Annotated in this window: 46 protein-coding genes (2 of these 46 running past the window's edge); 41 read left to right on the top strand and 5 right to left on the bottom strand. The window is 52.0% G+C overall.

From position 1 onward, the window contains the following. The 13 genes from ACFOLF_RS37920 to ACFOLF_RS37860 form a co-directional block, all read left to right on the top strand. On the top strand, positions 1-917 hold the 3' portion of the coding sequence (locus ACFOLF_RS37920; RefSeq protein ID WP_210045913.1) for a DUF3502 domain-containing protein. It extends 691 nt beyond the left edge of the window; the window shows 917 of its 1,608 coding nt (coding positions 692-1,608); its start codon lies beyond the left edge, outside the window; its stop codon occupies positions 915-917. A 16-nt stretch (positions 918-933) separates the two neighbouring features. Then, positions 934-1,782, top strand: a complete 849-nt coding sequence (locus ACFOLF_RS37915; protein ID WP_210045912.1) for a phytanoyl-CoA dioxygenase family protein — start codon at positions 934-936, stop codon at positions 1,780-1,782. Between the two features lie 30 nt (positions 1,783-1,812). Next, complete coding sequence (locus ACFOLF_RS37910; RefSeq protein WP_210045911.1) at positions 1,813-2,631, top strand: phytanoyl-CoA dioxygenase family protein; 819 nt, start codon at positions 1,813-1,815, stop codon at positions 2,629-2,631. Positions 2,632-3,153: 522 nt separating this feature from the next. Next, positions 3,154-4,032 carry an ABC transporter permease gene (locus tag ACFOLF_RS37905; protein ID WP_379113669.1) on the top strand — a complete coding sequence of 293 codons (879 nt, stop codon included), beginning with the start codon at positions 3,154-3,156 and terminating at the stop codon, positions 4,030-4,032. Continuing rightward, a complete protein-coding gene (locus ACFOLF_RS37900) occupies positions 4,032-4,901 on the top strand; it encodes a carbohydrate ABC transporter permease (RefSeq protein WP_210045910.1) in 870 nt (289 codons plus the stop codon). The genes ACFOLF_RS37905 and ACFOLF_RS37900 overlap by 1 nt, the downstream gene beginning before the upstream one ends. A 76-nt stretch (positions 4,902-4,977) precedes the next feature. Further along, positions 4,978-6,519, top strand: a complete 1,542-nt coding sequence (locus tag ACFOLF_RS37895) for an extracellular solute-binding protein (protein WP_379113667.1) — start codon at positions 4,978-4,980, stop codon at positions 6,517-6,519. 81 nt (positions 6,520-6,600) lie between these two features. Further along, positions 6,601-7,956, top strand: a complete 1,356-nt coding sequence (locus tag ACFOLF_RS37890; protein ID WP_210045908.1) for a Gfo/Idh/MocA family protein — start codon at positions 6,601-6,603, stop codon at positions 7,954-7,956. Continuing rightward, positions 7,953-10,148, top strand: a complete 2,196-nt coding sequence (locus ACFOLF_RS37885) for a glycoside hydrolase family 88/105 protein (RefSeq protein ID WP_210045946.1) — start codon at positions 7,953-7,955, stop codon at positions 10,146-10,148. The genes ACFOLF_RS37890 and ACFOLF_RS37885 overlap by 4 nt, the downstream gene beginning before the upstream one ends. Positions 10,149-10,236: 88 nt before the next feature. Next, the gene (locus tag ACFOLF_RS37880) at positions 10,237-12,519 is read left to right on the top strand and encodes an AraC family transcriptional regulator (RefSeq protein WP_210045907.1); all 2,283 of its coding nucleotides are present in this window, start codon (positions 10,237-10,239) and stop codon (positions 12,517-12,519) included. Positions 12,520-12,563: 44 nt separating this feature from the next. Further along, positions 12,564-14,639 carry a glycoside hydrolase family 65 gene (locus ACFOLF_RS37875; protein ID WP_210045906.1) on the top strand — a complete coding sequence of 692 codons (2,076 nt, stop codon included), beginning with the start codon at positions 12,564-12,566 and terminating at the stop codon, positions 14,637-14,639. A 32-nt stretch (positions 14,640-14,671) separates the two neighbouring features. Beyond that, the gene (locus tag ACFOLF_RS37870; protein WP_210045905.1) at positions 14,672-15,814 is read left to right on the top strand and encodes an oligogalacturonate lyase family protein; all 1,143 of its coding nucleotides are present in this window, start codon (positions 14,672-14,674) and stop codon (positions 15,812-15,814) included. A gap of 18 nt (positions 15,815-15,832) precedes the next feature. Next, positions 15,833-16,999 carry a glycoside hydrolase family 88/105 protein gene (locus ACFOLF_RS37865; RefSeq protein ID WP_210045904.1) on the top strand — a complete coding sequence of 389 codons (1,167 nt, stop codon included), beginning with the start codon at positions 15,833-15,835 and terminating at the stop codon, positions 16,997-16,999. Between the two features lie 43 nt (positions 17,000-17,042). Next, positions 17,043-19,463, top strand: coding sequence for a glycosyl hydrolase family 95 catalytic domain-containing protein (locus tag ACFOLF_RS37860; protein ID WP_210045903.1), 2,421 nt, complete (start codon positions 17,043-17,045; stop codon positions 19,461-19,463). 142 nt (positions 19,464-19,605) lie between these two features. Here the strand turns inward: ACFOLF_RS37860 and ACFOLF_RS37855 are convergent, their stop codons facing one another. Together ACFOLF_RS37855 and ACFOLF_RS37850 are read right to left on the bottom strand one after the other, a co-directional pair. Next, entirely contained in the window at positions 19,606-20,238 is a 633-nt protein-coding gene (locus ACFOLF_RS37855) for a ThuA domain-containing protein (protein ID WP_210045902.1), read from the bottom strand. Between the two features lie 17 nt (positions 20,239-20,255). Beyond that, positions 20,256-20,975: an SDR family NAD(P)-dependent oxidoreductase gene (locus tag ACFOLF_RS37850; RefSeq protein WP_379113655.1), complete on the bottom strand. Its 720-nt coding sequence runs from the start codon at positions 20,973-20,975 to the stop codon at positions 20,256-20,258. A gap of 325 nt (positions 20,976-21,300) precedes the next feature. Between ACFOLF_RS37850 and ACFOLF_RS37845 the strand changes: the two genes are divergently transcribed. The 22 genes from ACFOLF_RS37845 (at position 21,301) to ACFOLF_RS37740 (ending at position 47,873) form a co-directional block, all read left to right on the top strand. Next, positions 21,301-22,356: a zinc-binding dehydrogenase gene (locus ACFOLF_RS37845; protein WP_210045901.1), complete on the top strand. Its 1,056-nt coding sequence runs from the start codon at positions 21,301-21,303 to the stop codon at positions 22,354-22,356. A gap of 39 nt (positions 22,357-22,395) precedes the next feature. Next, positions 22,396-23,223, top strand: a complete 828-nt coding sequence (locus ACFOLF_RS37840; RefSeq protein WP_210045900.1) for an AraC family transcriptional regulator — start codon at positions 22,396-22,398, stop codon at positions 23,221-23,223. 28 nt (positions 23,224-23,251) lie between these two features. Continuing rightward, positions 23,252-23,410, top strand: a complete 159-nt coding sequence (locus ACFOLF_RS37835; protein WP_210045899.1) for a hypothetical protein — start codon at positions 23,252-23,254, stop codon at positions 23,408-23,410. Positions 23,411-23,481: 71 nt separating this feature from the next. Then, on the top strand, positions 23,482-24,843 hold the full coding sequence (locus tag ACFOLF_RS37830; RefSeq protein ID WP_210045898.1) for an extracellular solute-binding protein: 1,362 nt from the start codon (positions 23,482-23,484) through the stop codon (positions 24,841-24,843). Between the two features lie 83 nt (positions 24,844-24,926). After that, positions 24,927-25,808, top strand: coding sequence for a carbohydrate ABC transporter permease (locus tag ACFOLF_RS37825; protein ID WP_210045897.1), 882 nt, complete (start codon positions 24,927-24,929; stop codon positions 25,806-25,808). A gap of 13 nt (positions 25,809-25,821) precedes the next feature. Next, entirely contained in the window at positions 25,822-26,652 is an 831-nt protein-coding gene (locus ACFOLF_RS37820) for a carbohydrate ABC transporter permease (protein WP_210045896.1), read from the top strand. A gap of 287 nt (positions 26,653-26,939) precedes the next feature. Continuing rightward, positions 26,940-28,148 (top strand): ROK family protein, encoded by a 1,209-nt coding sequence (locus ACFOLF_RS37815; RefSeq protein ID WP_210045895.1) that lies wholly within the window; start codon positions 26,940-26,942, stop codon positions 28,146-28,148. A gap of 243 nt (positions 28,149-28,391) precedes the next feature. After that, a complete protein-coding gene (locus tag ACFOLF_RS37810) occupies positions 28,392-29,342 on the top strand; it encodes a glucosamine-6-phosphate isomerase (RefSeq protein ID WP_210045894.1) in 951 nt (316 codons plus the stop codon). Positions 29,343-29,359: 17 nt separating this feature from the next. After that, positions 29,360-30,061: a PIG-L deacetylase family protein gene (locus ACFOLF_RS37805; RefSeq protein ID WP_210045893.1), complete on the top strand. Its 702-nt coding sequence runs from the start codon at positions 29,360-29,362 to the stop codon at positions 30,059-30,061. A 36-nt stretch (positions 30,062-30,097) separates the two neighbouring features. Then, a complete protein-coding gene (locus tag ACFOLF_RS37800; protein WP_210045892.1) occupies positions 30,098-31,114 on the top strand; it encodes a Gfo/Idh/MocA family protein in 1,017 nt (338 codons plus the stop codon). Between the two features lie 147 nt (positions 31,115-31,261). After that, complete coding sequence (locus ACFOLF_RS37795; RefSeq protein WP_210045891.1) at positions 31,262-32,212, top strand: carbohydrate ABC transporter permease; 951 nt, start codon at positions 31,262-31,264, stop codon at positions 32,210-32,212. Positions 32,213-32,234: 22 nt separating this feature from the next. After that, positions 32,235-33,107, top strand: a complete 873-nt coding sequence (locus ACFOLF_RS37790) for a carbohydrate ABC transporter permease (protein ID WP_210045890.1) — start codon at positions 32,235-32,237, stop codon at positions 33,105-33,107. Positions 33,108-33,225: 118 nt separating this feature from the next. Then, complete coding sequence (locus ACFOLF_RS37785; RefSeq protein WP_210045889.1) at positions 33,226-34,587, top strand: ABC transporter substrate-binding protein; 1,362 nt, start codon at positions 33,226-33,228, stop codon at positions 34,585-34,587. Positions 34,588-34,678: 91 nt separating this feature from the next. Beyond that, on the top strand, positions 34,679-35,509 hold the full coding sequence (locus ACFOLF_RS37780) for a sugar phosphate isomerase/epimerase family protein (RefSeq protein WP_210045888.1): 831 nt from the start codon (positions 34,679-34,681) through the stop codon (positions 35,507-35,509). 27 nt (positions 35,510-35,536) lie between these two features. Beyond that, complete coding sequence (locus tag ACFOLF_RS37775) at positions 35,537-36,400, top strand: sugar phosphate isomerase/epimerase family protein (RefSeq protein ID WP_210045887.1); 864 nt, start codon at positions 35,537-35,539, stop codon at positions 36,398-36,400. Positions 36,401-36,427: 27 nt separating this feature from the next. Further along, on the top strand, positions 36,428-37,405 hold the full coding sequence (locus ACFOLF_RS37770; protein ID WP_210045886.1) for a Gfo/Idh/MocA family protein: 978 nt from the start codon (positions 36,428-36,430) through the stop codon (positions 37,403-37,405). 279 nt (positions 37,406-37,684) lie between these two features. After that, positions 37,685-39,952, top strand: a complete 2,268-nt coding sequence (locus ACFOLF_RS37765) for an AraC family transcriptional regulator (protein WP_210045885.1) — start codon at positions 37,685-37,687, stop codon at positions 39,950-39,952. Positions 39,953-40,172: 220 nt separating this feature from the next. Continuing rightward, entirely contained in the window at positions 40,173-41,789 is a 1,617-nt protein-coding gene (locus tag ACFOLF_RS37760) for an extracellular solute-binding protein (protein ID WP_210045884.1), read from the top strand. Positions 41,790-41,875: 86 nt separating this feature from the next. Then, positions 41,876-42,778: an ABC transporter permease gene (locus ACFOLF_RS37755; protein WP_210045883.1), complete on the top strand. Its 903-nt coding sequence runs from the start codon at positions 41,876-41,878 to the stop codon at positions 42,776-42,778. Between the two features lie 57 nt (positions 42,779-42,835). Continuing rightward, positions 42,836-43,708 carry a carbohydrate ABC transporter permease gene (locus ACFOLF_RS37750; RefSeq protein WP_210045882.1) on the top strand — a complete coding sequence of 291 codons (873 nt, stop codon included), beginning with the start codon at positions 42,836-42,838 and terminating at the stop codon, positions 43,706-43,708. A gap of 135 nt (positions 43,709-43,843) precedes the next feature. Next, on the top strand, positions 43,844-45,610 hold the full coding sequence (locus ACFOLF_RS37745; RefSeq protein ID WP_379113652.1) for a hypothetical protein: 1,767 nt from the start codon (positions 43,844-43,846) through the stop codon (positions 45,608-45,610). Between the two features lie 4 nt (positions 45,611-45,614). Beyond that, positions 45,615-47,873 carry a glycoside hydrolase family 88/105 protein gene (locus ACFOLF_RS37740; RefSeq protein WP_210045881.1) on the top strand — a complete coding sequence of 753 codons (2,259 nt, stop codon included), beginning with the start codon at positions 45,615-45,617 and terminating at the stop codon, positions 47,871-47,873. A 201-nt stretch (positions 47,874-48,074) separates the two neighbouring features. Here the strand turns inward: ACFOLF_RS37740 and ACFOLF_RS37735 are convergent, their stop codons facing one another. Beyond that, entirely contained in the window at positions 48,075-49,487 is a 1,413-nt protein-coding gene (locus ACFOLF_RS37735; RefSeq protein ID WP_210045880.1) for a hypothetical protein, read from the bottom strand. Between the two features lie 566 nt (positions 49,488-50,053). On the opposite strand from ACFOLF_RS37735, the gene ACFOLF_RS37730 reads away from it, so the two are divergent. The 5 genes from ACFOLF_RS37730 (at position 50,054) to ACFOLF_RS37710 (ending at position 54,651) form a co-directional block, all read left to right on the top strand. Next, positions 50,054-51,370, top strand: a complete 1,317-nt coding sequence (locus tag ACFOLF_RS37730; protein ID WP_210045879.1) for an ABC transporter substrate-binding protein — start codon at positions 50,054-50,056, stop codon at positions 51,368-51,370. A 69-nt stretch (positions 51,371-51,439) separates the two neighbouring features. Continuing rightward, positions 51,440-52,375 (top strand): carbohydrate ABC transporter permease, encoded by a 936-nt coding sequence (locus tag ACFOLF_RS37725; RefSeq protein WP_379113650.1) that lies wholly within the window; start codon positions 51,440-51,442, stop codon positions 52,373-52,375. A gap of 10 nt (positions 52,376-52,385) precedes the next feature. Beyond that, on the top strand, positions 52,386-53,219 hold the full coding sequence (locus ACFOLF_RS37720; protein WP_210045878.1) for a carbohydrate ABC transporter permease: 834 nt from the start codon (positions 52,386-52,388) through the stop codon (positions 53,217-53,219). A gap of 38 nt (positions 53,220-53,257) precedes the next feature. After that, entirely contained in the window at positions 53,258-53,974 is a 717-nt protein-coding gene (locus tag ACFOLF_RS37715) for a family 4 glycosyl hydrolase (RefSeq protein ID WP_210045877.1), read from the top strand. A gap of 26 nt (positions 53,975-54,000) precedes the next feature. Beyond that, positions 54,001-54,651 carry a family 4 glycosyl hydrolase gene (locus ACFOLF_RS37710; protein ID WP_210045876.1) on the top strand — a complete coding sequence of 217 codons (651 nt, stop codon included), beginning with the start codon at positions 54,001-54,003 and terminating at the stop codon, positions 54,649-54,651. Between the two features lie 97 nt (positions 54,652-54,748). On the opposite strand, the gene ACFOLF_RS37705 is transcribed toward ACFOLF_RS37710, so the two are convergent. Both ACFOLF_RS37705 and ACFOLF_RS37700 read right to left on the bottom strand, forming a co-directional pair. Beyond that, entirely contained in the window at positions 54,749-55,549 is an 801-nt protein-coding gene (locus ACFOLF_RS37705; RefSeq protein WP_379219786.1) for an AraC family transcriptional regulator, read from the bottom strand. A gap of 281 nt (positions 55,550-55,830) precedes the next feature. Next, complete coding sequence (locus ACFOLF_RS37700; RefSeq protein ID WP_210045874.1) at positions 55,831-56,586, bottom strand: DeoR/GlpR family DNA-binding transcription regulator; 756 nt, start codon at positions 56,584-56,586, stop codon at positions 55,831-55,833. Between the two features lie 251 nt (positions 56,587-56,837). On the opposite strand from ACFOLF_RS37700, the gene ACFOLF_RS37695 reads away from it, so the two are divergent. Further along, a protein-coding gene (locus ACFOLF_RS37695) for an SIS domain-containing protein (RefSeq protein WP_210045873.1) crosses the window boundary here: on the top strand, positions 56,838-57,671 show its 5' portion. The gene runs 267 nt beyond the window's last position; the window shows 834 of its 1,101 coding nt (coding positions 1-834); its start codon is at positions 56,838-56,840; its stop codon lies beyond the right edge, outside the window.

Here is a 57,671-nt window from a genome sequence, read left to right as displayed (position 1 = left end):
CGCTCGACAACGATTCCAAAAGCATAACCTTCGGCCAGGCGCGCAACAATGTGACCGTATATACGACGATGGTCGGGGTTGGAGAGTTTTCCTATTTATACAAAGAAGGCGAGACGTTCTCGGTCGATAAAGTGAGCTACAATTTCTTTCAGCCGGATTATCCGGATTGGGCGAAGAAGATGAAATCCTGGGCAGATTCCGGCTACTGGTCCAAGAACGCGCTCGTCAATAAAACGGAAGCAAGGGATGCTTTTGAAAGCGGTACTTCCGCATCGATGGTATGGAATATCGGCACCCTGGCTGTTTCTGCGGATAAGGTCCTTCAGGAGCATCCGGAATGGAAGCCTGAAATTTATGATGTTACACCCGACTCTATTAAACAATTGGGCTTGTATACGAATGATGGCATGGCGGTTGCCTATACCTCCCAGAATGTCGAACGCAGCTTTATACTGCTCGATAAACTGAAGTTCGACAAAGCCTACAATGAACTCTTTATCTATGGGGTAGAGGGCAAGCACTGGATCGCGGAGGGCGATGACAAGTATAAACCGGGTCCTGATTTTGACAAGTTTAAAGGCGGACAGAACGGGACTTGGGGCGTAAACAATTCGGAAAACCTGCGTACGCTTGTGGGTGAAAATCCCGCAGTCGCGCAAATGCAGGAAGCCTGGGTACCGAAAACCGTCCATCCGGTTACAGAGGGCTTTAAATTCGATCCGGCTAAAGTCAAATCCGAGCTGGCCACCTTCATGTCGCTTGAAGCGAAGTACGGTCCTCTTCTGGATCTCGGTTTGGTCAGCAACGTTGAAGAAACCTTGGCCGAATTCAAAGATCAGGCCATGAAGGCGGGGTTCGAGAAAATCGACCAGGAATTGAAAGCGCAGCTGGATGCTTTCGTGAAATCCAAACAGTAGGGAGAGAACGCAAAATATGCTGACCGAAGAACAATTGGACCAATGGTACGAAGAAGGCTACTGCATCGTCAAAGATGTCATACCGCAGGGGGAGCTCCCGAAATATCGTGAAGCCTTTGAACGCATGGTAACAAAGGTTCGCGCCAATCCCAGCCGGGAGCGTTATAATACGCGTCTTGTCAAGAATATCGACAGGAAGAACCCGAACGCGATCAGTGAATTGGAAAGCTGGGGCTGCGACTTCCTGCTGCACCCCGATCTATACGAGCCCGCATTTACCGATTATCTTAACAATGAGAAGCTGCTCTCCTCTTTGTCCAGCATTCTGGGGAGCGATCTCCGCGTGGAAGGACTGAAGGCGCTTTGGTCCCCTGAGAGAGTGGATTACGATCTCTTCTGGCATCGGGACGGACTCAAGGAGATTTACTCCGAGGACGGCTCCCAGAAGCATCTTCAATTCAATACGGCCTTATACCGCGACGACAGCTTCCGGCTTGTTCCGGGTTCGCATCGCAGACCGCTGACGGATGCGGAGCTTGCGCAGGTGCGAGTAGGCGTTGACGATTTGCCGGGGCAGCTGGTTTGTGTCCTGGAACCCGGCGACGTGCTGTTCATGCATTCGATGGTGCTGCACAGGGGGAAATCGCCGCGCACCGATATGCGCAGAACCTTCCACTATATTCTGGCACGGACGGATCTGCCCATCGGGACTGCGCTGTTAAAGCAGTTCAAAGGCTGGTACGGGGAACTGCGCCTGGACGATCAATTGGCTCCCACGGCCAGGAAGCTCTTCCGCAATTTCCTGAACTGGGAAGGCAGGACGATAAACGACGAATGGTATCCCAACTTGCCCTATAAGGAATAAACATTCGGGAATCGAAGGGAGTTTTCAAACATGCTGGCAGATTCGCAAATCAAGCAATTCTATTCTGAAGGATATACCATTGTGAGGGATGTGATTCCCCAAACGAAGCTTCCCGAATACAGGGAAGCCTACGAACGTATGGTAGAGAAGGTCCGTGCGCACCCCGGCCGTGAGAAGTATAATACCCGCCTCATTCAAGGAAACGATAAAGTATGCTGGGGCTGCGACTTCCTGCTGCACCCCGACTTGTATGAGCCCGCGTTTACGGATTATTTAAACAACAGGAAGCTATTAACCTCTTTAGGCAGTATCCTTGGCGACGATCTTCGCATCAGCGGGCTGAAGGCCATCTGGTCTCCGGTCCGCGCAAACTATGATTTAGGCTGGCATCGCGACGGTCCGAAGGACATCTACTCGGAGGACGGGACACAGGCCTATATTCAATTCAACACCGCTTTGTACCATGATGAAAGTTTTCGTCTTGTGCCCGGGTCGCATCTTCGGCCTTTGACAGAAGAGGAAGATACGAAATACCGCAGCGTAGAGGATATTACGAATCAACTGGTATGCATGCTTGAGCCTGGGGACGCCATGTTTATGCATGCCGCGGTGCTGCACCGGGGAAAAGCGTCCTCCAGCACGAAAAGGCGTACCCTGCATTACATCATAGCAAGCTCGGATTATGAGGTGGGAACGAAACGGCTGAATCAATTCAAAGGATGGTATGATGAAATGAGGCTGGACGAGAAGCTGGAGCCTGCTGCAAAGAAATTATTCGATAATTTCTTTGCATGGCAAGGCAAAACATTCGATGATCATTATTACCCTGGCCTGAATTATAAAAATTAATGGCATGACACTGCAGCTAATGGTCCGATAAGCTAAGAGTAACTTAGCAGCGAGTCTCTACAGGCATAGCCGATAAAAAGTGGCAGTCAGAACGCGAAAAGTTCTGACTGCCACTTTTTTCTGGATGCTTGCCATTCCATTCATCATCAGCCTGGGCCGCAATTTCCCAAAGCAGCCCTCATTACCAACCAATCCGCCACAGCACCAACCAATCCGCTGAAGCCTTGCTGCTGCGGCTTTTTTACGTTTCTTTATGAAGAGCATCCGCCAGTGGCTATCAGCATTTATTCATCCCCTTATCGCGGTTTGAATGCGCGAATCTTCCAAATCGGGCGAAATCATGGATTTGTTCATCACATGGAGAAATGATCAATTGTTACGGGGGCTCTTGAACAGGTAAGATGGCGGTACAAGAAGCGAAGGAGGTTCATGATGGCCAAAGTGCACAATCCATTGGAGCCCGGCTCCACCCGTACGCCGACAGGAAGGTTCAACCTGACCCGGAATCGTTACCTCGTAAATATGCGAAAGTATTGGATGCTCTATGTAATGATACTGCCCGGCGTCATTTACTATCTTGTATTCAAGTATTTACCGCTGGCCGGAAGCGTCATCGCGTTTCAGGACTATCAGATTTTCAAAGGCATGCTGTCAAGCTCATGGGTCGGATTGGACAACTTCAAATTTATTTTCACGTATAGAGACTTTTATCTAGTTATGAGGAATACGGCGACAATCGCCTTTTATCAACTTGTATTCGGTTTCCCGGCTCCGATCATCCTTGCTCTTCTATTTAATGAAGTCAGGGTGATGCTGGCCAAGCGGGTAATGCAAAGTTTATTCTATCTCCCGCACTTTTTATCGTGGGTCGTCGTTGGGGGCATCGTATTCGAATTGCTGTCAAGTCAGGGCGTCCTCAATATGATGCGCGGCTGGTTCGGATTGGATACGATCCTGTTCATGCAGGAGCAGCGATATTTCCGCACCATCGTCGTCATATCCGGCATTTGGAAGGATGTGGGTTGGGGAACGATCATCTACCTGGCTGCCATTGCCGGCATTAATCCGAGCCTGTATGAAGCGGCTGTCATGGACGGAGCAAACCGGTGGAAACAGACGTTCCATATTACGCTGCCTACGATGTTCCCAACCATACTGGTGCTGTTCCTGCTGAATATCGGCAATTTCCTGGAGCTTGGATTTGATCAGATCTATAATTTATTGACGCCGATGACATATTCGGTCGGAGATATTATCGAGACGTATGTATACCGGGCAGGGGTGCTGCAGGGGCAGTATAGCGTAACGACAGCAATCGGATTATTCCAGTCGGGGATTGGCTTCATTCTCTTGTGGATATTTAACCGGATGGCCCGAAAAACAGAACAGGGGTTGTGGTGATGAAACGGACTAAAGGAGATCAACTATTCCAATTAATCAACTATGCATTTCTGATCGCAGCCGCGGCGACGATGCTGCTGCCGCTTATTCAACTGCTGGCCGTATCCTTCAGTTCGCCAATCGCGGCGGATTCCAAGCTGGTGTTCCTGTTTCCCGTTGAATTCACGACGGCATCCTGGTCGCACATTTTGCAGAACAAGGGGCTGTGGACGTCGTTTGGCATCACCGTGTATATTACGGTGGCGGGTACTTTACTGAGCATGCTGTTCTCGGTGCTGACGGCGTATCCGCTGTCGCATCGGCAATTTCTCTTGCGCAAGCCGATCATGCTCGGCATTATCATTACGATGATCTTCAATGCGCCAATGATCCCGTTCTTTCTGACGGTGCGCGAGCTGGGCCTGATGAACTCGTTGTGGTCGCTCATTTTGCCCGGGGTGATCGGCACGTTCAATATGATCATTATCCGTACCTTCTTTATGGGCATCCCAAAAGAGCTTGATGATTCTGCACGAATCGATGGCTGCAATGAGGCCGGTCTGTTAATCCGGATTTATTTGCCGCTCTCGAAGCCGGTGATGGCGACCGTAAGCCTGTTTTATGCGGTTGGTTATTGGAATACCTTTCAACGGGCGGTGCTGTTCATTCGCGATCCGGAGAAATGGCCGCTGCAAACGAAGCTTCGCGCTTATCTGACTTCGCCGGAGGAGCTGGCGGCAGTCAATCTGGTTCTGGGTGATTACGATTTCAATACGACAACCTTGAAAGCGGCTACAATCTTGTTCGCCACCATACCAATTGTTCTCGTATACCCTTATTTGCAGAAATATTTCGTAAAAGGGTCTATGCTTGGGTCCTTGAAAGAGTAGCTCGGGGAGGTTATGAAGCCGGTTCGCCGGCTTGATATATAGATTTTATAAATGTATAAGGGAGGCTGAAATCATGATGAAGCATGTATTTGAAAGGTCGGTCAAAGGGTCCGTTTTGGCGTCGCTGCTTGTAATTTCGCTCGTTGCCGGCTGCTCTAACAGCGGAGAAAAGCCGGCAGTTTCGGGAGGGAATGAGGAGAAGGACAAGCCTGTTACAGTGAAGGTATTCAAAAGCCATATGGGCGTAGGGACCATTCCCGACAGTAATAATGAGCATGTGAAATATGTGGAAGAGAAGACGGGCGTCGTATATGAGCTGATCACGACGGCCCCGGGCTCGGAGCCGACAGAATTTCTGAATCTGATGATTGCGTCCGATGATCTGCCTGACATTCTGCGCCCGATTGGGGGTGTGGAGCAGACGCTGATCAAGCAAGGCGGTGCTTTGCCGCTCGATGATCTGCTGCCTAAGTACGCGCCTAATGTTTGGAAGAACATTCCGGAAGAAGCATGGGATATCGTACGGTCGGCTTCCCCGGACGGCCACATCTATTACGTGCCCAAGGTGTTCCTTGTTCCCGAGCGGGCGCCGATGATTCGTCAGGATTGGCTTGATAAGGTAGGAATGTCTTTGCCGAAAACAACAGAGGAGTATAAGGAAGTACTGCGGGCATTCCGGGATAAGGACCCGAACGGCAATGGTAAAGCGGATGAGCTGCCTACCACGGGCCGCGAGTTCGGCAAGTGGATGGACCATCTGTTCGGCATTTATGGTGTCGCGATGTGGGAAGGCGTTCCGGAATGGGATGTCTATGAAGGGGAAATTCAATACGCGGGCGTTACGAAAAATATGAAGGCTGCTATCGCTTATATTCGTGAGCTTTACGAAGAGAAGCTGTTGGACAATGAGACGTTCCTGAACAAAGGCGATGTTTGGCAGGCCAAAATCAACAATAATCTGGTTGGAAGCTGGTATCATCTTCCCGCCAACCTCCGGGATCGTTATACTGCGATGCTCAAGGGTGCGCCGGATGCTTATGTCGTCGGCATGCCGATGCCGAAGGCAGAAGGGTTTGAAGGATTCGTTACGCAGAAGAGCATGGGTGAGCCGGAGTGGATGATCCCGACTGTCGCAAAGGAGAAAGCGGAATATTCCCTTAAGCTGCTCGATTTCTTCTATGATCAAGCCAATGATGAATTCATTCGCTTTGGCATCGAGGGGCAGCAGCATGAAGTCGTAAATGGCAAGAAGGTTGTACTTCCGCCAGAGGACAGCCGTCCGATCGCCCTTGGGATGCGCAATCTGACGACGAAAGAGGATATGGACATCCGGATTAAGGAGACGATTCCGGAAGACATGCAGAAGATGGTTCAGGATATCTTCACTGTCAGCACGGCTGACGCGCACCGGATCGCAGGCGACGGATTGCCGAATACGGTGTACGAAGGCTTCCCGGATATTCAATCACACAAGCTGTTCCAGGAGTATCTGACGAAGATCGTTATTGGAGAATGGCCGCTGGAGAAATTTGACGAGTTCGTGGACCGCTGGAATAAAGCTGGAGGAGATACGGTTACCAAGCGGGCCCAGGAATGGTATGCCAAAGTGAAGAAATAAGCGGTCTGCGGCAATGCCTCAATCTGGCCAGACCTGCAGCTGTCTGCATGACAGCATCAATGCCTGAAAGGATGGGTTCAGTTGAAAAAACGATACGCAATCTGCGGAGTGAGCGGACGTGCGCTGGGCATGTTCGCCAAGCCTATCCTCACCTCCTTCGCTGGAAGCTGTGAGCTTATCGGTCTGCTCGACCGCGATCCGATGCGTTTTGAGCTTTACCGTTCGAGATTCCCGGAGCATGCCGGCATCAGCACGTACGGCGAAGGTGAGTTCGACCGGATGGTAGAGGAGACGAAGCCGGATGTGATCATTGTCGCCGGCCGTGACGACACGCATGCACAGTACCTGATAGCCGCCCTTGAGCGTGATCTGGATGTCATTACAGAGAAACCGATGGTGACAACAGGAGCGGACAGCAGGCGCGTCATGGAGGCGGAGCAAGCGAGCAAGGGCTCTGTTATTGTGACATTCAATTATCGTTATGCCCCGATTCATATGAAGATCAAGCAGATTGTGCAGGAGGGGAAGCTTGGCAGAATTACGTCGGTTGACTTGAACTGGTATCTGGATACGTATCACGGCTCCAGCTACTTCAAAAGGTGGAACAGGGACCGTCGGCTGTCCGGCGGATTATCCGTCCACAAGAGCACGCATCATTTTGATCTGGTCAACTGGTGGATTAATCAGAAGCCGGTTGAGGTGTTCGCCTTTGGCGCTTTGAATTATTACGGCGCTGATGGAGAGGCGAATCCGAAGAAGGAAGATGGCCGGTTCTGCAGTACCTGCGCGCATACCGAGGATTGCTCGTATTACTCGCGCTGGAATGCCCGCAGCCGGAATCTTAAAGTGCCGGATGATCATCTGGGATCTCTCGATGCAGGGAAGTCCCCGGCATTTCCCTATTCCGATTACCGTCCTGACCGATGCATTTTCGATTCGGATATCCAGATTGAAGATACGTATACCGCGACCGTGAAATACAGCGGCGGCGCGCTCCTCAGTTACTCGGTTAATTTCTCGCTGCCTTATGAGGGATACCGGCTTGCCATCAACGGGACGAAAGGGAGAATCGAGACGGTGGAATATCATATGCCTGGCAGAACCCCCTTCCCTACGCCTGTGCAGACGATCGACTACTTTCCATTGTTCGGCTCGAAGGAAACGATTCATGTCGTACATCGGGAAGGCGGGCATGGAGGGGGAGATCCGCTGCTGCTTGAAGACTTGTTCATGGGCGAGGATCGCAGACGGCCGTACCGCATCTTGTCGGGCGCGGTGGATGGCGCTTATTCGGTGGCGACGGGCGAAGCGGTATGGCGCTCGGTGAAGGAGCATCGTCTGGTCACGATCGAGGAGGTGCTGGGCAGCGGTACCGGCAGCGGCGGAGCGCAGGAGCAAAGCGAAAGCCTAAGCGGCGAGAGAGGCGGTATATTGTGACATCTAATCTAAGCGGGTATTTTGATTCGATTGAAAGTATAGCCGCACAGACGGATGGCGGCAGCATACCGCATGTGCTTAAGATCATCGCGCAGCGCTATGTCGGTGACAATCCGCCGCATGAACCGGTATACCGGGTAACGCGGACCAGCGATGTCCGCAAGGGAGCGGATCATTTGTATGAATTTCCGTGCCGCATGTTTTCGGGCATGGGAGAAGGTATGCGGGTATATGCCTGGGCAAGGCTGTGGATCGATCAACCGCAGGAATTCATCTTCCATCTTCGCTGCTTCGGGCAGGTGAAGCTGTATCACAATGGGGTTCAGCGTTTCGGATCTTCCTCGGAGGAGGAGGAGCTCTCCGGAGTGGAGCCAGCCTCGGAGGCGCTGCCCCTGAAGCTGAAGGTAAATCTGGCGCAGGGATGGAATCACTTCGTTCTGGAGCTGGCAAAGGGCCGGGAAGGGAACTGCGGAGCCGCCTTCGGGACAGGCAGCCGCAAGAATAAACCTTTTCACTTCCTGGCTCCCTCCGTTGAGCGGGAAGGAGAGGAAGGCTGGATCTATACGCTTCCGTTGGCCCAGCGGATGGATCACATCCCGGGTACGAATCAGACGGAAGCCGCCACCGGAGCGGAATGGCTTCCTGCCCGATCAGAGGGGACTGGGCATCTGGATCTTATATATGGCATGCATTCGGGCTGTTCCTCCTTTGCATGGACGACGATTGTCAACCGCTCCGCTTCGAATAAGAGCGTTATGCTCACTGGAACTGCCTATGGTCCTGTACGGTTCATATGGCAGGGGAAGCTGCTGTATGAAGCTCGGGAGCCGGGTGACTTCTCCTTCGCCCTCGACGCAGCCCCGGGGCGGGGCGACCTGATTGCTCATTGTTATTGTGAACTTCAAGGATGGGGCTTCCGGCTTCGGGACCTTGCTGGTACGGAGGTTGAACTTGCTGCCGGGCGGCGCGTGCATGGCTACAAAGGTCAGTGGCTGCATCTGGGCCCGCTCCCGGCGGAAGCGAATATCGATCCGGACGATTATCCGGACCTCGATAAGGTGGCGGCCGATCGGCACAACAACGTCTTCTGGATGACGGATCAGCCGGGGGCGCATGTGCGTCCATTTCTCGAAAATGAGCTGTACGGCCGTTGGAATTATCCGCTTGGGGTCACGCTGTCCGGACTGCTGGGGACGAGCCGGCTGCTGAAGCGCGAAGATTTGGCAAATTACGTCGCAGACCATGTCGAATTCGCGACCTCGACTTATGCATACTCGCTGTGGGACCGCGGGCGCTTCGGAGCAGCGGGCTTGAACAATCAGCTGTCGCATATCGACAGCCTCGACGACTGCGGCTCCTTCGGGACGCTTACCATTATGGCTGAACGGCTCCGTCCGCTTGAAGGAGCGCGTGCGGTGGCTGACGATATTGCTCACTATATCATGAACGTACAGGATCGCATGGAGGACGGAGCGCTGTACCGCAAGGTCGGCGTCTCGCCAAGCATGCATAACACGATGTGGTGCGACGATATGTACATGAGCGTTCCCTTCCTGTGCAGGTATTCCTGGCTTACCGGCGATCCGCGTTACATGGACGAAGCTGCAAGGCAGCTTCTGCTCTATAAGAAGTATTTGTATATGGCTGAGCAGCAGATTATGTCTCATGTGTATGATGTGCGCAATGGAAAGCCATCGCGTACGGCTTGGGGCAGGGGCAATGGCTGGGTGTTTTTCTCACTGGCCGTATTGCTCGAATTACTGCCGAAGACGCATGCGAGCCATCCGTCTATACTGGCTTTCTATCGGGAGTTGGCGGAAGGGTACCGCAGACTGCAGGGCAAGCATGGTCTGTGGCATCAAGTATTGACCGATCCGGAGTCGTACGAGGAAGCCTCATGCTCCTCGATGTTCATATACGGCTTCGCGCTTGGCGTTCGCAGCAGCTGGCTGGAGAACCCGGATCCTTATGTCCGGGCGGCGCTGGATGGGTGGCAGGGATTATGCGAGCGGGCTATCGACAAACGGGGAAATCTGTACGGCGTATGCAAAGGCTCCAGCTGGTCATACTCTCATGCTTACTATAAGCATGATCTGGGCTGGAATTTAAACGATACGCACGGTATCGGCATCGTGCTGCTTGCAGGTATTGAAACTCAGCTGATGAAAGAAGGGCTGATAGAGAAAACATAAGCTGAACAGGAGAACAGGCGTCGTATTTTACGAGGGCAGGATCACCACGATATAATGGAAGGATCCTCGGTATAAGGTGGAATTTACCATGACACAGTCTATCAAGAAATGGTTGAAATACAATCTGGCTCACACCCAAGTCAGACTCGTGCTTATTTTGACCGTTTCAGTCTTTCTCATTATTCTGGCTGTAAGTCTGACCTCGTACTATACGTCGAAGTCGGTGATGCAAGAAGAGCTGGGCGAATTGCAGCGTCAGATGCTGAAGCTCGAAATGAACGTGATCGACGAATTGGTTAGCGAAAGCGACAAGGTCGCGATTCAAGTCGCCTTGAATGATAATGTCTACCAATTTTTGACCAACAAAGTACAGAGCTCTTATATGAATATTACGGGGACATATCAGTTTCTGTCGACATTAATCAGCAACTCCAAGTATATCAAAAGTATCTATGTCTATGATCTGAACCGGGAAAGCTTCCTGGCAATACCGCAAGGCTTCAGCTCCAGCAAGCTGACCTTCACCGATTCCGACTGGACCAGTGTCGTTTCCGAATTCGGTGAAAGGACTACGCTCATTAAGAAACGGATGGTGCCTGAAGGGGCAGGGGCCAAGGGATCGAGCGTTACGCTGTTTCGCAAGATTATGATTCAAGGAGAGTTCAAGGGAATCGTCGCCGTCAATCTTAAAACCGAGGAACTGTTCGCCAAGCTGAATCCGCCAATTATGAACAATTTGAACCGGATGCGCTATATTATTGACGAGCATGACGAGCTGCTTTACTCCGTCTCGAACTATGACTTCGATCAGGCTTCGGTGAGTCATGCGATGGATACGCTGGGGAAGGACGACGGAGCGGATATCACGATCCAGAACCGCCAGCTGCTCATTAACCAGCTCGCCTCGCCTGTAACGGGATGGAGGTATGTGTCCATTATTGAGCAGGATAGTCTGCTGGCCAAGTCCAAACGGGTGGCCAAGGTGGTTCTGCTGGTGTCTATTGCGGCTCTCGTGCTGGGCGGGGCTACGATATTCTATATTAATGCGGCGGCTTTCCGCCCTGTCCGCCGGCTGAAGCAGTTGTTCAGCAAATATGACCGCAAGACCAACGGCCTCGATGGCATCAATCTGGAGAGGCTTGCCGGGGAACTGCTCACCAATCAAGTTCATCTGTCACAGCTTGTCCGGGAGTCGATGTCCGAGGTTGCATCCAAGCTGCTCACTGATATTTATTCCGGCAATCTGAGCGGGAAGCGGGATATTGAAGAGAAATGGAGACGTTACTTCGGAGAATGGTCGGCAGCGCCGGTCACGGTGGCCGTTCTGTCGATCGACCGGTACGAGGAATGGTCCCGGACCTTCAGCGGCAGCGATCATTCTCTGTTGAAATTCGCGATGGCCAATATTGTGGCAGAGCTGTTCGAGCCGCAATGGCGAATTGTATGCGCCGATTTCGGGAAGGACAAGACGGCCATTCTGCTGCAGCCGCGTATAGAAGGGCTGCGATGCGAGAGAATGCTCGCGGAATCGCTGGAGGTCGTGTCGCGCCTGTTGAAATTCAGCGTATCGGCGGGGATCGGCAACCCGCAGACGGAAATTGCAAGACTGAAGCAAGTGATGCTGGAAGCGGAGAATGCGCTCACATACCGGCTCTACCAAGGCTACGGACAGGTGATCACGTTCCAAGAGGTGTCCGGACATGAAGTGATTGAGCCGCCTCAGTATGAAAGCGCTCTTAACGAGCTGATTGGCGCCATAGAAGCGGGCAATGAGCCGGAGTCCCTGGAGGCACTCGGACGATTATTCGATAATATCCGCAGTCAATACGGGTATCCGTCGGCGGCTGTATCTTTCCTGGAGTCCGTCGCCGAGAGAATCGAACAGATCGTTCCTGCCGCCGCAAACGGCGCATTGTGCCAAAACGATTTCCGGTTTGACACGCTTGATTTGGAGGATAGCAAAGGTGTGCTGGAGAGCCGCGTTATCCTGCTGGCACAACGATTCTGCCGGCTGGCCCAGAGCAAGGATTTCATCATGTGCCAACGCATGATTGATTTTTTGAAGCTGCATCTTAACCAGCCGATTGGCATACCCGAAATATCTGAATCGATTGGCATCAGCAGCAGCCTTGCCAGCCAGTTGTTCAAACAGGAAACAGGCGAGACGATCTATAACTATTTGACACGGCTCCGCATAGATCGGGCCAGCGAGCTGCTGCTGAAGACGGGCGACCGCATTTCGGATATCGCGCTGATGGTCGGTTATCAGCATGAGAATAGCTTTATTCGCAGTTTCCGCAAAATAAAAGATATTACCCCGGGCAAATACCGGGACATGATGAGAACCCGGTTGGAATTCCCGCTTGAATAAGTATAGTTCAGGCGGCTCCGGGTTCAAGCAGACAGGAGGATCCAATGGACAGACGACAGATCGTGGAACGCCATCAACCGGAGCTGAATAAATGGGACCCTGTGTCCCCGTTTTCCGTAGGCAACGGAGAGTTTGCCTTCAGTGCCGATATTACCGGCCTGCAGACATTTCCGGATCAATATGAGGTGCCGCTTGGCACGCAGTCCAATTGGGGATGGCATTATACAGGCGGTCCCGGACGCTTCACCTGGCGCGATGCCGCATACCAAAGCTACGATACGTACGGCAGGCCGGTCGGGTATGCGATGAAGCCAGGCGACAAAGTAGAGGCTTACCACTGGCTTCGTCAGAACCCGCATCGCCTTCAGCTTGGCCGCATTTCGTTCCGTTTCCTGAGTGAATCGGGTGATGATGCGCAAGCGGAGGATATAACGAATATCCGCCAAACAATGAATCTATGGTCAGGTATGCTGACAAGTGAATTTGCCGTACAAGATGTGCCGGTTCATGTCATGACGGCTTGCCATCCGGCAATTGACGCCATAGGCGTGAGAGTCGTTTCTCCCTTAATCGGGCAGGGAAGGCTGCAGGTGTTCATTCGTTTTCCGGCACCGGATATGACGTCTGCCACATGGGCCAAGGCCGTCTTCCCGGATCTGGGCAATGATGACAGGCATCGGACGGAGCTGGGCGATTCGGGCGCTAACGGGGCAAGAATCGTCAGAAGCATGGACGAGGACCGTTACGAGCTCTGCTGGTCCTGGAACGCCGGGAGTCTGGAGCGGACCGGCGTGCATGAGTTCACGCTGCTGCCGGAGGCTCGCGGTGAATCACTGGAATTTTCGGTCGGCTTCGCCCAGGAGTCCGCTCAGACGGCGGATGTCGAGGCTATCGAGGCCGCAAGCGTGCGTCACTGGGAGTCGTTCTGGATGAGCGGCGCGGCAATCGACTTCTCCGGAAGCGCTGATCCCAGAGCCTACGAGCTGGAGAGACGTGTCGTACTGTCCCAATTCTTGCTGGCCATACATAGCGGCGGGTCGCTGCCTCCCCAAGAGACGGGCCTGATGTATAACAGTTGGTTTGGCAAATCCCATCTGGAGATGCATTGGTGGCATGCGGCGCATTTCCCCTTGTGGGGGAGAGAAAACTATCTGCTGAGCAGTATGGATTGGTATGAACAGATCTTGCCGGTGGCGCGTGAATTGGCGCAGTCTCAAGGTTATGCGGGGGCGCGCTGGCCGAAGATGGTCGGCTTCGACGGCGAGCCTTGTCCGTCGCCGGTGGCGAACGGCCTGATCTGGCAGCAGCCGCATCCGATGGCGCTCGCTGAGCTGTGCTATCTGGCTGATCCGTCGAGCGAGACTCTTGTGAGGTTCCGCAACATCGTGTTCGAAGCGGCTGACTTCATGGTATCATTCGCTCACTGGAATGAAGAGATGCGGGTCTATGATCTGGGACCGCCCCTTATTCCGGCCCAGGAATGTCATCCTTTGGAAGGCAGCAAAAACCCTCCTTTCGAGCTGGAATATTGGAAGTATGGCTTGGAAATTGCGATTCGCTGGGCGCAGCGCATGGAGCAGACGATCAACCCGCTATGGGAAAAAGTAGCCGGATCGTTAGCCGAGCCTCCGCAGGCGGAGGGTGTATATCTTGCCCATGAGCTCTGCCCGGAGACCTTTCTGACGAAAAACCGCGACCATCCGTCCATGCTGGGGGCATTGGGCATTCTGCCGGGCACGTTAATCGACCGAAAGGTCATGCTGGACACGCTGCTGAAGGTGAAGGAAGTTTGGATTTGGGAGTCGGCATGGGGCTGGGATTTCCCGATGTGCGCCATGACGGCGGCAAGACTCGGTGAGCCGGATCTCGCGGTGGATTTCCTGCTGATGGATGCATCCAAGAATACGTATTTAACCAACGGGCATAATTATCAGCGCCCTGGCTTGTCCGCTTATCTGCCGGGCAACGGCGGTCTGCTGGCTGCGGTTGCGATGATGGCTTCTGGCTGGAGGGATGGCGAAGGCGGAGAATCGGCGGCGGAGCCAGCTGTCCGCAATCCCGGTTTCCCGCAGGATGGAAGCTGGTCGGTGAAATGGGAAGGGCTGAAGCCCTGGCTGTAGAGATTTCTAAAGTTCACATAGGAGGCGGGAGCATGTCTGCAAAAGGAACGGTATGGCCCTCGGAGCGCAAGACGGAGAGCGATCGGCTGACAGGGCTTGAAGTGACGCAATTGACCCATTATAAAGCGCATAGCCATCATTTATATTTTACCGAAAACGGTTGGTATGACGGAGAACAGCGGCTTCTGATGATCTCGGATAGAGGGAATAGCACGAATTTGTACAGCCTGCATGTGGAAAGCGGATTGATCACACAGCTGACGGATTATAAGGATGTTGATAAATTGGATGCTTGCCTGTTGCCGGATGGAAGCTCGGCGTTTGTCAAGATTGGCCGGCGCCTTATCCGTCTGGATCTGAATTCGCTTGAAGAGAAGCTGTGCTACGAAGCGCCGGAGGGCTATCATTTGGGCAATGCGAACGCGACCGCTGACGGGCGGTTCGTGATAACCTGCGTGCAGGAGGATCTGTCCCACCGGATTCGGCTTGATCTGGGTAACGGTTATGTCGGCCACAGGGAGCTGATGGAGGCTGCACCCCACAGCATGATCGTCCGTATCGATGCTCAGGCGGGCGGAGGAGAAAAAATATATGAAGAAAACCAGTTCATTACCCACATCAATACATCGCCGAAGGAGCCATGGCTGATGACCTTCTGTCATGAGGGCCCATGGCATCTGGTCGATCATCGAATTTGGGGGCTCGACCTGCGCACCGGCGGGGTTTGGAAAATCAGGGAGCGGCTGGAGAGCAGTGAGAAGGTCGGGCATGAATTTTTCTACCCGGACGGAGTGACGATTGGCTATCACGGATTCCGAGCGAACGGCACCAACTTTTTCGGCAGCATCCGTTATGACAATACGGGCGTGGAAGAGACGGAGTTCGGCTTCGATACCTGGCATGGATATGCGGATGGTTTGGGCCAGGTGGTCGTGGACGGCAAGGGAGCGGTCAAGACGCTGAGTCTTTGGCGCAAAATCGACGGTGTGTACGATGGTCCGCGCATCCTGTGCGAGCTGCGCTGCAGCTTTCACTCACAGAAGGTGCATGCCCACCCGCGCTTTAACGCGGACGGGAAGCGTCTGCTGTTTACAAGCGATAAGAACGGCTATGGAAATCTGTATATAGTGGAAATTCCAGAAGATTTCACTTCTTTGCCGCTAATGGCAACGTAACGAAGGAGGAGCAGGCAGATGAACAAATCGGAAACGCAAATTCCTGGTGCCCAGCGCATATCCGTTAGGGTTGCGGGAACAATCCTCTCCCGCTGCAAGGACGGCTATCACCCGAATATTGCCAACAAGTGGGGGTATGTGGCCGGAATGGCGCTGACGGCGATCAGCCAGCTTGCCGATTGGACGGGAGAACCCGAATACCAGGCGACCGTGAAGCGGCATATGGACGTCTTCATCCGGGAGGACGGTTCCATCCGCGGCTATACGCTGGAGGAATATAATCTTGACCATATCAACAAAGGAAAAAACCTATTGAGGTTATGGAGAGAGACTGGTGAATCCAAGTATGAGCAGGCGGCCAGGCATTTAATCGCCCAATTGACCGGCCAGCCCCGTACGGAGGAAGGCGGATACTGGCACAAGAAAATATACCCTTGTCAAATGTGGCTGGATGGCCTGTACATGTCTTCTCCGTTCATGGCCGAATTCGCCCGGACCTTTGGCGAAAGCGTCTGGTTCGATGAAGCTGCGCATCAACTGCTGCTGATCGAAAAGCGCACGCGCGACCCGCAAACGGGATTGCTGCATCATGCCTGGGATGAGAGCAGGGAGCAGCGATGGTGCGATGGCAGCACAGGCCGCTCACGGCATGTCTGGGGACGGGCGATGGGCTGGTATGCAATGGCGCTCGCGGACTCGCTCGAGCATTTTCCCGTTCATCATCCGAAGCGCGGACAGCTGATGGGGATTTTTGAACGGATGGCGAATGCTGTGCTTCGGGTGCAGGATCAAGAAAGCGGGGTATGGTATCAGCTAATGGACTGCAATGGCCGCCGGGAGAACTATTTGGAAGCGTCCGGCTCCTGCATGCTGGCGTATGCCCTGGCCAAGAGCATCCGGCTCGGCTATTTGGCCGAGATAGACAGACAGGCCGTAGAGAACGCCTATAATGGCATTCTTGACCGCTTCGTAACCGAGGACGAGCAAGGCGTCCATCTCCATTGCATCTGTAACGGCGCTGGCTTGGGCGGACGCAAATACCGCGATGGCTCCTACGCCTATTACATGAGCGAGAAGGTTGTCAGCGATGTGCTGATGGGCGTTGCTCCGCTGCTGCTTGCAAGCATCGAGCTGGAACGGCTGCGCGAGCAGACTGGCGAACTGGCGGATTCAGGCGGTAATTAGATGGACGTTAAGATGGAAAGTGAATGAAGGAGAGGTGATCCGGATGCAGGTGCAAGAAGACAACCGAAGCCCGGATAAGCTCGTATTGAGTTATCCGGCCTCATGGTGGAGGAATATGTGGCGCGAAGCGCTTCCCTCTGGCAATGGCGTTATTGGCGCATCCGTATTCGGCGGCGTTCAGGAGGAGACGGTAATTCTTAATCATGCCCGCCTCTGGCACTGGGGGAGCAAGGATGAGCTGCCGGATGTAAGCGGCACACTCGCTCAGACCCGCAGGCTGATGGATGAAGAGCAGTATGCCGAGGCAAGCTGGCAGCTCGCGAATGCATTAAAGGAACGCGGTTACGCGACGAAGCTCGCCTCCAGATTTCCGCTGGCGGCGATAAAGCTTGTCATGCCCTGCGCCAGCGCCTTTCGCGGGTACAGCCGGACGCTTGACATGGACAGCGGAGAGATAACGGTTGGCTGGTCGGACGGACCGGGCTCGTTCAAGCGGAGGCTGTTCGTCTCGCGTGCCGACGATACGGTTGTCTACGAGCTCGAAGGGGACGAGAAATCCCGTGTGTCCGGGGAGATCGGTCTTATTCTTCACCCGAGCGACCGCTGGGCGGATACGCCGGAATTCAAGGAGCTCGAACATTCAATTGAGGCCGGAGCCAGCGGCGCTTATGCTTGGTTCGCCGGAACAAATGACGATGGGACGGATTTCGGAGCGGTCATGCGGGTCATTCCGGAGGGAGGCCGCATCGAAGCGGAGGGGAGCGTTATCCGATTCGAAGGGGCAACGCGAATGCTGGTGCTGGTGAAGCTGTTCGTCCTGGGCGCGCGGTCCGGGGATTGGGAACGGCTGAAGCAGGAATTGGCCGAGCTTATTGTTGATGCCTCTTACAATAAGCTGCTCAAGCGTCATCTCGCCCTGCACCGGCCGTTGTACCGCTCAGTCTCGCTGGAATTGGAGGATGCGGATAATGATCCGCGAACCAATGAGCGGCTGCTGCTGGATGCATATGAGGGGGAGGCGCCGCCTGCGCTTGTGCGTAAAATGTGGGCATATGGCCGTTATTTGTTCATGAGCGGTACTGCAGCTGCGGAAGATGCGGAGCCTTTCGGGTTGTATGGGCTGTGGGGTGGCGATTACAGGCTGGTATGGAGCCACAACATGGCCAATGAGAACATTCAGATGATGTACTGGCATGCGCATGTTGGCGGTCTGGGCGAATTGGTAACTCCGTTATTCCGTTACTATGAGGGATTGATGGATGTTTTTCGTGAAAATGCGCGAAAGCTGTACGGCTGTCGGGGCATCTATATTCCGGCAGGCTCTACGCCGGGCATTGGCGTTCCGAATCAGATCGTGCCCGTTATTCTAAATTGGACCGGTGCGGCCGGGTGGCTGTCCCGCCACTACTATGAACATTTCCGTTATACCGGCGATCTGCAATTTCTGCGGGAGACGGCCCTGCCGTTCATGCTCGAGGCGCTGCGGTTTTACGAGGACTTCCTGGTTACGGATGCGAATGGGGTTTACAAGATGTATCCCTCCGTTTCGCCTGAGAATACGCCTCTCAACTACATGCCGTCGGATGGCAAACCGCTTGCGCATCCTATGCCTACGGCGATCAATGCGACGATGGATATTGCCATTCTGAAAGAGCTTCTGAAGAGTTTAATAGAAGCGAATCAGAAAGCGGGCAGCGAAGATCCCGAGGCGGAGAAGGAATGGAACCGCATGCTGACGCATTTGCCGGCGTATAAGCTGAATAAGGACGGCGCAATCAGTGAATGGATTCATCCTGCTTTCGAGGATCGATACGCACACCGTCATCTCTCTCATCTGTACCCTGTATTCCCGGGGCAGGAAGTGACGAGAGAGAGCGATCCGAACATGTTCGGTGCATTCGAAACGGCGGTGCACAGGCGAGAGATGGGTGCACAAAGCGGCTGGTCGCTTGCCCATATGGCAGCTCTGTATGCGCGGCTGGGCGATGGAGACGCCTCTTTGAATTGTCTGGATATTCTCTCCAGATCGAGTCTGCTGCCGAATCTGTTTACGCTCCATAATGACTGGCGGGGAATGGGCGTCTCCTTGCAGATGCCCGCGGCTCCGGTGCAATTGGACGCTAATATGGGCTGGGTCAACGCCGTTCAGGAGCAGCTGCTTCAGGTATCGGCCAATCTGGTTAAATTGCTGCCTGCGCTGCCGGGTCGTTGGAAGAGGGGGAGTCTGGCCGATTGGAGGTTCCATACGGGCAAAGTGTCGTTATCTTGGAACAGGGATACAGGTTCGTTCCGAGCGCAATTGACGGCAGATAGGGATACCGACACGATCGTCAAGCTGCCTGATTGGGTGGGAGCATGCAGCATAGCCGGCGGAGAGGTTCAGCCTTCGCCGCTTGGCCGCGCGTACTACACACTGCGAATAAAGAGCGGTGCGCCGCCGGTCGTCTTCGAGTCATGTGGATAATCATCGTTTCCAAAGAGGGGAAGGAGCAGCGTGCTGTTCCTTCCCCTCTTTGCCGTTGCAGATGTAAGAGGCGCATACCGGTGGGCTTTTCCTCGGCGAGAACCGGAGGAAAAGCCTTTTTGCGATAATGCGGACTGGCGGATTACCGGCTGCAGACCCACCGGGCTCCGTTAAGCACAAGCCGCCGATAGGACGCGGGCTTGAACGAGGGAGCGTGATGCCCCGGCTGTAGATAGACGACTTTGCCAAGCCCGTAGGCATGCTCCCATCCCGCGGGATATCGTTTGCCTTCGAATTCGTATTCCAGGAAAACCTCTCGTTTGGAGAAGGAGTCAAACTCGAACATATATGGCTCCTCATCCAGACTGAACCCATCGACTCCCTCGAGCAAAGGATGTCCGGCAAGGGGATGATATCGGAGAGGCTGGTAGGGCGGATGCCCGGTGAAACGGGCGCCGACCAGTTGACCAAGCTCATGGCTGCTTTGCAGCGAAATGCCGTTGTGCAGAACAAGCAGTCCTCCGCCGCCCGCAACGTAACGAAGCAGACCCGCCGTCTGTTCCGGCTTCAATGTGCGCTCCCAGCAGTCCGTGTACGAGATGCATATAGGGTACTCCGTCTGGTCCAGCCGGCTGAGAGCGTCGTAGTTTTCCGTAGCAGTCAAGTCAAATGCGGGGTCAAGGATGACCTGCAGCTCCGCACGCGCCGGCTCCAGCGGATGCCAGGGGGCTGCGGTGAAGTCACCTAGAAGCAGCGCCCGTATGGGATCGTTCATTGTCATCTCTCCTCTCTTTACCAGGGCAGTTCCTTGCCTGTATCCGCTTCCAGGTACAAGGGCAAATCATGCAGCTCGCTGCCGCGCGCTTCGATTCGTCCCAGGATATGGGCTGCCGCCTCTTCGGGCGTATGCGTGCCCGCATCGTTCCAGCTGCCGCTCATGAACGTTTTCACCCAGCCGGGGTGGAGCAGCAGCACGCGTCCGCCATTCTTGCGAATCCGGTTATGGATGATGGTCGAGCCCATATTGAGCGCGGCTTTGGACATGCAATAGCCGAACCAGGCCTCGCGATAGCTGTTCCCGATGCTTCCGGCCTCGGAAGTAATATTCACGATCAGCTTGCCGCCGTTCATGATGGGTTCAAGCAGGGCATTGGCCATGCGGATCGCGCCGAGCGCCGATACGTTGTACACCTGCTGCATGTCATCAAAATCGAGGTCATCCGCTACGGTTTTGCCCGTGTCCCCGAGCAGGGCGGCGTTATTGATCAGCATGTCGAGGGCAGGCGTAAGACCGCGAATCCGTTCCGCGGCTTCTCTCACGCTGGCGTCGCTTCCTACGTCCAGTCGGAAAGAATGCAGCCGATCCGGGAAATGCTCTGTCAGCTGCAGGAGCTCAGGATTCGGGTCGGCAATGCCGCCCGCATAAACGGTGCAGCCGGCTTGCAGCAGAGCCTTCACCAATTCGAGCCCGATCCCGCGGTCGGTACCCGTGATGCAAACATTCTGTGGCATAAGAATCTTCCTCCATTTTGTGGAATTTGTTTCAGGGAAATATCGCGTAGTGGATACCGGTGACTTAATTTCATTATAGGGAAAAGCAGGGCATATGCCTATGAAAATCGCTTGAATCGCGCAAGACAGATTCAGATGAGAAGACTGCTCTAGCCAGGTCGTTTCTTCACGATCGCATTTCGCGGACATTGATTTCGGATGCTGCAAACCTGTAAAAGTGATAAATATTAATGTAACAGCGCTAACCTCAATCGGGTTTTTTCAGTATATAATGATGAAAGCGCTTTAAAAAAATCTTCGCTATCGAAACGGAGGATACGAGGAAATGAAACAGCTTATAGCAGTTGCGCCCAGGAAAGCCGCTTTGTTGGATATGAATACGAGAGCGGTGGAGCCGCATGAAGTAAAGGTGCGCATTAAATACGCATCGCCGAAGCACGGCTCGGAGCTTGCCGCCTTCCGCAACGAAGGCCCGCATATTCACGAGTATTACGATGAAGAGTGGCATGCGTTCATGCCGAGGAAAACACAGGTGGAAGGCCAGGGCAATTTCGGCCATTGGAATCTCGGCAATCAATGGGTTGGCGTTATCGTCGAAACGGGCAGCCAGGTGCGCGGTTATGCTATAGGAGATCAGGTATGCGGTTACGGCGGCATTCGTGAGGAGCATATCGTAAGCGCCGTTGATAATTATTATTTGATGAAAATGCCGGAAGGAATGCCATGGCAGAACGCCGTCTGCTTCGATCCGGCGCAATTCGCATTGGGCGGCATCCGCGACAGCCATCTGCGCGCAGGCGATACGGCGGTCGTATTCGGGCTTGGGGCAATCGGACAAATTGCGGCTCAATTGGCGAAGCTGGCTGGAGCGAGCTACGTTGCGGTCGTCGATCCGATCGAGCGCAGGAGGACGGCCGCGCTTGAGGCGGGAGCGGATGCAGCATTCGATCCGACGAGTGATGATGTCGGGCTGGAGCTCAAGAAAGCGACCGAGAAGCGGGGCGTCGACGTGGTCCTGGAGACGAGCGCGAACGAGTTCGCTTTGCAGCATGCGCTGCGCGGTCTCGCATACGGCGGTACGATCGCCTATGTCGGCTGGGCGAGAATGTTTAAAGGCGGCATGGAGTGGGGCAAGGAAGCTCATTTCAATAACGCCAAAATCGTCTTCTCGCGTGCCTGCAGCAATCCGAATCCCGATCATCCGCGCTGGTCCTGGCGCCGCATCGAGGATACATGCTGGGATTTACTGAAGAAGGGGAGGATCAACTGTGAGCATATCGTGTATCCGGTTATTTCCTTCGAGCAGTCTGCGGAAGGTTATGAAAAATTCGTTGATCAACACCCCGAGCTGAGTATCAAGCTGGGTGTCTCTTTCAAATAAGAGGAGCCTGCACACCGCATGAGAAGGGGGAACAACGGAATGAACCAGTTGAAATATTTGCTTGGGCATGCCGAACTGAAGGTGCTCGATTTTAATATTCATACCCGTACCGAAATGAAGACGTTCGGCCGTTCCCTGCCTTGCACGATGATGTCTTACCACAAGAAAGGCGAAGCCAGGCTGAGTGTAAACGGCAGCACATACAACATCGTTCCCGGTACTGTCGTCTATATTCCTCCCAATGTCAGGCATGACCATTACAAGACATCCCATGAGGAGACGGTATTTCTCTGGTGGCATTTCAACTACGAAATCGCAAATATTGTCGACGTGCTCAAGCTGTTTCAAATCCCGCATACATTCAAGCTGAGGGACAGCGACCGGTTCGAGAACGTATTCCGCCAGTTTCGGGACTTGACCGACCATTCCGGCATACTGCCTTCCACTATTCTCAAGCAAGCCAAAGCAATGGAGCTGTTGTATCTTTTGCTGGACAATGCAGTGTCCGGGGATGAAGTTTTTGCGGATCCACCCGCAGTAAATTTCTTAGGTATATTGGCGAAAATCGTACAGCACCCCGAACGTCCCATTTCGCTGCAGCAATTAGCAGATGAACTGCATATGCACCCAACCTATATTTGTAACCGCTTCAAGGAGTTGTTCGGCAAATCCCCGATTCAGGCGCAAAAAGAATTGAAAATTCAAAAAGCACAGACGCTGCTTCAGACGACGGAGCTGTCGGTTACCGAAATATCGCAAATGCTCGGATTTAGCGAAATCCAAAATTTTTCGCGTTTGTTTAAAACCTACATCCATGTTTCGCCGCTGGAATATCGCGCTGTGTACAAGAAAATGCAGCGTGTGTAACGAAGATTATGAGAGGCATGACGATGAAATGACTGTCTGCTTGGCTGCGGACAGGGTACAGGATTACAATGCGGCTGGCTGTTCCTCCGAAGGGTTGTGCGCGGTGGAAGAATATTATTCGAATATCGTCTTACTATCCTTTGTCCGGCTGCAATCGGCATCAGCCGGTGAAGGCAACGGCATTTGATAGGTTTTCTGTCCCATTAGGCACGGCTTGCCGTGCCGGCAGGCAAATTCGATGGAACAGGGGGAGGAAGAATGGTAAATAAACCGAAGGCTGTTATTTCAATGGTTTTGATCGCACTTGTGCTGTTGACGGGGTGTTCAGCGAAAGCCCCGAGCAGCTCGACCGCAAGCAGCGAATCTGCCGCCGATGCGGGGGAGGCGAACGCAAATTCGAATGCTAATGTTGCGGAAACCCCCTCCGAGGGGGCTGTTACCGTCACCATCTGGGATAATTTCACGGACGAGGCGCCCTCAAAGGCGCTTGATGAGCTTATAACAAGCTTCGAGGAAGCAAATCCTTCAATCAGCATCAAGCGCACCACTTTGAAAAACGAGGATCTCCGCAACACGATCAAGCCAGCTTTGACGAGCGGCAAAGGACCGGATATTTTCAATTACGACGCCGGCCCCGGATACCTGGGCGTGCTCGCCAAATCCGGACTGGCGATGGATCTGACCCAATACGTTGATACGATGGGATGGTCTGAACGCTTCCCGGCATGGGTGAACGAACGGGTTACCTTCGACAATAAAGTGTACGGAATCGGCAATGAAATCGAACTGATTGGTGTTTATTACAATAAGAAAATATTTGAGGAACTGGGCGTGGAAGTACCCAAAACGTACGAGCAATTTTTGGAGATATGCAAAAAAGCGAAAGAAAAGGGTCTGGTCGCCGTTTCCTTCGACGACAAGGATCAGTGGCCGGCTTTCCACCTTGAGAGTGTATTCTACACGGCAACGGCGGGTAAGGACAAAATCCGGGAGGTTCTGGATAAGCAGGCAAGCTTCGACCAGCCTGTGTTTGCCGAGGCATTGGATACTTTTGGCCAATTGATTAAGGACGGCTATATTTCCCCCAATCCCCTTTCCGTTTCTTTCGATGACGGCAATAAAGAATTTTATGCGGGCAAAGCGGCCATGAGGATAACGGGATCGTGGATGGTCAGCGAAATGGTCGAAAATATGAAGGACAATGTCGGCTTCTTCATTATGCCGTCCGTCAATCCGGAGCTTCCGCTATCGGCACCCGGCGGCATTGGCGGCGCGATGGTCGTCTCCGCCAAGACAAAGCAGCCGGAAGCAACCGTCAAATTTCTCAACTTCCTCTTTACCCGGGAAAATGCGGTTCATTGGTATCAGAACAGCAAAATACCGCCGCTTGACATCGATGTCGAAAGTCTTGATGCCAGTCCGCTATTTAAAGAAGTAGTCAAGATGGTCAATACGCCGGCCGGGCTCTCTTATAATATCGACGTGCTGATGCCGCAGAAAGTAAACAACGTTACGCAAAACATCATGCAGGAGCTGATCGCCGGGAAAAAAACAGGTTCTGACGTGGTCAAAGAGAAGCAGAAGGCATTCCAGGAAGAAATAGCGGCAGGCAATTATTAACCCGTTATGCCGGCGGTGGCGACGGCCTATGGTCAAGCCGCTGCCTTTTTTTCTTATGCCAGGGAAGGAGGCGGGATTCAAAAATGCCCTTCATTAAAAAAGCGATTCGCTTCAAGCCGCTGCTCTTTATTGCGCCCGCGTTGTTCTTTTATATTGTATTTCTGGTTATTCCGATTGTTCGCACCGTACAATTCAGCTTCTTCAGTTGGGACGGGGCAAGTCCGGATATGCTGTTCGTCGGATTAGACAATTATGCGCGAATGCTGGAGGATGAAACGTTCTGGCGGTCGCTTGCCCATAATTTGTTCTGGATCGTTTCGACAGTCGTGCTGCCTGTAGGAGTCGGCTTTATTCTGGCTGTATTGCTTGCATCTCATCTGGTGAAACGCAAGGTGGTATTCCGTGTAACCTATTTTATGCCCCATATTTTGTCGCTGGTGGCGGTCGGTATTGTCTGGAACTGGATTTACCATCCTGCTTTCGGGGTCATTAACGCTTTTTTCAGAAGCATCGGACTGGATTCGCTGGCGATGCCGTGGCTTGGCAACGAGCATACGGTGCTGCCTTCCTTGATTGTGGCGGGAAGCTGGACTTATTACGGGTTCTGTATGGTTATCTTTATCGCTGCAATCCAGGCGATAGACAAAAGCTATTACGAGGTTGCCAAAATAGAAGGGGCGGGAATGCTGCAAATTTTTTTCAGAATCACGGTGCCGCTGCTGAAAAACACAATCACGCTGCTTGTATTGAATTCGCTGATCGGTTCTTTTAAGGTGTTCGATATTATATATCTGATGACCAAGGGAGGACCTTTTCATTCCTCCGAAGTCATTTCGACTTATATGTACGCCCAAGCGTTTCAATTAAACGATATCGGCTACGGCTCGGCTATTTCGATCGCTCTGGCTGCAATCATTGCGCTCTGTTCGATCATATATATTCGTTTGGCCGAGCGCCAGGGATAAGGAGGGGAGGCAATTGAGGAACGGGCAAGCATTAAAGACGGCAATCATTTATTTCGTTCTTATTGTCTTTTTGTTCATTTCCGTTTTGCCGATTTTCTGGGTTGTCATGGCTGCGCTGAAGGACTCTGCGGAGTTGAACAGCAATCCCTTTTCGCTGCCTAAGTCGATCACCTTCGCAAATGTATCCGAAGCCTGGACGGTCGGCAGGATGAACGATTACTTTCTCAACAGCGTCATTGTAGCGGTGCCGCGCGTGTTCGCCATTCTGGCGTTGTCCACGCTTGCCGGATTTGCATTCGGCAAATTGGCGTTTCCGGGCAGAGACCTGCTGTTTTACTTTATATTGGTGGGCATGATGGTACCGATCCAGGCCATGCTTATCCCGCTGTATTACACCATGCAGAACCTGGGATTTATTAATACTTACTGGGCGCTGATCATCCCGAGCCTTGGGTTATCGATGCCGTTTGCCATTTTTATGATGAGGGCGTTCTTTCGCGACATACCGGACGATATGATGGATTCTGCGAAAATCGACGGCTGCGGCGATTTCAAAACCTTTATATATATCATGCTGCCGCTCATCATGCCGGCAGTCACTTCGCTGATCGTGTTTGAATTCAGCTCATCCTGGAATGATTTTCTGCTTCCGCTGCTGTTCGTATATGACGATGCTTACCGGACGCTGCCGCTGGGGTTGATGTATTTTTCAGGCGAATATACGACCAATCAGTCGCTAGTTGCTGCCGGCGTCACGATTGCGATCGTGCCTATTATTATCGTATTCGTTATTTTCCAGCGCAAGTTCATCGAAGGAATTACAGCCGGTTCCGTAAAAGGATAATGATCCCGATTATCAGGCGGTCAGCGGCTATCTTTGTAATGATTTGATTTTGTAGGTTTTGGGATTTAAACTTCACAGTAGAGCGTCCTCCTGGATGGACTGTGACCCGCTGCTTTCTCCCCAGCAATTCCATGATTTATCAACAAATCTGCATGCAGCGGGAGCTTGGCTTTATGAGTGAGTGCAGTAAATCATCGAAACGACAGGACATCTGAAGTTTTGGATTGAGCTTTATAAGGGGGATATTTGCCAACCAGCCTTCGAAAGAGAGGAGGATAGAACGAAGCATGAAGAAGGTCACGCAACAGCAGATCAAACAAGCGAACATGGAGACTGTATTCCGTTTGATACAGACAAGTAAAGGCGCCTCGCGTGCGAGCCTGTCGAAGGTGACCCAATTGAGCCCGACAACCATATCGACGATCGTCGACGATCTTATCAAGAAAAGCATCGTCGTTGAAAGTGCTTTGATTGATAATCCCGGCGCAGGGCGCAAAGCGATCACACTGGAAATCAATAATGGGAGTAAATATCTGATCGGCATGGAGCTAAATGAACTTGGTGTAACCGGCACGATCTACAACTTGAAAAATGATCCGTTCATTACCAAGACACTTTTGTATAACAAAAAAAATCACGACAAGGATGAGTTCTTGCGGCTTATCGTTGATCTGGTTCGGATGCTGGTTGATGCCGTACCGGACAAGACGAAGGAGCTGCTGGGCATCTGCATAGGCGTTCCGGGCATGCTGGACAGTGAAAGGCGCTCGATCGTCGTCTCTACGCCGCTGCTCATCAAGGATATGGAAATAATCAACAAGCTAAGCTTGGAGCTCCCATACCCGGTTTATATGGAGAATGAATCCCTTCTGGCTGCCATTGCAGAGAAGGAGCATTTCAAAAAGACGACAGGTCCGTTTATTTATCTTAATGTCAACAAGGGTCTTGGCGTGAGCATAATGATTAATGATAAGCCTATGCTTGGCGTCAGTAAGGTATTCCCCGAGATCGGACACATGTCGCTTGACGTGAATGGCCCACTCTGCCCGTGCGGCAACAGAGGCTGTTTTGAAACGATGGTTTCTCTTACCGCCTTGACCGAACGCACCTTAATGCTGATGCCGGAGTACAAGGACTCGGTCCTCCACAAGCTCACCGGAAGTGATCCCGAAAAGATCAATGAGCTGGTTATTGCACAAGCGGTTAAATTGAACGACCCGCTTGCGCTTGCGGTGGTACAGGAGATCTCCAGGAATCTGGCCTACGGTATCGTCAATTTGATTAATATTTTCAATCCCGAGGTCATTGTGATTGGCGGCAGATTGTCACACCTGGGAGAGGTTCTGCTTGCTTCGGTTGTCGATATTGTCCATGAGCGGGCGCTAGCCCCGTTCTCGCAGGCATGCAGCATCTTCCTGTCCCGGCTTAACGTGAATAACGTATCTGCTGGCGCGTCGCTGTATGTGCTGAATAAGGTGCTTGAAGAACAAATTTAGCTGTAAAACAATGGTATTCCTGGTGCCGCCGCCTCATGACGAGGTGGCGGCACTTTTTATATTTGATGACATTAATTTCATGGAATAAAGATATTTCCAGCCATTATGATTTTTAATCGTTTAATCCCATTAATAAATTTATTTTACAGAATCGATTGACTTTTCAGAATATTCTAGATATAAATAAAATGAATTAATAAAGTCACTGGATTAATTAAACTCAATTCAGGAGGAGGGTCAATATTGAATCTGTTGAATACGCTTAAGGGCTCCATGATGGAGGGTTTCTTCCCCGCAGGATGGGATATGGAAGCTATCGACAAATGCGCTGCAAATAGTCCTGGGCAGGTTCTGGAAAGGCAACCCAAATGGCATTCAGGCTTTCAGCCTGTACCGTGCGGTTCGATCTATGATTTCGACACGTTCATGGGCCATGAACTGGCTCTGCAAATCAAGCTTGCGAAAGAACATGGCGAACAGCTTGCGCTGATTCTTCCGGTAGGTCCGATGGGGTTATACCGCTGGGCGGTGTTTTTCCTGAAAAGCTGGGGTATCGACGCCAAACATGTACATGCTTTTAATATGGATGAGTGGAGCGATGAACATGGCAATACGCTGCCCTCCAACAATTCCGCTTCTTTTCAACACGGTATGGAGCAGGCATTTTATAATCCGCTTGGGGAGCTGACTGTTCCTGTGAGCCAACGGAATTTTGCAACCAAAGGCAATCTGCCGAACTATGCCGGCAAGATCGGCGAATTGAAGGCTATGGGTGCCAGGCTGATTGTGGTGTACGGCATAGGCCGCTGCTTCCATATCGCTTTCTGGGAGCCGCACTTCGCAGGCGAATTTGCAAGTGAGCAGGAATGGTCGCTGCAAACGCACCGCATCGGCGCGAAGCTGCATCCGATGACGATCGAGCAGAATGCGATCACGAGCTTCAAGAGCCGGACCACCCTGGTTCCTTGCTTTGCCAACACGATTGGCCCGGGCTTGTTCATGCAGGCGGATTATACGATCGGCGGCGCAGACGGCGCCATGGGACGCGGCATGATGTGGCAGGGTTTATCGCTTTGGACGACCTTGAGGCATGAGAAATCACCATGGATTCCATCCTCCTACATGCCGACTATGCCCGGAAAGCTTTTCTTCCTGAAAGAACTTGCCGGACCGCTTACAGCAGATTTGAACTAGTGGAAGGAGCAAATAGCATGATTGTTCTGGCCATTGGCGCCCACCCTGATGATACCGAAATTTTATGTGCCGGCACTCTGGCAAAAATGAAACGGATCGGACACGAAGTCATTTTGTGCCACGCAAGCACGGGAGATAAAGGCCACTACATGATTCCAGCTGAGGAACTGATCCGTATCCGGCAGCAAGAAGCACAGGATGCGGGAGCGGTCATCGCAAGCAAAGTGATCTCCCTGGGGCTGAAGGACGGCGAAATTTCCAGCGAGAGCGAAGCAGCCAAGCTGAAGTTTATCGAGTTGATCCGCACGGTCAGGCCCGATATGATTATCACCCATGCTCCCAATGATTACATGCCCGATCATGTGGCGGTCAGCAAGCTGGTGTTCGACACGTCCTTCCTTGCGACATTGCCCGGCTTCTCCGACATCCCGGTGGCAGGTAAAATACCAACGCTATATTACATGGATAATTTATCGGGTATCAATTTTCAACCGACGATCTATGTCGACGTTGAAGAAACATTTCAAACGAAGATTGAAATGCTTAAGAAACACCAAAGCCAACTGGTGTGGCTGAAGGAACACGACAATGTGGATATCGTGGACTTCGTGGCTACATTGGGCAAATTGCGCGGAATTCAGGCAGGCTGCAATTACGCGGAAGGTTTTATCCAGCACATGGTCTGGACCAGGCCGAACGCTGTAAGGTTTCCCGTATAAGTAATAGTCATTATTTCAAAGGGAGGGTATTGCAGGATGGCGATCAGAATAGCTGTTGCCGGAACGGGCTGGGTTGCCGGTGAATACATGAAAGCGACCGTACAAAACCCGGGGGCGGAGTTAGCCGGAATCTACAGCCGGGACCGCGCTTTCGCACAACAACGCTTGACCGAAATGGGCTTTGATACGCAGGTTTTTGATTCCTACGAGAAGATGGTTCAGGATCCTGATGTGGATGCGGTTGTTTTATGCTCAACGCCTGATGTTCGGACGGAGCAGACAATTCTGGCTGCTCAGAGCGGAAAGCATTTGGTGATTGAAAAACCGATGGCGATGAACAAGGAGAACCTTTGGAAGATGGCGGATGCACTCACGGCAAACCCCGTCACGACCGTCGTCAGCTTTGTTCTTCGATGGAATCCCGGATTCGACAACATCAAATCGCTGATCAATGACGATGCATTGGGCCGCGTCTTCATGGCGCAGATCGACTACTGGCACGATATCGGTCCGCATTACGGGCAATACAGATGGAGCAGCAAGAAAGAACTTGGAGGAAGCAGCATGCTTTCTGCAGGCTGCCATGCGGTAGATGCGGTGCGTTATTTCTCCGGCGATATTGAAGAGGTTACGGCTTACAGCTGCGGAACGAGGAAGGAATCCGGTTATGAGTTCGATCCGAACACACTGGCGATCTTCAAGCTTGCGAACGGCGGTATCGGCAAGGTGTCGTCTTCGCTCGAGTGCAAAACGCCTTACCGCTTCAACATTCATCTGCTGGGCGAGAAAGGCTCTGTGATGAACAATCAAGTATTCACGCATAAGCTGCCCGGCCAAACAGAGTACGCGACCGTGCCTACGATTCTTCCGGACAGCGGCGATGTCAGCCACCACCCGTTCGTGCATGAAATCAATGATTTCATTGAATCCATCGAGCTGAAGAAACAAACCCGATGCGATTTCTTCGATGCATTCAAATCGATGGAAGTCTGCTTTGCAATCGACGAGTCGGCAGCGACCGGCAAAAAGATAACATTACCGTTGACCCGATAGGAGGCGGCTGGATGAACCTGCGTGTAAGCCTGATAGGGTTCGGAGGGATAGCCCAGGCCCATCTCGACTCATTGTCGAATTTGGCAGCTTACCGATCCGCAGAACAGACAGCTTACACCAGTGACGCTTGGGAGAGGGGGCTAATTAATGGCTGAGAAAACAGAAATTCTCGCCGGACAGCCGCAAATGCGGCAGATAAAGCGAAAAGACTGGCTCAAAAAGAATGATTGGACGGGTTTTCTGTTCGTTTCACCGCTGGTGCTGGGCATATTAATCTTTGCGATTTACCCGATGTTCGCTGCTTTGCTTATGAGCTTTAAACAAGTCTCGGGAACAGGCTTTGGCGGTACATGGGTTGGTTTAAACAACTATAATTACATTCTGAATGATCCGATTTTTTGGCAATCGCTTTATAACACATTTTATATGGGTTTTCTGTCCGTTATCCTCGGTATCATGGTTTCCTTCATTCTTGCCAGCATGATCAACAGCCTGAAGTGGGGGGGAGCCAAGAACTGGTATAAAGGCATCTTCTTCCTGCCGAACGTTATATCCGCAGTCGCGTCTTCTCTTCTCTTTACCTTCATGTTCTTCCCCACCAATCAGGGTATCATCAACTATGCATTTGGCTTTGTAGGCATTGATCCTGTCGGCTGGTTCACCGATCCGAATTACTCCCGGATCACTATCGTGCTCATGAGCATGTGGGGAGCGCTCGGCTACAATACCATCATCTTCATTGCCGGTCTGCAGAGTGTTCCGCGGGAACTTTATGAAGCGGCCGAGGTTGACGGCGCGAGCGGGCTGAGGCGCTGGTTCTATATCACAATCCCATACCTGCGTTCAATTTTCGTATTCATGCTCGTCATGGGCACTATCCAGAGCATGAAACGATTTACCGATGTCTGGTTGATTGGAGGTACGGCCGGTAATCCCAGCGGTTCCTTGCTTACCTCGGTGTTATACATTTACCGCAACGCATTTCTTGCCAACCAAATGGGAATGGCGACGGCGGCTTCCTACCTGTTATTCATTGTCATCTTCATTTTGACGGTTCTCTTGCTTCGACTGAACACCAAAAAAGACAGCCTTGATTAAATTTGGGGAGGGATGGAGGGAGATGTCTTTTCAGACTGCAGCTATTAAAAGCGGCTCAAAACGCCGCGCCGATGCCATAACACAATGGACGCTGATGATTTTGCTGGCTTTCGGCTCATTGTTCATGATCATACCGTTTATCTGGATGCTCAGTACCAGCTTTGACTGGTCGGCCAGACTTGAACTTAGCTTTCCGCCCAGATTCTTTCCGGCTGAGCCCTCAATGAAAAACTATCAGGCGGCGTTCACCAACGTGCCAATGCTAAGGTATATCGTTAACTCTCTCATCGTCAGTATAGGTACAATCGTGATCAGCGTATTATCCGCCCTGCTCTCCGGCTATGCGCTTTCCAAGATTCGTTTCAGGGGCGCGACGGTTGTGCTGGTGCTGGCTCTTAGCACCATGATGATCCCTTTTGAAATGACCATGATTCCGCAGTACATGATGTTCAGTAAATTCGGCCTGCTTGATTCCTACTGGGCGTTCTACCTTCCAGCCATCGGATACACCTTCGGTACATTCCTGGCGAAAGCTTTCATGGATCAGCTCCCTGGCGCTTTGCGGGAAGCCGCGATTATTGACGGGGCAGGCGAAGGCACGGTATTCTGGCGGATTTACTTGCCTTTGTGTGCGCCGATCGTCGCAACGCTTGTCATTCTCCTGTTTCTGGGCGTCTGGAACGACTTGCTCTGGCCTTTGCTTGTACTGAAAAGCGCGGACAAATTCACCATCCAGCTCGGTCTTGGGATGTTCGCTTACAACAACGGACTCAATCGTTTTCCTTCCATTATACTAGCCGCAACGACAGTCAGTCTGCTACCGGTCTTCGTGCTGTACCTGTTCCTGCAAAGGTATATCATCGAAAGTATCGCACTTTCCGGTATCAAGCAGTAATTCGACCGGATGTATTCAAGGAGGTGAACTATATTTAATAACTGTATTTTGACTTGATTTTGACTCGAAAAGGTAAGAGTTCGCCAAAATTCAAAAATCGGAAGGGGTTTCTGAACAAATGAAGAAAATCGTGCTTGCTGCTCTTGCGATCTTCATGGCCCTGTCTCTGGCTGCTTGCGCCGGGGGAAACAACAACCCTCCGGCTACCGACGGTGGACCGGAAGGAACCGTTCGTGTTGCTCTGGCAGGCTGGACGCTCGAGAACGGTATTGACCCGCTGACAGGAAACAACTCCGTAGGCTTGAACGAATTCCTGGAGAAGAATTTCAAACCCAAATATCCGAATATCAAGCTCGAAATCTATCAAATCCCTTGGGAAAACGCAAAAGCAAAACAATCAGCCATGCTGCTCTCCAAAGATGTTGATGTCATGTACACTGGTGGCGCTTATGCCGCTCAATGGTACCAGGAAGGCTTGCTCCGCGATATTGACGATCTGATCGACGTAGACACTGACTTTGATCCCAGCATTTATCTGAATGGCGTGTGGAACAACTCCTACTCCACCAAGTCGCTTGACGGAACAAAACAATTCGGTATTCCTGCAGTATTAGGCCGCCGTATGACGATTTATGATAAAAAGCTGTTCGAGGATTGGGGCGTAGAACCGCTTTCTGCCAAAGCCACACCGGAGGAAATTCTGACAGCAGCGAAAAAAATGACCGGCAAGAACCCGAAGACGGGAGAAGACAACTACGGTATCTATTGGAGCGGCAACACCATCAACGGTTCTACAATGGTAGCCTTGACGCTTGCTTTCAACGCCAGCGGCGCTGAGGGCAGCCTTTCAGACATGAAGAATATCAAATGGCAGTTGAACTCCCCGGAGATGGTCAAGGTTATGGATTGGCTGAAGGAAGCAGCTCCGCTGGCGCCGCCGGGATTCGTCAACGCACAAGGAGCCGAGAACTTCGGATTGTCCAAGAATAACATCGCAATTGCACTTGATAACAATGCCGGCTCCACGATGTCTGATTTCAGAACCACCAAAGACAAGGCTAATCTGGACAGATTCGTACCCGCCATGAATATGGGGCCGAACGGCGAGAGCTGGGTGGCTGTTGATCCGTTCGTCATGGCCAAAGATGCAAAGAACGTTGAAGCTTCCTGGGAAGTTATGAAGTTCCTTGCCGGATATGAGACGCAAAAGCATAACTACCAATACTTTTCTTACACGCCTACCCTCAAGAGCCCGGACTTCATCCTGCCTGAAGACAAGTATGTTCAAGAAGCGCTGAAAATCGCAGACCTCGCCCATTCCAAGCTTATGGACGAAGTGAATCCATTCTTCCAGTCCGACATAAACTCGGCTGTCAACGGCTTCATTTCCGAAGCTGCAAAAGGCAATGCGCCTGACAGCAAGGCGTTTCTTGACGGCCTCCAGAAGCGTGCAGAAAACTGGTCCAAAAACCTGAAGTAATGAAGCAGGCGGGAGTGACCGGGTTACCTGACTCTCCAATCTAAAAGAATCGATAGAATTGGAATAATAGAATCGGAGGGAGACTTGAATAATGTTGAAGGGAATCAATCAATGGTGTTTTCCGGAAGGAACGCCGCTGGAGACCATTTTCGATACCTGCCAGAAAGCGGGTTATGATGCTGTCGAATTGAATCTGTACGAGCCGGGTGGCGTTGGTTTGACGATTGATATGAACACTTCCCAAGTAGAGGAAGTCGGCAAGCTGGCTGAAAAATACAATTTGAAGTTGCGAAGCTTGTCCACCGGCCTGTTGGGCAAATACCCGTTTTCCTCAAACGATGACTCCATCAGAGAGATGGCCCACAAAACCGTGGGCAAACAGCTTGAAGTTGCCGCCATTCTTGGAATCGATACAATTCTGGTCATTCCCGGCCGCGTGACGGAAGAAGTGCCTTATGACATCGTTTATAAACGAAGCCAGGAGGAATTGACGAAGGTCCTGCCGACTGCGGAAAAGCTTAAGATCCATATGGGTATTGAGAATGTTTGGAACAAGTTTCTCCTTTCGCCTCTGGAAATGGCGCGTTACGTCGACGAATTGAATTCTCCGTATGCGGCAGTGTATTTCGACGTGGGCAACGTTATGATTTGGGGATTCCCGGACCAGTGGATTCGTATTCTGAACAAGCGGATTAAGAAGGTGCATGTGAAGGAATTCAAAACAGGCGCAGGAAACTACAATGGATTCGTTCCGCTTCTTGCAGGAGACATCAACTGGGCGGCAGTCAGGAAGGCATTGAATGAAGTCGGATATACGGATACCCTTACCGCCGAATTGGATGCTTACAAGTCCACGCCGGACCAATTGATCTATGATACGGCGCGTCATATCGAATTCATTATTAGCGGAGAAGTGAAATAACAATAATAGCAAAGGCTGTGATAGCGAGTGAAAATCGGCTTAAGCACGTACAGTCTGTCCCAGGCAATCAAGGCTGGGGATATGGATATACTCGATGCCATCCAGTGGATCGCCGACAACGGCGGGGAGCACGTGGAGATTTCGACGTTCGGTTCTGATCTGGCAGACACTCCTGAGCTGATCCCCGCCATTGTGCAGAAGGCGAAGGATGCCGGCATCGATATTTCCAACTACTGTATCAGCGCCAATTTCATCAGTCCGGCCAGCGGCAATTACGCGCAGGAAATCGAACGAGTCAAGAAGCATGTTGACATTGCTGAGCAGCTGGGCGTAAAAACAATGCGCCATGATGTCGCGTTCCGGCCGAAAGAGGAAAGCACCGAGCGCCAATATACGGAAGACTTTGAACAATTGGTGAATGCAGTCCGAATCGTCGCGGATTATGCGGTGCAATATGGCATAACGACCAGCATTGAGAATCACGGTTTTTATATCCAGTCCAGCGACCGGGTTCAACGCTTAATAAATGCAGTTGATAGGCCCAATTATAAGACAACACTGGATATCGGGAATTTTATGTGCGTGGACGAGGATCCCGCAGCCGCAGTAAAGAAAAATCTTCCTTACGCATCCATTGTCCATCTCAAGGATTTTTATCTTCGTCCGGCGTATAAGAATCCCGGCGAGGGCTGGTTCCAGACATTGAGCGGCAATTATCTCCGGGGTGCGATCATTGGTCAAGGCGACATCGATATGTTTGAGGTGATCAGGCTCGTAAAGGCTTCAGGCTATGACGGTTATATCTCCATCGAGTTCGAAGGTATGGAGGATTGTCGGAAAGGTTCGAGAATCGGCATCGAAAACGCAAAGCGGTTATGGGCGGAAGCCTAGAATTTTATAGGAGAGGATGTTTACAAGATGGCGGTTAAAGTAGCAGTAGTAGGCGTAGGCGGTATCGGCGCGGATCATTTGCAGCATCTGTACGACAGCGAGAAAGCGGACCTTGTTGCAATTTGCGACATTGTACAGGCCAATGCTGACAAAGCAGCCGAGAAATACGGCGTAAAGGCATATACGAATGTTGACGAAATGCTTGAGAAAGAGCCGCTTGACGCAATCTTTCTCTGCATTCCTCCCTTTGCGCATGGAGATATGGAAGAGAAGGTTGCGGCAAAGGGGATCAACCTGTTTGTTGAAAAGCCGGTTGGCCTTGACTTGGATACCGTGAGAAGAAAGCAGCAGGTTCTAGAGAAATCCGGTATTATCGTCGGCACTGGGTATTGCCTGCGCTACCTGGACACCGTTGCTCAAGCAAGAGAATATTTGAAGGACAAAAAAGTCGCGATGGTTCGCGCACACCGTTTCGGCGGTCTCGTGCCTGTGCCTTGGTGGAGCGATATCACGAAGTCGGGCGGCCAGCTGGTTGAGCAAACGACGCATAACCTTGACCTGATTCGCTACATTGCGGGCGACATCGTTAAGGTATCAGCCGATATGGCATTGCGCGTAATGGATGACGTTGCGAACATCAGCATACCTGACGTGTATTCCGTCAATTTCGTTCTGGAATCCGGTGCGATTGGCCATCTCGACACATCTTTCGTTGATCAGCCTGACGGACGCTCAAGCCTTGAAGTCATTGGCCGTGGCTGGCGCGTGAGTATCGACTGGTCGGTGCTCACGATTATGGAGAACGGCAAAACCATGACAATAAAAAGCACTACGAACTTCTATAAGGCACAGGATGAAGCATTCCTGGAAGCGATTATCACTGGCGACCGCAGCCTCATTCTGGCTCCTTACGAGGAAGGCATCAAGACGCTTGCGGTGACGCTTGCAGCCCATCAATCTGCCGATTCCGGAGAGTCCGTAAGAATTGGATCACAAGCTGGATGACAATATCACTTCTTATATAGCAGTAATTCTAGCTTGCAGAGAAAGCCCATGTTTTTCCGGGCTTTCTCTTTTTTATTATGGGGGCTTGATTTATAAAGCTAAGGGGACCGAAAGCAATGGGAGGAAGTATTACAAAAAGTTGTTGTCCTGCGTTATCAGATGAGCTGTCTTTATTTTCTTTTGATCATTGAATCCTTGACCAGCATCTCTTAGAATAGGCGAGTAAGCGCTTTCTTTAAGGAAATAAGCATTCGTGATGATGGAAGAGGAGTGATGGGGATGAAGGGGAACTGGTACCGCCGCATGCTGCTTTCGTATTTTCCGATATTTTTGTTTACGGTGACGATTTTGATTTTCTTGTCCTTTATCGTGGTCAATGACATTTCGCATAAGGAAACGGTCAAGGCCGACAGGATTACGACCGATTATATGGCGGATCGTCTGACCCGTTCATTGAAGGGGATCGAGATGGATGTGCTCGAGGAGGTGGAGAAAAACGACCGGTACCGCGATTTCCTGAACGTCGGATTGACGGGAGAGAACAGCCAGGTGCTCTTCGATGTCGTCGACAGCATGCGTACGCTTACCGACAATGACAGCCTGCTCGATTCGATTTATGTATACCGGCATGAGGACAAGCAGGTGCTGACGCGCAGCGGCCTTGTGGAGTGGGAGAAATTTGCCGACCGGCGGTTCATTGAGCAGGCGCTCGCTCACCCGGACAATCACGGATGGTCTACGGTGCGGCTTTACCATGAATTCAGCACGGAGAAGGATAAACGCGTTATTACCATTTACAAAAGAGAACCGCTTCCCTTCGGAACCGAGGGGCTCGTTGTCATCAACGTCGATATGTATTCGGTTGAACAGATGATCCGCTCAATGAATAACAGCGATATATCGTTTGTGGATGTCAGCGACGCGTTCGGGGCAATGCTGTTCTCCACACGATCGGCAGATCGGACCGGCGTTGAGGCGGCAGACGGCAAAGTGCTGAACCGCGTCCCCTTGGAACTGACCGGCTGGACGTTCGAGAGCGGAATCGTCGCCGGCCAGCTGTTCATGTGGGTATCCGTCATCTCTTATGTTTGGGTTGTTATCGGTCTGCTGACGGTTGTTTTTGCGATACTCTACATCCTTTATATCACCCGAAAAAATTACAAGCCGATTCGGGTGATGATGAACCGGGTCGAATCGATTCAGCTGCGCGAGGATGCGTTCGGGCTAAAGATGGACGAACTGTCCATGATCGATCGCACGCTGGAAAGCCTTATTCAGCAAACGGCGGATTTCGAGAAGCAGCAGCGCGAGAACCTGCTCGTGAGCCGTCGCCAGCTGTTCCACGATATGCTGCAGGGCGACGGACTTGACGACGTTTCCGGCAGATTGGCAAAGCTGGAGCTGCTCCCTGTGGGGGAGAAGCCCCTGCAATTGACGTTCGTTGTCGTTGAGATCGGACGATATCGCGATTTCCGCACTAATTTTCCTGCACGGGATCAGCATACGCTGAAGTTTGCGTTAACGAACGTCCTGCAGGAGCTGGCTCAAGCGGATGGTATGTATGGCTGGGCGGAGTGGATTGCGGAGAATAGGATGGGCATGATTGTCGGCTTAAGTGGAGAACATTCGCCCGCGAGGGAGAAAATCCGGATATTTGCAGACAAGGGTCGGATTTGGGTAGCCGAGCATTTGCGGCTATCGCTGATGTTTGGCGTCGGTCATGCGGAGCGGGAATGGGAACGGGTTGGACTTTCATACAAAGCGGCTGTCGAGGTGATGCGGCACAAAATGTCTCTAGGCAAGCAAGCCGTCGTGATGAGCGAGGATCTGCCGGATGATGCGGGTCGGCAATGGTTCATCTACTTGCAGTACGGCTCCGGGCTTGTAAAGGAGTTCAGACTTTTAAACGGCGAATGGCGCGTGCATCTGGAGAGATTGTTCGGGCATATGGAGAAGGATTACTTGAAGGATGAGGATATCCGGATGATTTTGCAGACGATGATGGATATGCTGGGGAGCGAGTTGTCGGACATGTCCGATGAATTGTCCGGTCATTTCAAGGGCCCGGAAGCCGAAGCCATGCAGAAGGCAGCGGACGATACGGTGTCGCTCGACGATTTAAGGGCGCTATACTCCGAGCGTTTGACGGAAATATTCCGCACCTATGTCGCTCATACCGAAACCAAAAACCATCACGCGATGATTAACGAGCTGAAGGGGTATATCGAGGAGAATTTCGAAAACCCCAATTTGTCTCTGCAGCACCTGAGCGACCGGTTCCATGTTTCAGGCAAATACGTCAGTTATTTATTCAAAGAAGAATTCAATATGAAGTTCATCGATTTTATCGTTCGGCTCCGGATGGAGCGGGCAGAGGAGCTGCTCGCCGAAACAGATGAGTCGGTGCAAAATATCGCCCTTCGGGTGGGATACGCGAATTCCATTACATTCGGGCGCGTGTTCAAGCGAATCATCGGTATGACGTCGGGAGACTATAGAAAGCTGAAGCAGAAGCCTGGAAAAGCCCGCCAAACCGGGGATTTTTGAAAATAGTTTATTTCGCGACAACAGTTATATTTAACATAATATGGAAATAAAAATGGAAGTTTATCGTTTGGAAACTAGTTTATTGTTACATTGCCGAATGTCATGCCATACTGTGTTCATTCCGATTCGGGCTGCGGCAGCTTTACTGAAAGCGTTATCCTAAACAGCCAGGCAGCCTGCGCGGTACTCTATTTTATCATTCGAAGAAGGGGTTGGAACCATGGTTGGAAACAAGAAGAGAAATCCGGGAAAGAAGAAAGCGGTAGTGGCGCTCGGCCTGATCTGTTCCTTGTTAGTTACGGCATGCACGGCAAACACGGAACCGGGAGCTTCGGGCGGAACGGATGGCGATGCTTCCAAGGAGCGGGTTACGCTTAAGGTTGAGGTGTTCGACAGAGGCAACTCGCCGGCAGGTACAACGATTACGGATAACTACATGACGAACTACATTCAAGAAAACTTCGGCGATCCGAACAATATCGATATGGAATTCGTGCCGGTACCGCGTTCGGAAGAGGTCGAGAAGCTGAATGTTTTGATGGCCAGCGGCAGCAATGTCCCGGACATTGTTTTTACCTACGACCCCAATACGTTTAACCGCTATGCGAAGCAAGACGGCTTAACCGACGTCGGGCCGCTGCTCGACGAGCACGCGCCGAACTTGAAAGCGTTTCTGGGCGAGGAGGTTCTCGACTACGGCCAGTTCCAGGGCACGCAGTTTGCCGTTCCGGCCAAGCGGTCGAATGTGGGCAAGTATGCTTCCTTCGTCCGGCAGGATTGGCTGGATAAGCTGAATATGCCGGTTCCGCAAACGACGGAAGAGCTGTACGAAACGTTGAAAGCCTTCAAGGAGAAGGATCCGGGCGGGACGGGCGGTCAGGTTATTCCTTTGGGCATGACGATCGCTTCCGCCCAATACGAGCCGCTGATCTGGTCGTTCATTAAGCCGGTGTCGGAGGAAGAAAAGTATACTCTGACGCAGCAGCTTGGTTCCAATGACTACCCGACTCTTCTGCCAGGCTTTAAGGAAGCGCTTCAATTCATGAACAAGCTGTACAACGAAGGCTTGATGAGCAAGGATTTCGGTCTGGACAAGGATAAGAAGAAATTGAATGAAGACGTGTCCACGGGGAAGATCGGCTTCTTCAGCGAGGACGATATCAATCCGTTTTACGAGAATGGATCCTACGATACGCTCCAGAAAAACGTTCCGGGAGCAGTGCTGGCTTCCGTAGACGTGTACACCAATGAGGAAGGCAAGCACGCCAAGCCGATGTACGCCCCTAACGGTCTTTACATCATGATCCCGAAAACAAGCGACCGATCGGCAGAGGCAATTAAATATTTGGAATGGATGGCGATGAGCGACAATTTATTCAAGCTGCAAAACGGCATTGAGGGCGAAAATTATACCATGGTCGACGATATACCGGTTGCCGTGGAGAATCCGTCGGAGGAAGCGATCAACCGATTGTACAATGTAGGTGACATGGTGATCATTTCCAACGGCAAGCAGCTCGGAAGCATGGAGAAAAACCTGAAAGCCCGGGCGCTGCAGATGCCGCAGAAATTCCAGGATCAGGTGGAAGCGGCGCAGAAGATCGCGAATTCCGATGTGCTGACGCCCGTGTTAATGGACAGGCCGATTGAGGCGCAGACGAAATACGGCACAACTCTGCTCGATAAATTTAACGAAGTCATCGTAAAGACAACGATGGCAAAGCCGGAGCAATTCGACAGCGTTTTCGAAACGATGCTGAAGGATTATATGGCTGGCGGCGGTCAGGCGATTCTCGACGAGAGGACGGCTGTTTATAAGGAGATGCAGGCAAAATAATCCGCAGCCCAGGCTTCGTGACGGCAAAGGGACGTGGCACCGCCTAATCCCTTTGCCAAAACCGATTGCATAAGGAGGAGTCCGCCGTGAGCTGGAATGCCTATTTCCGCAGATATTGGCAGCTGTATGCACTGCTTGTTTTGCCTCTGACTTACTTCATTATTTTCAAATACGGACCCATGTACGGAATCCAGATTGCGTTTAAGGACTTTAATTTCTTTCAGGGCATTACGGGAAGCGAGTGGGTCGGCATCGATGCGTTCAGGGAAGTATTCGGCATGCGCGATTTTTATTTGACGCTGCGCAATACGCTGATGCTCAATTTTCTCGATTTGCTCGTATCGTTTCCGGCGCCGCTTATTCTGGCCATCATGCTTTACGAGATGAACGCGCTGTGGTTCAAGAAGCTTTCCCAAACCATTCTCTATATTCCGCATTTTATCTCTTGGGTCATTATAGGCGGGATCGTATATCAGGTGTTCGGCACGCAATCCGGCATGATTAATAATGTCCTTACATCCATCGGCTTTGAAGCCGTTCCGTTCCTGACGGACAAAAGCAGCTGGCTCATTACCTATTTGCTCGTAGGCATGTGGCAAAGCGCCGGCTGGGGGACGATTATTTACCTGGCGGCTCTGACCGGCATCAATAAGGAGCTGTTCGAGGCGGCCGGCATGGATGGCGCGGGCAGGCTGAAGCGCATTTGGCATATTACGCTCCCCGGCCTGAAGCCGACGATCGTCATGCTGCTCATCATCAATTTGGGCCATATGATTTCCATCGGCTTCGAGCGTCCGTATGTCATCGGCAATTTGGCGGTACGCGAGTATTCCGATGTGCTCAGCACGTTTGTGTACCGGATCGGGCTCCAGTCAGGCCAGTATACGCTGGCGACAGTCATCGGTTTATTCCAGGCGGTCGTCGGGCTTATCTTCGTGCTTGCGGCTAACTATACCTCGAAGAAGCTCACGGATGAGGGCATAATGTAGGATTGACTGCAAGTCAGCAACCATCCTGCAATCGATAATTTGAAAGGAGCGGACGTTATGAGAGAACAAACCGCCAACCGCGTTTTCGACACCGCCAACTTTATCGTGTTACTCGTAAGCACTTTGATCTGTCTGGCTCCATTTCTTCATATAATAGCCATTTCGATGAGCTCGGCAGGGCCGATTCTATCAGGAAAGGTGAATCTGCTCCCGGTCGAGTTTAATATTGAAGCCTATGCCAAGGTATTTTCCGACGCATCGATGATCCGCTCGCTGGGATTTACGGTGCTCCTGACTGGCTTGACCACCGTGCTGTGCATGCTCATGACGATCGCAATCGGCTATCCGATGTCGAAGAAGAAGCTGAGGGGCCGCAAAGCCGTCATGTTCGTCATTGTCGTCACGATGTTCTTCAGCGGCGGCATCATTCCCGAATATATTCTGGTCCGCAGCCTGCACCTTCTCGATTCGATCTGGGCCCTCGTGCTGCCGGGCTTGATCAATCCCTTTTATTTGATCATCCTGGTTTCATTCTTCAATAACATCCCGGAGAGCTTGGAGGAGTCCGCTGAAATCGACGGCAGCAGCCATTTTCGGACGCTGCTCGGTATTATGCTGCCTTTATCGCTCCCGGTCATCACGACACTCAGCCTGTTCTATGCGGTAGGCCGCTGGAACGGCTTTACTGACACGCTGATGTATATCAACAGCCCGGAGCTTTATCCACTGCAGCTGAAGCTCTATCAGCTCATCCAGAACAATATGATATCAGACCTTCTGCAGATGGAAGGGTCTCAGATGGCGACCGTCGTGCCGGAAAGTCTGAAGGCGGCCAGCGTCATTTTTGCCACGGTGCCGATTTTGCTGGTTTACCCGTGGCTGCAGCGTTACTTCGTAAGCGGCGTGATGCTCGGCGCCGTGAAGGGGTAAAGACGGGGATGTGTGCAGGCCTTAAGCAAGGGGGCGCTTGCAGTCCGGAGAAATTTCAGATACTCTTAAAAATTGTAGCATTCTAGTATCGCCTAAGGGCGGAAAATGATGGCTGAGGAAAGATAGGGAGGACAAATGAACATTTACGATAAGCTGGTCTCCATCAATGACCATTGGGTACAAGACGGAATGGATCATCAAGTGCTCGACGGCGAAAGCCGGTTTTACGGGGGAGTCACCGATCCCGTGAACGGCATCGCTTGGCCGAGTCACGGCGGAACGCCGATGGTCATGGCTATTTGGGCATCCGCACTCATTAATGAGCAATCCCGGTTCTATCATGATCGCGGGCTGTTGTTGCGGCTGGAGCTTAGTGCCCGGTACATGCTGAGTTTCCAGCATGCGGACGGAACGATTTCGCCGCCATGGACAAATATGCACTCGCCTCCGGATACCGCATTCGTCGTGAGCGGCCTGGCACAAGTCTACGAGCTGCTTGCCGCCCATGCGTGGGAGCCTGCGCGCCAAGCGGCGGCGGATATCCGGACCTTTCTGGAGCGGACCATCCCGGCCTTGCTTACGGGAGGCTGCCACACTCCGAATCACCGCTGGGTCATTACCGCTGCTCTGGGATTTATGTATAAGCTGACAGGGCAGCCCGAACTGAAGGAGAGGGCGGAGCAGTGGCTCGCGGAAGGAATCGACTGCACGGAAGACGGGGAGTGGACGGAGCGGAGCAACGGCATTTATAACGCCGTAAGCGATATCGTCCTGTTTTATGCGGCGGAGCTATTCAACCTGCCGGATCTGCTGGAACCGGTGCGGAAGAATTTACGGATGATGGCGCATATGATTCATCCCGACGGCGAAGTTGTGACGGATTATTCCGGCCGTCAGGATTTTGGCAGCAAATACAGCATGGGAACCTATTTTCTAATCGCCAAGCTGATGGCGAACCGCGACGGCGATCCGTTGTTTGCCGCAATAGCCGGGCTTGCGGGCGAAGCGCTCACGCATCCCGGGGGACTGCCCAATAACGCACTGATCGGTTTACTGCGTTATCCGGAGCTTCGCAATTGTCCGGTCCAGCCTGCAGAGATGCCGGACAACTACCGGGTCGTCATAAACGGCGGCTTTCCGCGAGAGCTTTACCTAAGCAGGATGGATGGGGCAGGACACGGCGGCCGAATCTATCACAGCCGGCTGCATCCCGACTTCGGCGCTCCCGTCGCCAGACATCGGAGCGGAGCGACAAGCGCGACCGTCATGACCGAAACGAACTCGTTTTTTGCGCTGCGGCATGGGGCGGCGCGGATGCTTGCCGTGCAAATTGCTGCGTCCTTCGAGCCGGGCTTCGTCAAGCTGAAGCGGATGGAGTATCTGGAGCGCGGCTACCGGTTATCGGCGACCGAGAAGAAGGGGTATTACGGCCCCGTTGCGGAGCAGCATTTGCCGCAAACCGCGCGCGGGCCAGTCAGTCCCTGGTATTTGCTGCCCCATCATTTGCGGGAAGTTACGCACGAACAGCAGCATCATGTCGAGGTAGAGCTAACGGAAACCGAACAAGGCTGGCGCATTCGCATCCACTGCGGGCAGCCGGAAATTTTAATGACGCAAATCACTTTCGTGTTCGGCAAGGAAGGCGTGTTATCCGGAGATAGTCTTTCGTCGGCAGCGACAGGAACCCTGTTTTGGGAAAAAGGTACGTCCCGTTTAACCGCCGGAAACGATTGGATCGAGGTGGATGGAGGGGCGCACGAGCACCGGGCCAAGGTGCTTAGCAATACAAGTTATCCGACGGATTGCCAGACCCTGATCGTGAATTTGATGACGCCGTATGACAAGACGTTCGATATCCGGCTGTCGCCCGGTAACCGTCATGACGACAAACGAGAGGAATGAGGACATGACAGCCTATATGGAGGCGCGCGAAAGCGCGCGGTACTGGTTCGGCGACGATGAGCGCCGCATCCTGGAGGTGCTGGCAGGCCGTTACGCCGGCGCAAATCCTCCCGTGCCCTTCGCGCTGCGCGCTTTTGCCAAATCAGGCATGCTGCAAACGGAGGACGGGCTTTACGATATGGATTTTTCCGCCAAGCTGCCGGAAGCGGCTATCGGCGACTACGCATACGCATACGGGCTGGTATGGAGTGACGATGAACGATCGCTCGACGGTGTCATCGAACCGCTCGGTCCTGTAATGCTGTACGTCAATGAAGAGCGCCTGTACCGGTCCAATGCGGTAGACGAGATGAAGCCGGGCGAGCGGGTCATTGTGCCGCTTGCGCTGCGCAAGGGCTGGAACGCCTTCCTGGTGGAGGCGTGCAAGACGGCTGCCGGCTTCGGCTGCCTATTTGGGTCAGACGAGGCGAAGGTGCGCATTATGCAGGTGCTGGCTCCCTTTGCGGGCAGGACCGGGAGTGCGGGCTGGGTTTTCACGGAAGCTGTGAAAAACCGATTATTCGGGAGCGAGAACGGTTTTCCCGATTTCAAGCGGGCGGAAGAAGAAACCTGCCTGTGCTGGCAGCCGCGGACCAGGTGGACAGCGGAGGAAGCGGAGCGGCCGAACTTCGAGCGATTGTTCGGACTTCCCGTTCAACCTTCCGCGGCTTACGGCTGGAGCCGGTTGCAGGTGCCGGCTGCGGAGGAGTCGCTAATGCTGGAGGGCCATGCCCTGGGGCCGACTGTCATATGGCTGGACGATTTGAGGGTAGTCGAGCTGGAGTCGGGCGGCACTTACCGGGTCCGGGTGTCCACTGCGTCCGGAGCGCACCGGCTGCTCGTGCGCAGCGTAAGCGGCCCGGACGGCTGGGGTTTTGAATGCAGCGCTTATGCCGGCGGGAGAATGCTGCCGCTGGCGCTGCCGGCCGTCGTCCACGGAGGCGAAGGCGCATGGCTGTATGCCGGACCGCTGGATCCTGCGGTGGAGCCGGATCCGGCGGCGCTTTGCACGATGTCCGGGCTTCATCCAGCTGTCGACTCCGAAGGCCGCGCTGCCGGTCATTCGTACTGGCTGGTCGATGCTCCGCAAACAAGGGTGAGGCCTTATTATGAGAACGCCATGCTGAGCAACAAATGGACGACGGGCAGCGCCACCAATTACGGGCGCTGGGACTATCCGCTCGGCGTAACGATGTATGGGCTGCTGCGGACCGCCCGCGAGCTTGACCGGAAGGATTTGTCTGATTACGCACTCGGTCATATCCGCAGCTGTACGGAAATGTATGCCTATTCGATATGGGATAGGGACGAATACGGTTTTCCTTCCGTGAACCACCAGCTCGTCTTAATCCGAATGCTGGACAACTGCGGCTCGTTCGGGTCGGCGATGCTTGAGGCTTATCTGCAGACGGGAGAGGACAGCTTCCGCCGCATCGCCGACGTAATCGCCGATTTCATGCTCCGGAAGCTGGAACGCCGGCCGGATGGAGCGTTTTACCGGCAGTGCCCGGGCGAATACGCGGCCGATACGATGTGGGCGGACGACTTGTTCATGAGCGCCCCGTTCCTGACGCGTTATGCAATAACAACCGGCAAGCGCGAAGCGCTGGATGAAGCGGCCAGACAGTTCCTGCTGTATAAGAGCTACCTGTTCATGGAGCCGGAAGGCGTCATGTCGCATGTGTTCGACTTTAAATACGCCAAGGCGACGCGCGTGCCTTGGGGCCGCGGCAACGGCTGGTGCCTGTTCTCCCTGTCTGAGCTGTTGGAGAAGCTTCCCGACGATCACCAGGACCGGGGAGCGCTACTTCTGATGTTCCGCGAGCTGTGCGCTGGCATTTCGGCGCTTCAGGCGGATTCGGGCTTATGGCATCAGGTGCTTAATTTGCCTGAAGCCTATGAGGAAGCCTCCTGTACCGCGATGTTCGCGTATGCGTTCGCCAGGGGCGTGCGTTTCGGCTGGCTGGAAGAGAAAGAGGTCTATGCGGCTGCCGCCCTTAAAGCCTGGAAAGGCCTGACCGGCGGGGTGATCGACCGGCAGGGCAACGTGCACGGGGTATGCAGCGGGTCGCGGTATTCGTTCTCCCCGGACTATTACATGCACGACTTGCGTACGGTCGTGAACGACAACCATGGCATCGGCATTATGATGCTGGCAGGGGTGGAGATCTGCAGGCTGAATAACGCTGCTGCGGATCAGTCCAGCTCTCCCGCGCAGGAATAGAATCCGCAGCAGAGTGGGGTTAGTAAAAAAAAGGTTGCCGGAGATCGGCAGCCTTTTTGCGTTGACGGGTCAGTACGTATAGGCAAGCCAATCCTCTTATCGTAAGCATCGGAAATTTCGACTGCGACCTCGTGCGCAAACCCAATTTTACCGGGGCGTCCGTTTTTGTTCAAACGCCAAATTTTTCATTTTACAGGAGATTTATGGAAGGAGGGTTCTCTCGTCCAACTCTTTCAAAAGCTCCGGCCGCAGCCGATCTTTCCAATCGTTCAGAAACATTTGCTTGTTGAAACTGTCAGGTTTATCTTCCCAGAACGAGCATGTGTCGCGGGCCATTCTGGCAAAATTAAGCTCCATTTCACGGTTGGCGATCCGCTCCGAGGTGCGATAGTCGTCCATTAGCTCCTCGGCCCATTTTCTTCCGAACTGATGATGCGTCACTTCGTCAGCCCAGTCGAAATCCACACATTGCGCAAAAAGCTTCACGACTTCGTTGTCTGTTTTCTCCGCTGCCGCCTTCAGCATTCTCGCTTCCTTCGGCATCCCGTCTTTTCTCATGGCACTGCCTTCAATGCCGATCGACAGCCAAATATAAGAATTGGCTACCGGCTTCATCATATGCGGGTCATAGTCGCCTTTGAACTGCGGCATCGAATACCAGTCGTATCCGCCCAGGTCAAGCACAGCCTGACCGAATAACGTGTGTCTGGTTTCATCCCAGCAATGACGCGCCAGATCCTCATAGAATGACCATGGCATGTTGTTTTGCAGCACCATCGTCGCTGCGCAAAGCTCAGCCGCCCCCAGCTCCTCCTGCCGCGTGCGTACATTTGCAATGATCCTCGCCAGCTCCGGCTCCGTCGGCGGGTTCGCCACGCCTGTTCTGCCAAGCGTATCCCCGCCCATTCGTGGATCTCTGACAGCCCGCAAGGGCATGTTGTACTTCTGCTGCGAACGTTTCCTGTCCGGCACGTTCTCGGCTTGCTTCAACGCCCGGCCTTCAAAACCACCGACTTGCGCCAGCAGCTTGCGCAGCTCATCGCAGAACACCGCTGCCGTACTCTCATCGTCCGTTATTATGGAATAGGTCTCCCGATGCGCGGAGAAAAAGGCGGCATCCTCCAGAAGCGCCGGACGAATGGCCTCTCCCCATGCTGTCTGCTCATCCAGGTCAGAAAGCACCTGTTTAATTGCGCGAAGGGTAGGATAATCAACCAGCGGCTGGGTATCCTGCGCATACTGCCGCAGCAATCTGCGGAGCTCCGGCCTTACGACGCCGTAAATGCCTGTCCACAGTTCGTAATCGGAGCGTGCCATTAACAGCTCGTCGAAGAACAAGGCCAGCCACGGATCAGGATCCTTCAGCTGCTGAACACTGGGGCTTCGCAGTTCTGAAGCCCGCTTCATAAATAACCCGGCTGCATGCGAGTCCTCGAACAGGTGCCGGGCAAGGCCAGCCTTAAAATGCCAATTCATCCGGGCAGGCATATGCGCAGCCCCGACCATCATCAAGCGTCGATAAATATAGGCCAGTCTCTTCATCAGGCGGGCGCTTTCATCCACACCATACTTACCGATTTTTTGCGCTTCGCTTATTCCCGTATAGACATACATTGTACAACCTCCTTATAGAAACGAATCTTCAGCTTCATTTTAACAAGCGGGTTCTTAACCCGAAATAAGCTGTTTGTCGCCTGCTGTTCCAAAAGGAACTTCTGACCGAACGGATTTTATAACAAAAAGTTCATTATGGTCCGTAAAAACTATCGAAATGTTCATAAATTATTAAAAAAGTAATTGACTTGAACATTATACCGAGTATTATTAGTCGTATAAACACATTCAATAGCTGGAGCTTTAATTACGTGCGGAGTTGGATTATGACTGGCGAATCGAAAAAGGGGGAGGTGCATCATTCGTCATCGTCACGGCAAGAGACGGTAAGGATACTTTTTCGCCGAAAGGTTAACGAGATTGGTCTGCCCATGTATCCGATGAGGCGCGTAGCATCTAATATTTCTTTTCCGCTTTGATCGTCCCAGTACGGGTTGGCGAGCGGACCCATAAGCCGATGTACAATTAGAGCGTTTACCGACAGTCGCAGCGGACAGGATGACGAGCAATGCTCCTGAAAGTGTAAGCGTTATTTCACATCTTTTATAAAATGGAGGTCTGTGAGAATGAAGCGTATCATCGGCGGATGTTTGACGGTATTGTTGGTTTGTATGTGCGTGTGGGGATGCGCGGGTTCCGGCTCCGGCACAAATGATAGCCCGACGGCTAACGGGGGAGGGAGCGAAGAGGGAGCTGCGGCAAAAACCGTGCAGCTCACCTATTGGATGCATCAAAACGATGCCTTTGTACCCGCGAACAAGAAGCTTGTTGCGGATTTCGAGAAAGCCAATCCCGATATCTCGATCAAAGTGGAAGTATTCCCCTATGACGATTACGTTCAAAAAATCCGCACATCCTATATCGGCAACGCCGCACCGGATGTCGCTCAGGTATTCGGCACATGGGTTACTCCGCTTGCGAAGGCGGGATTACTGGCTGAAGTCCCGAATGGCGGCGATCTGTTGGCTAACTATTATCCGGCGGCAACCGGAGCCTATACGGTCGACGGAAAACTGTATGGCGTGCCGCAGGAGTTTAACCTCGGAAACGGCGGCATCCTGGTGAATACAGACTATATGCAGAAGGCGGGAGTTCAGGTACCTGCAACCTGGAGCGAGCTGGTCGATGCCGCCAGGAAAATGACAGAATATGATGCCAACAATGAGATCAAAGTACGGGGCTTCGATTTTGTATCGAGCGATTCCATCACGTTCCTGTTCCTGTCCATGATCCTCCAGCAGGGGGCAACGTATTGGACTGATGACGATATGATCAATTTTTCCACCCCGGAGGCAGTCCATGCATTTACCGAAATGCGCAATCTGATCACGGAAGACAAGGTTACCGATACGAAGCTGCTCGGAGGCAAGCTGTCGATCTTCGATTATTTTTTTAAAGGTCAGACAGCTATGGATTTTGACGGTCCATGGGTCATACCATCCGGGATCGCCACCTACGGCAATACTGTGAAATTCGATTATGTACCGATGCCTTCATTTACGGATCAACCACCGTATTTTGCAGCTGAATCCGGCTGGGGGGAAGTGATTTCCGCCAAAAGCAAAAATATCGAAGCAGCCTCGAAATTCGTTCAATTCCTTACAACCAACGAGAACAATAATTATTGGAATACGCAAACCGGCACACTTCCCCCATCGAAAGACCAGCTGACCGACCAGTTCATCCAAAACAATCCCCTCGTCAAGCCTTCCCTGAATGCCATGCAGTTTGGGCAATGGATCGGCCCTGTCGAAAATACTGATTATCTCAAAAAGGTATTGGTCGACGCATTGGTAGCCGTCGTCAAAGGCGATTCGGTGGAAACCACACTGAAAAAAGCGGAAACCGATGTCAACAAGAATATTGTCAAGGAAAGAAAATAAACAGGCGATGAGGGGATATGTCCATTTCGTCGGTCGTATTCCTTCATGAACCTGCCAGGGGGGAAGCAGTTGAATCCATTGAGAGCGGATGCGATGCCCGGCGTAAAGCTTCAAAAGAGGCCGAGTCTGCAGAAACGAAAAATGAACCGTTTCGTGTGGACCACACTTACGCCAATACTGATCTTGTTTCTCGTCTTTTCATTTTTTCCTATCCTATACGGGTTTTATTTATCTTTAAGCGAATACGATCCACTGGCAGGTACCGCAGATTTTATCGGACTTGAAAATTTCCGAAGCATATTCCACGATTCGCTTTTCTTGAAATCGATCGGGACCACGTTTATGTTTGTAGCCATTGCCGTACCTGCCAATATTGTTATAACGCTGCTTATTTCGCTGGCAATCAACAGCCTGAAGAATGGGAGTCTCCAGGGACTGTTCCGCTCGGTGTTTTTTATTCCGGTCATTTCTCCAATCGTAGGTTCGGCGCTCGTGTGGTCGATGATGTACAGTTACCCCAATGGCTTGTTCAACAAAATCGCCGCTTTGCTTGGCGGGCATGAACAGTATTGGCTGACAGGTGCGGGAACAGCACTGATATCCGTGATTATTATGACATTGTGGTCGGACATCGGCTACAACACGATTCTGTTCATTGCGGGGCTGAATACCATTCCGGATATGTTCTACGAGTCGGCGAAACTGGAAGGTGCCGGGAGCATTCGTATTTTTTTTACGATTACTCTACCTCTGCTCAGCAGAACGACCTTATTCGTCACCATCATGACGCTGTTTTCCTATTTTCAGGAGTTTACGCGATTTCAAATCATGACCGGAGGCGGACCGGAGAATAAGACAAGGCTGATTTCCCTGGAAATTTATGATACGGCTTTTAAATATTATGACATGTCCAGCGCTTCCGCGATGGCTGTCGTATTGTTTGCGATTATGCTCGTCGTGACCATTATCCAACTAAAAGTCGGCAAAAGCCGCTGGGAATATTGAGGGTGATACGATGAACCGGAAAAATACAAGATTCAATGCACTGGGGACGCTGACCGTTTGTGTAATGGGGGTATTGTCCGCCATTATGCTGCTGCCATTCGTCTGGATGCTGTCGCTGGCCTTCAAGAGCAATACCGAAATTATATCCGGGTTTTCGATTATACCGCATCAATGGAGTTCAAATGGTTTCCGAAGCGTGCTTGAGAAGGGCAGCATGGTCTTGTACTGGTTCAGGAACAGCCTGATCGTTACAGTCTCGATTACTGCTCTTGCCGTCAGCACCAGCGCGATTGCCGGTTATTTGTTCGCGAAATTTCAATTTAAGGCGAAAACCGCCATCTTCTTGCTGTTCCTGTCGGGGATGATGGTTCCTTTTCAGGTCACGATGATTCCCGTCTTTCTTTTAATGAAGGAGCTCAATTTGCTCAACAGCATTTGGGCGTTGATTTTGCCGGCGATTGTCAGTCCATTCGGTATATTTCTAAGCAGACAGTTCATCGAGGTCGTTCCCACGGAAGTGATGGAAGCGGCAAGAATCGACGGAGCGGGCGAATACCGGACCTTCTTCCGCATTATTATTCCGCAGATATTACCTATTCTGTCCGCTCTGTCCGTATTTCTGTTCATTCAGTACTGGAACGATTATTTATGGCCGCTGATCATATTAAATGAACAGAAGAAAATGACACTTTCACTGGGTCTGCAATATTTCGGCAACATGAACGCCACTGATTATGCCGGAACGATGTTTATGGCACTGATTATTATGGCACCTATCATCATCCTGTTTCTTTGTTTCCAGAAGCAGTTTATTAAAGGCATAACACTCACGGGGATGAAATGACGATGATGCGATAAAGCGAACAAGACAGGAGCGAGCAGATGAACAGAAAAAAAATGGTGCTGATCGGCGCAGGCAGTGCCGTCTTCACCCAGGGCCTTGTGGCCGATCTTATTACGACGGAGGGATTGGGCACATGGGAGGTCGCTTTGGTTGATACGGATCCGGCTGCGCTAAAAGCTATAACGGGCTTCGTATCCCGGATGATTGCGGCCAAAGGGGCTGATATTCCCGTTCATTCCGCAAGTGACCGGCGGGATGTGCTTAAGGGAGCCGATGTTGTTGTAACAACAATTGCCGTTGGCGGCCGAAGAGCATGGGAGAAGGATGTCTTTATTCCCCGCAAATATGGAATTTATCAGCCGGTCGGAGATACGACGATGCCCGGCGGCATTTCCCGTGCCCTGCGGATGATTCCTGCAATGATACAAATTGCCGAGGATATCAAGAGATTGTGCCCGGATGCTTATTTCTTCAATTATTCCAACCCGATGACTCCGGTTTGTCAGGCGATCCGCAGCGAACTGGACATTCCCGTAATCGGTTTATGCCATGGTGTGCTCCATGTGGAGCAACACATCGGACGTTTGCTTGGGCGCGAGCCCGGGACAATCCGTTCGCTTGGAGCGGGACTGAATCACTTGACGTTTCTATATGACCTGAGGGCAGGCGGGGAAGATTTGCATCCCGAATTGACTGCCAAAAGCAAAGAAGGCCTCAACAAAATGGCTCAAAGCCAGTTGGCGGCAAAGCATTAAAGGAGAGGAGTGGAAAGGAGCATCATGTGCCTGAAATCGCCGACAATCCTTTTACATGGTCTCTGTATTTAAAGTATGGAGCCGTTCCTGCTGTTCTGGACCGCCATATTGCGGAGTTTTTTCCGGCTGCCTTTCCCCGGGGCTCCTATTACGGCGGGACACTGGGCGTAGACGCTATTTCTTTTGAAGGCGTTATCGCCCAGGGGGACGAAGTCTATCGGGAGATGACGGAACAGGCACAGGGAATAGTGCCGATAGACAATAAGCTATTCAACCGATCTGAAGGCGAGCATGAGCAGCTGCTGGACATATTGCGTTCCCTTTACCTGGACCAGCGCAAGCTGTTTTCCGTAAATTTGCCCAATTGCGGCGCGATACCGGGTCTGCCTGATCACGCCGTGCTGGAACTCCCGGCCCTGGCAGCTGGACGGGGCTTTTTACCGGTAACTCTGCCGGATTTCCCCGCTCTTCTGGCAGACTTGCTGCAGAAGCGAATCGCCGTAGTTGACAAGACGGTAGAGGCTGCACTGACGGGCAGCTCTAATGCTTTCAAGCAGGCCTTGCTGCTTGACGGATCGGTGGAGGATGAGAGAATGGCGGATCAATTGGGAGAAGAACTGCTGGATGCGCATCGAACGTATTTGCCGCAGTTTTTTGGACAACGCGACAGTGTCTGATAGAAAAGGGGCGGCTTTATGCCGCCCCTTCGTTCTATAAGCTAAGGAGAAAATGTGATGTCAATCAGGATAAAGCGCTGAGGTCCCTTGAGGCCCCTCAGTCCTCCATATCACCAATTACATCCACCTTGTAATGATCCGTATCGCCGAGAAGCCGCCGGTTAAGGTAAGTCTGCCGAAAAGCAGTCGGCGAAGCGCCGACCAGACTGTGAAATACCTTGGTAAAGTGACTTGCATTGACAAAGCCCAGCCGCAGGGCAATATCCTTAATGCTCTCATTCGGATATTGAAGAATATCCATTTTGCTCTGAAGCACCTTAAGCCGCATATAGTATTCTTTTGCGGTCATCTGGAATCTCCGACGGAACAAGCGGCTTAGATGCTGCCTGGACACACCCAGTTCTTCGGCGAATTTAGCGATTTCCATATTGTCGTATACGGCTGCTTTGAACGCTGCTGTTGCCTTGTCAATCAACCGGTTCCGACTGCAGTCATTGAGAAGCTGCTTATGCTTGAACTGCAGGAAGAACTCCACAACGATTCCATACAGGGCAACGGAAGACCGCTCTAATATAAACGGGGAATCAATATATTCCAGAATGGACATCACCCGCAGATGGATATCCGGGTAATTCCTGTCCTGAATTGCGGTATTGCTGTTGTGAAGCGGAAGCCCGTACAGCGCAGGGAGGCTGTCCATCAGGAAACCGTTGAAGGATATCCAGGAAACATGATATCCCTGTTCGGAAGCAACGTATTCGTGTTCCACATTCGGCTTTATATAGAAGACGGTGCCAGAAATAAGCCGGCAGGGGAGCTTGTTAATGTTTACGATGCCTTCTCCCTGGGAACAGCATACGATTTGATGAAATGGCCAGCAGAATGACTCGGTCTGCATTATTTTCTGTGTTCCGCAATCCACAATAGCGAGCGGCATACGGGAATCGTCAACCGTCGAGGCAAGCCGGAGTATGATGGCTGACACCTCCTTTTTAATTGTAATTATAACGTACTTGTTTGCTGCCGGTCTTTGATAATGTTTCTGAATTCAGGATAGGAATAACCATCCTATAAAAAAAATGGCACCATCAAACAGGCATGCATATGCAAGTTTAACGGTGCTTCTGGTTAATCGGACGATATTTCCGGTAAGACAGGGACACCTAATCGTTAAGGTATTTAAATAAAGTGAATGCCCGCTTCCCGATAGTGGCGGGCGATTTCGGGCGCTACCCCGTTGTCCGTTATTATACCGTTGACATTGGTAAAATCGTTGATGACAAAGATCGAGTTGTTATTAAATTTCGTGTGGTCCGCCACGATATAGTTTTGCAGTGATTTTTGCATCATGACCCGATTCGTTTCCGCCTCCATTTCGTTGAATGTGGTAATCCCTCTTGTAAGAGACACGCCATCGACACCCACGAACGTTTTTTGAATAATGAGCCGGTTCAGCGTGCCATCGGCTAACGGTCCCGATAACTCGTAGCTTTGTGTATTAATTGTTCCACCTGTCACTATTAGCCGCAGCCCCTGCATTCCGATCAGCTCGTAGGCGATATTAATCGCGTTCGTTACGATGGTCAGGCCTTCAAATTGGCCCAGACGCTTTGCGATGAAGTAATTCGTCGTGCCGCCAGTCAAGCCGATGATATCATGATCCCGAATAAGACTCAGCGCTTTTTCGGCGATTTGTTTTTTTTCTTCCGTGTTGATCTCCAATTTTTTGAAGAATGGAGTTTCCATTTTCATAATTTCCAACACAGCTCCACCAAGTGTGCGGATACATTTTTTTTCATTTTCCAGCACCTCGAGGTCGCGGCGCACTGTCACTTCGGAAACGGAAAAATGCTTCACGACTTCGCCGACCTGGATCGAGCCCTTATCCTTTAACTGTTCCATTATCCAGCTACGTCTTGCATCTATTTTGCCCATATGATACCCCCATCTGAAAAATACGCAAAACACACATCACTATACATCCTACCACAATGGCAAGCGTTTTATAAAATTTATTTTTTCGCGACGAACTTTTTTTGTCCGTTAAGATCTAAAATATAAATAAAAACGAATAAAACGATAATAAAATAAGTATAAAATGATTTACACATTCATAAATAGGTGATATATTGGCTTTGATGATCGTTTGAACATACTGTCATCAGACATTACTTGGAGGTGAAGTCATGGAATCGAAGAAAGTAACGCAAGACCAGCAGGAGACGGGATCGTTGCTGCGGGCAGGGGATACCTTGACGTACAAGGAAATCGGCGAGCAGTCGGAAGCCGTCGCAACGGCATACCACGCTGCTCTTCAATCCCGCGACTGGATGGTGCGTTATCTTCATGCAGATGTGGAACAGGCCATTTTCATCGGGTCTGGTTCCTCGTATTATCAGGCCCAGGCGATGGCGGCTGTCTATCGGTCATGGCTGAAGCGGCCAGCCAGCAGCCTCCCGTCCTCGGAATTGCTGCTATTGAGGGATCAATCGGCGGTGGAAGGAAAATCTGCTATTGTATTCGGCGTTTCCCGTTCGGGTGAATCGACAGAGGTATTGCAGGCTTTGCAAGAGGCACAGTCGATAGCCGGCTGGGTTACGGCGGGTGTGACCTGTTATCAGGACAGCGGTATGGCACGGATGACATCCTGCCTTGTCTCCGATAAAGGCAAGGAGCAGAGTACGGTCATGACCAAATCCTTAAGCAGCATGGTAATGGCAATGCAATCCGCGATCGCCGCCGCTTCGGGACAGCCGCTTTATGGGGAAGAATTGGAACGGACAGTCAGTGAGGTCAGTGGTGTCGTCGACAAGGCGAAGCGGCTGGCGTCAGATATCATTCAATCACAAACTTTCAATAAAACGTTAATACTCGGCATGGGAGCCTTGTCAGGAATTGCCCAGGAGGGCTGCCTCAAGCTGAAAGAGATGGCAAACGTATGGACGGAAAGCTTTGGGACGCTGGAGTTCCGGCACGGACCGAAGGCGATTGTGGATAAAGGAACCTGCGTAATCCTGCTG

This window comes from Paenibacillus sepulcri (assembly GCF_042647105.1).
Lineage (GTDB): Bacteria > Bacillota > Bacilli > Paenibacillales > Paenibacillaceae > Paenibacillus_Z > Paenibacillus_Z sepulcri.
This window is presented reverse-complemented; position numbering and strand designations above follow the sequence as displayed.

Bases quoted from the DNA above. Each gene is read 5' to 3' on its own strand.
- ACFOLF_RS37915 (WP_210045912.1), top strand. From the start codon at position 934: ATGCTGACCGAAGAACAATTGGACCAATGGTACGAAGAAGGCTACTGC.
- ACFOLF_RS37910 (WP_210045911.1), top strand. From the start codon at position 1,813: ATGCTGGCAGATTCGCAAATCAAGCAATTCTATTCTGAAGGATATACC.
- ACFOLF_RS37905 (WP_379113669.1), top strand. From the start codon at position 3,154: ATGCGAAAGTATTGGATGCTCTATGTAATGATACTGCCCGGCGTCATT.
- ACFOLF_RS37900 (WP_210045910.1), top strand. From the start codon at position 4,032: ATGAAACGGACTAAAGGAGATCAACTATTCCAATTAATCAACTATGCA.
- ACFOLF_RS37895 (WP_379113667.1), top strand. From the start codon at position 4,978: ATGAAGCATGTATTTGAAAGGTCGGTCAAAGGGTCCGTTTTGGCGTCG.
- ACFOLF_RS37880 (WP_210045907.1), top strand. From the start codon at position 10,237: ATGACACAGTCTATCAAGAAATGGTTGAAATACAATCTGGCTCACACC.
- ACFOLF_RS37875 (WP_210045906.1), top strand. From the start codon at position 12,564: ATGGACAGACGACAGATCGTGGAACGCCATCAACCGGAGCTGAATAAA.
- ACFOLF_RS37870 (WP_210045905.1), top strand. From the start codon at position 14,672: ATGTCTGCAAAAGGAACGGTATGGCCCTCGGAGCGCAAGACGGAGAGC.
- ACFOLF_RS37865 (WP_210045904.1), top strand. From the start codon at position 15,833: ATGAACAAATCGGAAACGCAAATTCCTGGTGCCCAGCGCATATCCGTT.
- ACFOLF_RS37860 (WP_210045903.1), top strand. From the start codon at position 17,043: ATGCAGGTGCAAGAAGACAACCGAAGCCCGGATAAGCTCGTATTGAGT.
- ACFOLF_RS37855 (WP_210045902.1), bottom strand. From the start codon at position 20,238: ATGAACGATCCCATACGGGCGCTGCTTCTAGGTGACTTCACCGCAGCC.
- ACFOLF_RS37850 (WP_379113655.1), bottom strand. From the start codon at position 20,975: ATGCCACAGAATGTTTGCATCACGGGTACCGACCGCGGGATCGGGCTC.
- ACFOLF_RS37845 (WP_210045901.1), top strand. From the start codon at position 21,301: ATGAAACAGCTTATAGCAGTTGCGCCCAGGAAAGCCGCTTTGTTGGAT.
- ACFOLF_RS37840 (WP_210045900.1), top strand. From the start codon at position 22,396: ATGAACCAGTTGAAATATTTGCTTGGGCATGCCGAACTGAAGGTGCTC.
- ACFOLF_RS37835 (WP_210045899.1), top strand. From the start codon at position 23,252: ATGACTGTCTGCTTGGCTGCGGACAGGGTACAGGATTACAATGCGGCT.
- ACFOLF_RS37830 (WP_210045898.1), top strand. From the start codon at position 23,482: ATGGTAAATAAACCGAAGGCTGTTATTTCAATGGTTTTGATCGCACTT.
- ACFOLF_RS37825 (WP_210045897.1), top strand. From the start codon at position 24,927: ATGCCCTTCATTAAAAAAGCGATTCGCTTCAAGCCGCTGCTCTTTATT.
- ACFOLF_RS37815 (WP_210045895.1), top strand. From the start codon at position 26,940: ATGAAGAAGGTCACGCAACAGCAGATCAAACAAGCGAACATGGAGACT.
- ACFOLF_RS37805 (WP_210045893.1), top strand. From the start codon at position 29,360: ATGATTGTTCTGGCCATTGGCGCCCACCCTGATGATACCGAAATTTTA.
- ACFOLF_RS37800 (WP_210045892.1), top strand. From the start codon at position 30,098: ATGGCGATCAGAATAGCTGTTGCCGGAACGGGCTGGGTTGCCGGTGAA.
- ACFOLF_RS37795 (WP_210045891.1), top strand. From the start codon at position 31,262: ATGGCTGAGAAAACAGAAATTCTCGCCGGACAGCCGCAAATGCGGCAG.
- ACFOLF_RS37790 (WP_210045890.1), top strand. From the start codon at position 32,235: ATGTCTTTTCAGACTGCAGCTATTAAAAGCGGCTCAAAACGCCGCGCC.
- ACFOLF_RS37785 (WP_210045889.1), top strand. From the start codon at position 33,226: ATGAAGAAAATCGTGCTTGCTGCTCTTGCGATCTTCATGGCCCTGTCT.
- ACFOLF_RS37780 (WP_210045888.1), top strand. From the start codon at position 34,679: ATGTTGAAGGGAATCAATCAATGGTGTTTTCCGGAAGGAACGCCGCTG.
- ACFOLF_RS37770 (WP_210045886.1), top strand. From the start codon at position 36,428: ATGGCGGTTAAAGTAGCAGTAGTAGGCGTAGGCGGTATCGGCGCGGAT.
- ACFOLF_RS37765 (WP_210045885.1), top strand. From the start codon at position 37,685: ATGAAGGGGAACTGGTACCGCCGCATGCTGCTTTCGTATTTTCCGATA.
- ACFOLF_RS37760 (WP_210045884.1), top strand. From the start codon at position 40,173: ATGGTTGGAAACAAGAAGAGAAATCCGGGAAAGAAGAAAGCGGTAGTG.
- ACFOLF_RS37750 (WP_210045882.1), top strand. From the start codon at position 42,836: ATGAGAGAACAAACCGCCAACCGCGTTTTCGACACCGCCAACTTTATC.
- ACFOLF_RS37745 (WP_379113652.1), top strand. From the start codon at position 43,844: ATGAACATTTACGATAAGCTGGTCTCCATCAATGACCATTGGGTACAA.
- ACFOLF_RS37740 (WP_210045881.1), top strand. From the start codon at position 45,615: ATGACAGCCTATATGGAGGCGCGCGAAAGCGCGCGGTACTGGTTCGGC.
- ACFOLF_RS37735 (WP_210045880.1), bottom strand. From the start codon at position 49,487: ATGTATGTCTATACGGGAATAAGCGAAGCGCAAAAAATCGGTAAGTAT.
- ACFOLF_RS37730 (WP_210045879.1), top strand. From the start codon at position 50,054: ATGAAGCGTATCATCGGCGGATGTTTGACGGTATTGTTGGTTTGTATG.
- ACFOLF_RS37720 (WP_210045878.1), top strand. From the start codon at position 52,386: ATGAACCGGAAAAATACAAGATTCAATGCACTGGGGACGCTGACCGTT.
- ACFOLF_RS37715 (WP_210045877.1), top strand. From the start codon at position 53,258: ATGAACAGAAAAAAAATGGTGCTGATCGGCGCAGGCAGTGCCGTCTTC.
- ACFOLF_RS37705 (WP_379219786.1), bottom strand. From the start codon at position 55,549: ATGCAGACCGAGTCATTCTGCTGGCCATTTCATCAAATCGTATGCTGT.
- ACFOLF_RS37700 (WP_210045874.1), bottom strand. From the start codon at position 56,586: ATGGGCAAAATAGATGCAAGACGTAGCTGGATAATGGAACAGTTAAAG.